Here is a 54254-nt window from a genome sequence, read left to right on the forward strand (position 1 = left end):
GAAAGATCAACACGCCCTAAAATAAGAGTGTGCAATGCCTCAAACGAATGAAACTATCTTTGTTACTGCCGAACTTAAGATCAAAACCAACATAGAACGAGCAGCTGCGCTCGAAGCTATCGAACAGTTTTGTTTAGACATGCAAAGCGAACCGGGCTGCCTACAAGCAATTGCAACCTATGATCAAAGCCAAAGCGATCGTGTGATCTTGCTTGAGCAATACGTAAACCGCGAGGCGATCAATCAGCACTTTGTGATGCCTCATACCCAAGCGTTTATTGAGCGTGATATTACCGAGTTGGTTCAAGCATTCGAAACGCAACGTGGGCCTATCAAAGCACAAGAGCAGGAGATCTAAGACATGAAATGGGGAATCCTAGGAACCAGCTTTATCTCAGGCGTAATGGCGGATGCGATTAAAGGCGATGCTCAAAGTGAGCTGTATGCTGTTGCTGGACGCACAGAGAAAACACTCAATGAGTTTGCTGCCCAATACCAGCCAACACGAACCTTCAACAACTATGAAGCCTTGATTGAAGATGAGTCGGTCGACATTATCTACATTGCTCTACCAAACCACGTTCATCATGAGTATGTGATTAAAGCGGCTCAAAAAGGCAAAGCGATCTTGTGTGAGAAGTCTTTGTCGGTAGATATGGAAAAAACCGAGCAAGCTTTACTAGCCGTGAAAGAAGCGGGCGTATTCTTTGCTGAAGGTTTGATGTATTTAAACCATCCACTTATCACCAAGCTTCATCAAGAACTGGCAACTGGTGAGATTGGCGAAGTGCGTTCAATTCAAGGTTCCTACGTTGCGGCGATTGATCAGTTCGTGAATCCTGCGAGCAAAGGCGCGCTATACAACCTTGGCTGTTACCCAATGTCGCTGATTCACTCTGTTGCGCAGCAGCAATTTGGTGAGAGCGTGTTCGATGACGTGCAGATCTCAGCAATCGGTCGACGAGGCGAAGATGGCAATATCTGTGAATCGTCGGCGATGATGCATTTCAACGACCGTTTTACCGCACAAATCCACACTGCTGAAGACCACGGTTTAAAGCATGGTTTTACGATCCTAGGCAGCAAAGGCTGTATCACGCTAGATACTAATCCATGGCTACCGACGGCAGAAAACACGTTTACGGTAGAGATCTATGAAACGTCGACACGTGAAGTGAAAGTCGAAGCGCAAGGTGATGGTTTCCATTATCAAGTGCGCAATATCCGCCAAGCGGTTGAGCAAGGTGATACACAACTTGCTGCGCCAATGGCAACCCACCAAGACTCTCGCGTAATCATGAAGTTATTAACTGATTGGGAACAAGCGGCGAGCTAATGTTTTAGTAAATTCTATACTCGTCTCATGTTTGATCGCCTCGTAAGCTATCAAACATGAGGCGTTTCCTCTATATCTTCCAGTCGACTCTCCCCAATAAATACTTTGCATTTGAAACCGCCACAGTGTCCAATATCAGGTAGTACGAAACTGACCGAAAAACCTTATTTTTTAAGGTGTTAAATAGGACCTTTGCCGCATGCGTAAATCAGATAAGAAAATCGAGAATCAAATCAGAGACGTGTTAACTGACGTTTGTGAAGACACGCTGAAAGGCTTCGATGGTTTTTTGTGGGTGACTCACTCGGTCAACTTTTCCTCTTTTCCGCAAAGTTTGAAAATTGTCTGTGTATTCGATACCAATCAGGATAGAACGAACTTCTTAAGTGGCGAAGGTCAACAGAGTGTCTCAGGGGCTATTCAACAAGCGTTCAATCAAGTTGGAATTCAACTGAAGAATATCGATAAGCATGTTAGCTACGATACGCAAGAAAATTGCGATCGCGACCATCAAGGGAAGTGGAACAAGAGGCTTTAAGGAGCGTTGTCATCGTTCTTGTTTAGACAGCCTATCCAAATTGAGTTTCAATAGTGTGGCGCTCAAACTGAGATTCGATACAGCAAATCCAAGTCCTATTCTGAGTTCTAGGCTCTGATAACTTCTCATCTTCCAAACCGTATTATTCTCATTTTGAGAAAATCTGAGCTGATTTCTCGTTAGCCGGAGATACTTGGTTTCCAAATAAAATTAAAATCACAAAAACTTATATTTTCCTTAATGCATTGATTTTGAATCGGCATTTGCTCGTTTTACTTGCCACCGATGAAACAAGACAGACGAGCACTTGAACAATAGAGCCATGTAGTCGATACTTTTTTCGTATTTTGATTCCTAAATTGACACGTAAGTTGGCTGACTTTTCGTTTTGTGATTTAAGGCATGACAGTATCGATTAGGAAATTTGAATCATGAAAACCTACATTTCTGGGCTGCTCGCACTCATACCGTCATGTTTAATCGCTGGTTACGCTTTTGCTGTTGGTACAGCGGTTGTGCTGCCAGGGCAACATGAAGTTGGTGTTGATCTTTTGGGCTCCCCACTATCTACGAATGCCGTCATTGATTGGGAAATTTCCAACAGTGATATTGTGTTCGGAGCTTATGCCGACAAAGCCGACAATGAGCGGGCCACGACAATTGGTTATATGTACAACCAAGTCATGGCGATGAACTCGGGTTGGTTGGAGAACGATCTCCGTAACCAAGCTGAGTTAGAAGGCCTCAATTTCGAAGACTATTTCCTGCACTTTTCTGAAGATACTGTCATTGCCGAAGTTGATAAAACTCATGGCGAAAAGACCCTTTTAAACCGAAAACCTATGATCTTGGGTTATACAGCCAGTGAAGACCATGCTGGTTTTTGGTTGTATCAAGAGCCTCCGTGGGATGCCGATGTGTTTGAGAATTTCGAACAGGGTGGGGCTTTGTATGTCTATCATGCTGAACAGTTCGAACGGCTGACCTTTAAGTTCTCACAGTTTGCTGGCAGCGGTGAATTTTGGATTGAATACCCAACTGCTATTGATTCTCAGGGTAGGGTTTCACAATGGGAAAGGCTTGATGTAAAGAAAGACAAAACGCTCAATATGACCAAAAACCAATCGGTGATCTGGAACCTTCCGGATAACTGGTTAAGAGCCACAACTCATGATGGGAGCGGTGCGAGTTATGGCGGCGGCCAGTATTTTGGTTCAACCTTTTTGAGAGGTGGTGGGCGCTTATACGTTGTGAGAGTTCGTTGGCAAAGTGAGAACGCCGACGACAGGCCGCGTTTAAAAGAAGTGAAACTCAAGAACAGCTTTCCAACCGTCAAGTTAACCGACGCTCCGATTACAACGCCGGACGGCAATGCTATCAGCCAATGGCGAAAAATCCGCGGCTTTGATGTGTCTGCAGACCTAGATGGCGATAACTACTTGTCGCCAAGTGAGTATAGAAATCGAACCAATAAGAACGCGACAGCGCGTTTTCGTTGGGAATCAAGAGTTGTGCCATTTGGTCGAATGTGGAGCGCTAACTCATCTTGGTCGCTAACGAACGTCGCAAACGCGGATTATCTATCTGCCATTCATCGCTACTACAAGCAAAGCTGGGCAAGCCAAGGTTTGAATGGTGCGTACAACGACGACACAAATAAGCTTATTGGTTCGAATCAGTTCTATGTTCATTCTGGCGGGCATGTTCAAGAGTTAGGAGCTGTTGCGGGTTCGAATCAAGCGGATGATCTCTATAAACAACAATTTTCAGCGTTTCTGAAAAATCTATCTGCTTTAGAAAGTGATGCGTCGATTGGGTTGAATATCGGAACCGCGAACTTACTGGGTAGAAATGGACAGTCTCATCTTAGCGAGGCGGGATCTCTGTATTTACGCGAGCACTACATTTTTTCGTCTACTGGGTTTAGTGGTTACTCGGGGATCTCTAAATTCTGGGATAATTCTGCGCTCGCCTATAATGGACAAAGTGTTATTTTTCAGGCGACAACGCGTTATGGGCGAGTTCAGTACCTTGAAAATAGTGAAGAGAATTGGAAGCAAGACCAATACTCGACCCTAGCGATCTACCACCTCAATCGACATGCTCAACATAGCTACTTTAATCAGTGGAACAATGGTTACGTCTATGGAAGTGGCAATACGACGGCTGACACTTTCTGGCAAAGTGGTGTCCCTAAAAACATCGCCTACCAACCAAGTTCGTTATTGGCTGTTGATTTGGGAGAGCCGAGTCATCAAATCCCACAAGGCTTTGTGCCGATTCCTTTGATGCTATCGACAACGACACCTCAGCCTGCTGACTACACCATCGTTGGCGATTCCTCGATGAACGAAATGGTGCATGCTGATCTGCCCAATGGTATCACTCACGTTCTACCGACGTTCACGTACTTTATGTATCAATCTGAAAATCAGGTGGTTGCTGGTGGCCCTGAGGACATGGTGTTAGCGAGAGAGTTCAGCAATGGTCGTGTGTTGTATCGCACGGATTTCCACGGTAAGAATCCGAGCTTTTATGACGCGGCAAAACTCACCATCGCGCTGGATGTTCCAATGAAACCTGTTGATGCTAACGGTAACGTTGGTGACTATGTGAGTGAAATAGAAATTGGCGGTTATGAAGGGCTGTTCTTACTTTATTAGAACTAATGCGAGTGAGCACTCTCGAACCAGAGCAGACTAGAGCTTAGGTTCGGGATATGAGCTTATTCTTTTTACACTGCTTAAATTCTTTGGCGATCCACGATTGCTCGTTTAAACCATTGTCGATTAGAGCAAAAAGGTAGCCATCGACTTTGCCTGAAGCTGCAGGATATTCTTGAAAAGCGTGCTTAGGGTAGCCGGGGTAATCCATCTCGTATTGAGCGTCTAACTGCTTACCGAGTTGACGCCATTTTACGAATAACTCAGAAGAAGATGTCTCAACCTTATATTGGCCCAAAATGCGTTGGTGATGGGTTAACGCCACTTTAGCGCAGTGGTTGGTCTGTACGACTTTTTGTATCAATTCAACTTGTTCTTCACTCATGGTTTTCGCCAGTACATTCTCTTGTTCGATGCGCGCCATTCGCTCACCAAACGTTTCAGCATGGATGGGAAACACAAAAGTAAGCGGTAAAGCCAATACCAAAAGACGCTTGTAGAACATAACCTAACTCTTTGAATGGATTCATGACTATTATGCCGTTGAGTAACAATATTATTAACGAATAAACACGCTTAATTGTAAGAATTATTTTTATCGAGTAGATAAACAGATGATTTTGGAGTGGTGGTATTCAGGTTCTGAATGTTTGGTTGGTGAGCCTGAAATTTGATGAGGGATCCGTTACGAATTAATGACCTTGATGCCTTTGTCTTGAAGCTCATCAATCACACTACTCGAAAGATCAATGTCGGTGATCACGCCATCAAGCGCACTTAAATCTAAGGCGTGGAAAGTAGCGATACGTCCGTATTTGGTTGAGTCTGAAATCAGATAGTTTGAATGAGCTGCTTGAACAATGGCTTGTTTGACTAATACCTTATTTTCACAAGGTGTCGAGAGCCCTTTTAGATTCCAAGATGAAGAAGAGATAAACGCAATATCAATATTCATCCCTGCCAAGAACTCAGCTACTTTTCCCCCAATACTCGATTGATTTTCACGGTCAATCTTGCCACCAGTATGGTAAATCTCAGATTGTGTGCTGTTCATTAGGTATGCGGCAATCGCGAAGTCATTGGTGATGATAAGCAGATCATCTCGCCCTGCAAGTTGGTGAGCGATCTCCAAAGAGGTTGTTCCAGCGTCTAAGTAGATAGTCGAATACTCAGGAACCAATTGAGCAGCTAGTTGACCTATTTGAGCTTTTTCGCTTGCTTGCTGTTCTACCTTGATGTCGTGTGACAATTCGCTGTGAAGTGCTTTAGTCAGCTGAACGCCACCCGAAACTGAAATCACTTTCCCTGATGTCTCTAGCTTTACGATATCTCGACGAATAGTCATATGAGACACCTCTAAGTGCTCAACAAGCTCAGAAATACTGATCACTTCTTGGTGTGATAATAGTGACAAAATGGTTCTCTGACGTTCCGCTGGAATCATGATTCTTCTTCTATGTTCTTATTTTTCATCATCCTATCAATCTTTGGTTGTTTTGTGAATATCTGTGAATATCTGTTGTGAAATAGCAATTAGAACTGTGATTGCTGCCGAAATTACCCTTATCTAATGCCTCTAAAGGGTTAAATTACTCATTAATGTTAACTTTTGTTAAATGTGTGACTTGTCACTAAGTCGCATTCGATTGCTTCACATATAATCACAAACATAAACAAGAATTAACAAATCTAGAATTCAATAATTACGTGAAAGGCATCTTGCTATGAAAGAAGTTCAATCTGTTGGTGTTATCGGTTTAGGTTCTATGGGCATGGGCGCAGCGAAGTCATGCGTGCGTGCAGGCCTTGATGTATATGGTTTCGATTTGAATCCGCAAGCGCTTGAAAACTTGGGTGAATATGGCGCAAAAGCGGTCTCTACAAGCGCGGTTGAGTTTGCCGACAAACTTGATTCAGTTTTGGTATTGGTTGTGAATGCAGCTCAAGTTAACACGGTACTGTTTAAGACTGGTCTTGCGGCGGCACTGAGACCTAACACGCCAGTTATGGTCTCGGCAACGATCTCAGCAGAAGACGCGAAACAAATCGAAGCTCAGCTTGCTGAACATGATCTTGTGATGCTGGATGCGCCAGTGTCCGGCGGTGCAGTAAAAGCAGAAGCGGGTGAAATGACGATTATGGCTTCAGGTGCGGTGACCACATTTGAAGCACTGGCTCCGGTACTTGATGCAACTGCAGCTAAAGTCTACAACATCGGCGAGACCATTGGCCTTGGTGCGACCGTTAAGATTATCCACCAGTTACTAGCAGGTGTTCATATTGCTGCGGGCGCTGAAGCGATGGCACTAGCCGCACGCGCAAACATTCCGCTTGATTTGATGTACGACGTTGTTACGAATGCAGCGGGCAACTCTTGGATGTTCGAGAACCGCATGAAGCACGTAGTCGATGGTGATTACTCTCCAAAATCTATGGTTGATATCTTTGTGAAGGATTTGAACTTGGTATCAGATACCGCTCAAAACCTGAAATTCCCACTCCCATTATCAAGTGCTGCACTGAACATGTTCGTTAGCGCGAGTAATGCTGGATTTGGTCAAGAAGACGACAGTGCAGTGATAAAAGTCTTCCAAGGTATTGACCTGCCGGGTGTAAACACGTCAAAGGCGGAGAAATAATCATGTTATTAGGTGTTATTGCAGACGACTTTACAGGTGCAACAGACATTGCTGGTTTCTTGGTTGAAAACGGTATGCGCACTGTTCAACTGAATGGGATTCCAACGGGAGAGTTTGACACATCAGCAGATGCTGTGGTGATCAGCCTTAAATCTCGCTCTTGCCCAGTTGACCAAGCGGTGACGGATTCGGTTACTGCGCTTAAATGGCTTCAATCTCAAGGTTGCCAACAGTTTTACTTTAAATACTGCTCAACGTTCGACAGTACCGCTGAGGGCAATATTGGTCCCGTAACAGATGCACTTTTGGCGGAACTTGGAGAATCTTTCACTATGGTTTGCCCTGCATTGCCAGTAAATGGTCGCACGGTTTACAACGGTCACTTGTTTGTTTTTGGTGAGTTGCTCAGTGATTCAGGTATGCGTAATCACCCTGTTACACCAATGACGGATTCAAGTGTGGTTCGAATGATGGACGCACAATCAGAAGGTGTTTCCGGTTTAGTTAACTTTCAAACGATTGAACAGGGCGCTGATGCGGTTACCGCTCGTTTTAACGAACTCAAAGCTCAAGGTAGTCGCTACGCCGTGGTAGACGCATTTAATGCAGAGCACTTGGTGACGTTAGGTCAAGCGGCTAAATCTCTGAAGCTAATCACAGGTGGCTCAGGCCTAGCTGCTGGTATCGCTAAAAATTGGACAGGACATCTTGCTGACCAAAGTGATGCAAAACATGCCGGTAGCCCAGTCAAAGCACCAACCGTTGTGTTCTCTGGTTCTTGTTCAGTGATGACTAACCAACAAGTTGCGGTATACAAGCAGCTTGCTCCTCACTTTGCTATCGATGTGAAGGCTTGCTTAACCAATGATCAATACGCCAATGATGTGTTCGATTGGGTGATGACCAATAACCAAGGCGAGTTTGCTCCTTTGGTTTATGCAACCGCAGATGCCGCCGCACTGAAAGCCATTCAAGAAGAGTACGGCGCACAAGCTTCAAGCCACGCCGTTGAACAGTTTTTTAGTCAACTCGCTATCAAACTGCACCAACATGGTGTGAAAAACTTCATTGTTGCTGGTGGTGAAACATCAGGCGTAGTGACGCAAAGTCTAGCCGTGAAAGGTTTTCATATTGGCCCTCAAATCGCACCAGGTGTGCCTTGGGTTAAATCGGTCGAAGGTGAGCTATCACTAGCGCTAAAATCGGGCAATTTTGGTGATAAAAACTTCTTCGCTAAAGCTCAATCATTCTTTTCATAAGCGAGATTCAAATGAGTAAAGTTTTGATGAACGAGCAGCAGTTAAGAGAGCAAATGGTCACGCTCGCTCGTTCAATGTTCGAACGAGGTTACGCCACTGGTGGTGCAGGTAACCTGTCTATCAAATTACCTAATGGGCATTTTCTAGCAACACCAACAGGCTCTTCATTTGGTCGCCTTGTCGCTGAGGAATTGTCGGTTGTTGATATCGATGGCAACCACATCTCAGGTAAGAAGCCTTCTAAAGAAGCGGCATTCCACTTAGCGATTTATAGAAATAATGCAGAATGCAATGCGATTGTTCATTTGCATTCTACTTACCTTACCGCGTTGTCTTGCCTTGAAGGGTTGGATCGTAATAACGCGATTAAGGCTTTCACACCGTATTTCGTGATGCGAATTGGTGAGTTACCAGTGATTCCTTACCTACGTCCGGGTGACCCACAAATCGCTGAAGAGTTGGCAAAACGAGCAGGTGATTATCGAGCATTTTTGTTAGCAAACCACGGCCCAGTAGTAACAGGCACTGACTTTGTTGATGCCGTTGATAACGCTGAAGAGCTAGAAGAGACCGCCAAATTAGCATTCTTATTGAAAGGGAATGATATCCGTTACCTAACGGACGAAGAAGTGATGGATTTAAAAGGGAGAGGCAAATAATGGCTAAGTTCGCAGCAAACTTAACGATGTTATTCACAGAAGTACCATTTCTAGAGCGTTTTGAAAAAGCACACCAAGCCGGTTTCAAAGCTGTTGAATACCTATTCCCTTATGCATTTGAGGCCGAAGAGCTTGCAGCAAAAATGCAGAGATTTGGTTTTGAGCAGGCGCTTTTTAACATGCCTCCAGGTAATTGGGATGCGGGTGAGCGTGGTTTTGCCGCTATTCCAGATCGTGAAGAGGAATTTAAAGCTAGTGTTGATACGGCGCTTATGTACGCGAAAGCTCTGGGCTGTAAAAAAGTCCATGCAATGTCCGGCATATTGAATGAGAACTTTACTAAGCAACAACACGTTGAAACCTTCATCTCAAACATTCGTTTTGCGGCTGATAAGTTTGCTGAGCAAGGCATCGAATTGATGATTGAACCTCTTAATAGCCGTGATGTTCCGAACTATTTTGTGGCGCATCAACGTGAAGCTGTCGAACTGATTAAGTTGGTCGATAGACCAAATGTGAAACTTCAACTCGACCTTTATCACGCGCAAATCATGGATGGTGATTTAAGTACTTTGATTCGTGAAGTTGCTGCTTATACCGGTCATATCCAAATTGCTTCTGTACCAGAGAGGCATGAACCATCGGAAGGCGAACTGAACTACCCACATTTATTTAGTGTTTTGGATGATTCAGGTTACCAAGGTTGGATTGGCTGTGAATATAACCCAAGAAGCACGACAGAAGAGGGGCTTAGCTGGGTAAAAAGTTATTTATAGCGCGGTGTGAATGGCGTTTATATGTAACGAATCATAAAAGTAAAAACTGATTTAGATAACACGGCTTACAGGTAAGCCAACACATAACGATAAAGTGCAATGGGTGACCCGGTATCACCCATATGCACCACCCTACAAATTTTCTAAAAATGAAGAAAGAGACAAAAGGAATATAAAAATGGATGGAGCACTGATAGGCATCGTAATTGGCATTTTAGCCATGATGGGCATGATCATTAAAACAAGAATCCCAGTGGCGCTTGCGATGATTATTGCAAGTATCATCATGGGGCTATTCGCTGGTATGGCACCAACAGAGCTGATCAACGCAATTAAAGCCGGCTTTGGTGGCGTGCTTGGTGGTATTGGTTTGATTATCGCGTTCGGCGTTATCATGGGCGCGTGTTTCGAGCGTTCTGGTGCGGCTGTTAGAATGGCAAAAACGTTTGTAAAGCTGTGTGGTAAAGGTCGTGAAGACTTAGCACTAGGTTTTACAGGTGTACTTGTCGCTATCCCAGTTTTCTGTGACTCTGCGTACATCATTTTGCATTCTCTTGTTCGCGCAATTTCACGTGATACGGGTAAGTCAGCGGTTGGCCTTGGTGTAACTCTAGCGCTTGGCTTGCTTATCACTCACGCACTTGTGCCACCAACACCGGGTCCAGTTGCTGTGGCTGGAATTCTGGGTGTAGATCTAGGTGAATACATGTTATGGGGTTTGATGGTTTCTATCCCTATGATGCTTCTTTCTATGATTTATATTCGCCGAGTAGGTAACGAGTACTACCGCGTACCAAACGGTGAGACATGGATTACTAACCAAGCTGATTGGGCAAACCTTGAGAAAGTAAAAGAAACAGATGACAGAGAGCTACCAAGTAACTTTTTATCATTCGGTCCAATTCTGCTGCCAATCGCATTCATCCTAATCAACACGCTTGTTGGTCAAGGTGACACTGCAATGCACAACGTTATTTCGTTGATTGGTAACCCAGTGGTTGCTGTTGGTATCGGTGTTCTTATGGCGCTATACGGTCTTACTCGTCATATTGAGCGCAAAGACATGGTTAGCTCTATGGATGATGCTCTGTCTACTACAGGTCTAATTCTTGTGGTAACTGGCTGTGGTGGCGCAATGGGTGCAGTACTTAAAGCATCAGGTGCTGGCCCTCAAGTAGCCGAAGCTATCGCGAGCAGCGGTATTCCACCACTACTTGTACCACTAGCAATTGCTTCAATGCTTCGTCTAATCCAAGGTTCAGCAACGGCATCAATGATGGTTGCAGCAACGATGACGCTGCCATTGGTTGAAACGTTAGGTCTAGACCCAGTATTCGTAGCACTTGCATGTGCGGTAGGTCCGGTTGGCTTCTCTCATTTGAACGATTCATACTTCCACATCATCAACCGTACGTTAGGTATTACTGAACTTGCTGACCAAATTAAGATCTGGTCTGTGTCTTCAACTATCGCATGGGCGATTGGTGCAAGCATCATCATGATTCTAAACTTAGTGTTTGGTAAAGGCGGTACGTTGATCGACCCACTGATTCCAATTGCGGTTCTAGGTGCTGTATTCGTGTGGCTAAAAAGCAAAGAGAAATCACAAGTAAAGACAGCCGTTACTAACTAATACTACTTACCTTTATATACTGCCCCTATTAAGTGATTAGCTTGCTGATCTTCAATAGGGGCATTTTTGGATCGGGCACTCATCAAAATTACTAATCTTTTGGATCTCTCAGTATGAAAATTGTTATTGCACCAGACTCGTTTAAAGAATCTTTATCGGCTGTATCTGTGGCGGCGTGTATTGAAAAGGGCTTTCGTGAAATCTTCCCAGACGCTGAATACGTAACATTGCCTTTGGCTGATGGTGGTGAAGGGACTGTGGATGTATTGCTCCAAGGGCTTGTTGGTGAAAAGCGACATAGCCAAGTCGAAGGGCCGTTAGGGCAACCAGTCAATGCAGAATGGGCAATGCTAGAACCGTCGGATCAGAATCCTAAGAAAACGGCTTTAATTGAGATCGCCGCTGCCTCTGGTTTGGACTTGTTGAAACCAGAGCAGCGTGATCCATTGATTGCTTCTTCATTCGGAACGGGGCAATTGATTTTGGAGGCGATAGAGCAGGGCGCTCAAACGATTATTCTTGGATTGGGTGGCAGTGCAACTAATGATGGCGGTGCAGGTATTGTTCAAGCATTAGGTGGGACACTGTTAGATAATGCAGGGCAAGAGCTTAACCGAGGTGGCGTTGCACTAGCTGATTTATCATCGATTGATCTTACTGGTTTAGATTCACGCTATGCTGATATCGAGTTAATTGTGGCGTGCGATGTCGATAATCCGTTGTGTGGTGATAACGGTGCTAGCCATATATTCGGCCCACAAAAAGGCGCAAGCCCAGAACAAGTTGTGATGCTTGATAAGGCGCTTGAGAATTTTGCTCAAGTAGTTGAATCGCAAGGTTGTGTTCGTGGGGATGATCCCGTTCACAAGCGTACTGGTTATGGCGCGGCTGGTGGTGCTCCAATGGGGCTTGGTTTGTTGTTTAACATGCAGATTAAACCGGGTATTGAGATGGTGCTTGATGTTTTGCAAGCCGATGAAGTATTGAAAGGCGCAGATCTTGTGATTACCGGTGAAGGGCAAATGGACAATCAAACTCTGCAAGGAAAAACACCTTATGGCATTGCCAAACGTGCGAGCTTACAGGGCATTCCAACCATAGGAATTGCCGGATCTTTAGGCACCGAAGTAGAAGCGCTTTACGGCGAAATGAGCAGCTTGTTTGGAACTGTAAGATCGCCACAAACTTTAGAAAAAGTATTACAAGAGGCGGAGCTTAACTTAACAAGAACGGCAAGAAATATCGCAGCGACTTTACGGTTAGGTCACAAAATATCTCAAAAATAGTGGCTTCTACGAGGTAGGCTGCGCCTAGCTTTGGTTTTCTGCGTGTTGTAAGTTCATGATTATTATATTGTAAATATTATTGTCAATATTGAATGATTATGATTTAGATCATTAATTTGATAGGTTTTATCCATGATAACGATAAATACAAACGATTATATTTTACTTTAGCCCAGGCGTATTCTATATCCTTAATTACTGCGTGGTTTTGTGTGATGAATAGCCACCATTCAGAAGTAAAGATGCAACAAAGATGGTGCATCTAAAAGGTAATAAGGAATAGATGATGAGTAAAAAATTAACTACAGCTGCGGGTTGTCCTGTTGCTCATAACCAGAATGTCCAAACTGCGGGTAAACGCGGTCCTCAACTTCTTCAAGATGTTTGGTTTTTAGAAAAAATGGCGCATTTTGATCGTGAGGTGATTCCAGAGCGTCGTATGCACGCGAAAGGTTCAGGGGCTTACGGCACTTTCACTGTGACTCACGATATTACTCAATACACCAAAGCTAAACTATTCTCTGAAATCGGTAAAAAGACGGATCTGTTTGCACGATTTACAACGGTAGCGGGCGAACGTGGCGCAGCGGACGCGGAGCGTGATATTCGCGGTTTCGCGTTGAAGTTTTATACTGAAGAAGGCAACTGGGATATGGTGGGTAACAACACGCCAGTATTCTTCCTTCGTGATCCTCTTAAGTTCCCTGACTTAAACCACGCGGTGAAACGTGACCCACGCACCAACATGCGTAGCGCGAAAAACAACTGGGATTTCTGGACTTCTTTGCCGGAAGCTCTGCACCAAATTACTATCGTAATGAGTGACCGTGGTATCCCTGCGACTTACCGTCACATGCACGGCTTTGGTAGCCACACGTTCAGCTTCATCAACGCTGATAACGAACGTTTCTGGGTGAAATTCCACTTCAAATCTCAGCAAGGTATTAAGAACCTTTCTGATGCAGAAGCGGCACAAGTGATCGGTGATGATCGCGAAAGCCACCAACGTGATTTGCTAGACAGCATCGATAACCAAGATTTCCCGAAATGGACGTTGAAAGTACAAGTGATGCCAGAAGCGGATGCAGCGAAGGTTCCATACAACCCGTTCGATTTGACTAAGATCTGGCCTCATGCAGATTACCCGTTGATCGAAGTGGGCGAATTTGAGCTAAATCGTAACCCGCAAAACTTCTTCGCAGAAGTAGAGCAGTCAGCATTCAACCCAGCGAACGTAGTTCCAGGTATCAGCTTCTCGCCAGACAAGATGCTGCAAGGTCGTCTGTTTGCTTACGGTGATGCACAACGTTACCGTTTGGGTGTAAACCATCAGCACATTCCAGTGAATGCGCCTCGTTGCCCAGTACACAGCTACCACCGTGATGGCGCGATGCGTGTCGATGGTAACTTCGGTGGCACATTAGGTTATGAGCCAAACAACGAAGGTCAATGGGCTGAGCAACCAGATTTCGCTGAACCAGCACTGAACCTAGATGGCGCAGCAGCACACTGGGATCACCGCGAAGATGAAGATTACTTCTCGCAACCGGGTGACTTGTTCCGCCTAATGACACCAGAGAAGCAAGCGATTCTTTTTGATAACACTGCTCGCAACCTAGGCGGCGTGCCAAAAGAGATTCAATTGCGTCACCTAAGACACTGTTACAAAGCTGACCCTGCATACGGTGAAGGCATTGGTAAACTGCTTGAAATCGACGTGAGCGAATTTAAGTCGTAATCAATCATCTTGATTCGTTAATTGAAAGGCCGTTGAGTGAATCACTCAACGGCCTTTTTTGATCTCGCTGTTTATTAAGCAACCCTAAATCATTGAAAAATTTAATAATCCACATTGATAGTTTTTACCTATCGAATTGATAAATCTATCCCATTATCTTTGTAAGAGTGATGGGATTATTCTACGACTATCAGTTTATAAAGTAGAAGAGTTTGAGATGAATAAGAGCGCATTAATCGTTGAAGGTGGAGCAATGAGAGGTATTTTTGCTGCTGGAGTTTTAGACGCCTTCATGCAAGACGATTTCCGTCCTTATGATTTTGCCATCGGCGTATCTGCAGGTGTGTCGAATCTGGTTGGATACTTATCTCATGCACCAAAACGCAGTTATGATGTGATCACCACGATGGCGACGGATAAAACTTTCTTTAATCCTGCTCGCTTTGCCAAAGGCGGTAACTTGGTAGATGTTAAATGGTTATGGAACGAATCCAATCAACGTTATCCGCTCGATTGTGGTGAGTTGTTTTCAAGTATCCCACTCATTGCTGCTGTCACAAATGTCGATACGGGCAGTGCAGACTACTACCATATTAAGCCAGAAAACCTTTCTAATGTTGTTGAAGCAACAACGGCTTTACCTATCGCTTACCGTGAAACTCCGTGTTTCTCTGGTGGCTGTTATACCGATGGCGGTGTAGCCGATTCGATTCCGGTTCGTGAAGCATATCGCCGTGGCGCACGCGATATTACCGTGATTCTGTCTCACCCATTGAGCTACCGAATGAAGCCTCAAAAGCACCAATGGATGCTGAAGAAACTATTAAAGAAATTCCCGAATATTGCTGAGTCGATGGCGGTACGTGCTGAAAACTACAACCAGTCTCTGGAGTTCATTCGTAACCCACCCAAAGATGCGACTATTAAAGTGATAGCGCCACCTGAAGCCTTCGCGGTTAAGCGTTTAACTATGGATCAAAGTACTCTTAATACAGGTTACGAGATGGGCGTCAAAGCCGGTGAAGAGCACCTTGCTATTAGAAAAGGCGTTTATGGTTTAGACACTGAAGATTGTCATTTCTGCGTCTAGGAACGGTTTTAGAATACTGAATAAACGACGAAGCCACGCTGTTCACTTCAGAATAGCGTGGCTTTGTATCTGTAGACCTAGTTTGTTTTTAACTCAGCCTGCTGTTAACTCAATCTGTTATTAAACGAGTTCGTTGCCGCTGGTGTTGCCAGCAAAGAAAGCATCAACACTGGTGAGTGTTGTGTTCGCGATATTGAACAGAGCATCTTTGGTTAAGAAAGCTTGGTGACCTGTGAACAGCACGTTGTGACAAGCAGATAGACGGCGGAACACATCATCGACAATCACATCGTTTGATTTGTCTTGGAAGAACAGCTCTTTCTCGTTGTCATACACATCAAGACCAAGTGCGCCAATCTTACTCTGTTTAAGCGCTTCGATAGCAGCTGTGGAATCCAGTAGTTCACCACGGCTGGTGTTGACAATCATCACGCCGTCTTTCATCTTCTCAAACGCAGTCGCATCTAATAGGTGGTAGTTCTCTTTACTCATTGGGCAGTGTAGAGAAATCACATCAGACTCTTGGTAAAGTTCGTCGAGTTCAACGTATTTAGCGCCTAACTCAACAGCTAACGGGTTTGGATATGGGTCATAGCATAGGATATTCATGCCTAAACCCTTCAGAATTCGCATCGTCGCTAGGCCAATCTTACCCGAGCCAATCATACCGACCGTTTTACCGTGGAAGTTAAAGCCAACTAACCCCTCAAGAGAGAAGTTCGCATCACGAGTGCGTTGGTATGCCTTGTGTAGTTTACGGTTCAAACACATCATCATGCCAACCGTGTGTTCTGCTACCGATTCTGGTGAGTAAGCCGGAACGCGAACCACTTGCAGACCAAACTCTTTGGCTGCGTCTAGGTCGACCTTGTCAAAGCCCGCACAGCGCATCGCGATTAACTTGGTGCCGCCTTGAGCAAGAATCTCTAACACGTCTCGCGATAGGTCATCGTTTACAAACGCACAAACCACTTCGTTGTCGTGCGCCATTTTTGCTGTTGTTGTGGTGAGTCGAAAATCGTGAAAATGAAACTCAGCGTTGAGTTCGCCTTTTGCCAGTTCGAATGATTTTTCGTCGTATGATTTTGAGCTAAAAAAAGCAATGTTGAGCATGGCTTCCTCTCTTACCTAAAATATAAATAACCCACTAATTCATTCTCTGAAACGTGATTAAAACAAGGGCATGTTGACCTTTCGCGGTTAAGTTTTGTTCGAGATAAAATCGTTTTAATCGCGACGAGAGGTTTGCCGCCTAGTCATTCTAAGCAAAACCCTCTCAACAAAGAGTAAAACGATTTTAGCCGAACCCTTCGGGCAGTGTTTGTGGTTTCTTTCTACAGCGTTATCGAATTCTCATGTAGGCGAGCTACACGTCGAATTCTCTGCCTTGTATAAATAACCCACAAACGGCTGCAAAAATCAGCTCGATAGGTCAACATGCCCTACAACTCTGTTCAGTGTGCTAGAGTTTTTTTCTCTTGTCTATCACCATTAGTCATTGTAATTGCTATGGTTATTTGATCTTTTGTCTTCACTTATTGAACATTAAAAATCACATTACGAGGTTGCTTGCTTATAAGTTCATCAATATTGAATGAATCTTACTTTCGGGTGTGGAACGTTGAATTTTCCAGTGTGACGGAATACGTAAATGACTCATATAAAACCTCTTCTCTAACTGTTCTTTGAAAGTTGTGCTTCTGTCTAACGAGTGGCGGTTGTTATTTACCAGTAGTTCTCACTGCTGAATTGACCGGGTTTTCTGCGTAAGTGCTTTTCGAAACCTAAGCTAGTTAGCGCTTCGCTTGTGTCACGAACCATTTGCGGATTGCCGCAAAGGTAGAAAAAACTGCGGGTTTGATTGAAAGCGACAGACGCGGCTTGCTCGAGGTCGCCTCCAAGTAACAAATTTGGGATTCGTCCGCGCAAAGTTCCGGTAACTGATTCTCTAGAAATAATTGGCACATATTTAAGTCTCCCTTGAAAGTGATTAACGAGTTGAGTGATACGATCTCGATAAGTCAGGTCTTGCTCTGTTCTTACAGCATGCACTAGAACCAGATTCTTGAATGAAGAGGCTTTGTCTGAAGCCAACTCATTTTGCTGTATCTGCATGCTCTCAAGTATTGAGATAAATAGGCCTACCGCGGTTCCGGTTGAAAGCATCCATAGATCGTCGGCGATCTCTGGGATCTCATCTAAGGTCATAAAGCCACTTGGGTCTTTGCCGACAAAGATGTCATCGCCCATCTTCAACTCATGAAGTTGAGGTGAAAGCTGACCGTTCTGATCCTTAATAATCAAAAATTCCAGATGTTGATGACCTTGTTCGTGCTCTGGCGCGTTCACCATCGAATAGGCGCGTCTTACGAACTCATCCTCACTGTTAAGTAAGCCAAGTTTCGTGAACTGACCTGCCTGATAAGAAGAGACAGGTGCACTAACCTGGAGTGAGAACAATTGATCTGTCCATTCTGTTTTGTTTAGGACTTTGCCTGTAACTAAACCATGAGGAATATCTGTCATATCATCCACCTTTAAGAAGAGAAGTTATCTCATTAAGGATACTCAACTATTTACACTTTAGAGTTGCATGTACCACGTCAATAATGAGAATGCTTATCAATACTTATTAAAGGTTAATTATTGGGTCGAATGTTGTCAAAAAGACAATATACTATTTGAGTCCAAATGACTCGTGCATGTGTTTTGGTTTCGTTTTAATAGACTTTAGCTGGTTGAACATCGTTAACATAGGTTGAGTGGTTTGACCCCTAGGATATTCAACCAATTACTGAAGAGAATAATTTATAGATGCGTATAATGGCGGCTTTCGTTCTCAATATAACTGTGTTTTATGCTTGATAATCTTCGTATGGCCTTGAACGTATTGTTCGTGACCATTAATACTGCATTCACCGCATTGGCTGTGAGCCTGTTTGCCCTAATCAAACTTATTTTGCCAATTTCTGTCGTTCAAAAATCATGCACTCGCTTAGCTAACTTCACATTCTGGTGTTGGGCTTCTCTTAATTTATGGATGTTGAACGCCAATAACGATATCGAATGGCAAGTGGAAGGGGGGGAAGATATTTCGACCAAGCAGTGGTATTTGATGATGTCCAACCACCTAAGCTGGGCAGATATTGTGATTTTGTCTTCAATCCTAAAAGACAAAATGCCGATGACGAAGTACTTCTTGAAACATGAATTGTTGTACGTACCATTTGTTGGCTTGGCCTGCTGGGGCTTAGATATGCCATTCATGAGACGCCACTCTCGTGAGTTCCTATTACGCAACCCAGAACGCCGTAATGATGATTTTAATGCAATCAATAAAGCGTGTACTAAGTTCAAATTAGCACCGACAACATTGGTTAATTTTGTTGAAGGGACTCGTGCAAACCACGAGAAACTGGCGTCAGCAAAGACCCCTTATCGCCACTTATTGAAGCCGAAAACTGGGGGCGTGGCATTTGCTTTATCTGCAATGGGCCCAATTTTGGATGGCATCGTGGATGTGACCTTAGCTTACCCTGAAAACCAAACCTCTCCGTTTGAAGATATGCTGAAGGGCAAAATGACTAAGGTCGTTGTGCGTATTAAATTGCATCCAATGGATGAGAACGTGAACGGTAATTACTTTGAAGATAAGGCTTTTAAACGTCGCTTCCACAATTGGTTGAACAGCACGTGGAAAGAGAAAGACGTCTACCTTGATACGGTTTATGGGGTTGATAAGCCTTCTGAGGTAGAGACAGTTGACGAGCCTGATGTGGCTTATAAGAAACAAGAACAGTAAGCTAAAACTGAATCGATAGCATTAATAAAGCCGATAGCTCATTGAACTATCGGCTTTTTTATTAATTTGACTTTCTTAATATTCAAACCATTAAGTTAGTACTTACTATGGCTTAACCGCCTGGTAAGCATCAATAATATGCTTTACTTGGCTAGGTTTTCCTTGCTTCTCTTGTCCTTGATGGATACGTAAGTAGTGCTGCAATGTTTTGGCTTTGTATTGCTGTGATACCTTCACTTGTTCATCACAACTTGGTGTCCAGATCTTGTCACCGACGTTTGATATCTCGCTAACGGTTTGGCTCTTTTCTGAATCACCGCGACTATTACTCACCAATAAAATCTCGTAGTAACGACGGTTCTCTTCAATCAACACTTCATCAATAAGACCAAAATGGATCGCCTTTAAATGGCTTCTCAACTCGAATTGCTGATGCACCGGACAAAGCAAGAAATCGATCGCTTTGTCTGGGTGTTGACGATGAATATCATCGACGAGCTTTTGAGTAAGATCGCCACCGACACCCGCAATAATAACTAGGTGTTTGCCTGTATGTTTCTCAAGCGGAATAGCGGCGACATCCATGCAGTAGACTTGCCATTGGCTGCTAACCGTTTGTTCGGCTCTGTTATCTTGCGGAAAGTAGCGCGCTAGCTTGCCTTCAAGCTCACTCATCAGAGACGGGACAATGTCGACAAAGTGAATCTGAGGCGCTTTATTATCCGATAACAGTTGAACACCCAAAAAGCCATGATCACAGCAACAGTCCCAAATATGCTGGTAGTCATTGCTGACAAGGGAGTGGAGAGTTTGCAGTCGGTTACTTAGCTTCATAAGGTTCGCGTCGTTAGAAAAGGGGTGTTGTCTTATCGAAGGCGCATTGTAATGACTTTCTAGAAAAACAAAAGCACCTAGGGTGTGAATCCTAGGTGCTTTGTAGTGGCTACAGAAATGTAAGTATAGGTTTACGATGCTTTGGCAACGGCTCTGATATGGCCTTCCACTCGGTTCTTACCAAGTTGTTGCGCGATAAGTTTCGCTTGTTCCGCCAGCGCTAAAGCTGAGTCTGTTTCACCCTCTATTTGCGAGTATCCCACGCTAACCCCTAGCGATAAGGTGATATCTGGAGTGACGATGGTTTTCTCCGCGATTGCGACTCTGCACTGGTCTAGCTGGAATTTGGCATCTTTCACATCATTGGCTTTGAATAATACTGCGAACTCCTTTCCTCCAACACGAGCCAAGCAAAGTCCCTTTGGCTTGGGGAAGTAACTGCGTATCGATTCTGCAGTCAGCTTGATCATCTTGTCGCCAACCGCTTCACCGTAGGCTCGGTTTACGTGGTCGAAGTTATCGATATCAAGCAGAGCGACATAGGTATCGGGCTCGCTCACGTAGTTTTCGATGGCGATGCTGAAACTGCTCTTATTGTCTAACTGCGTCATCAGATCTTTGCTGCTCAATTGATGTTGAAGCAGTAAGTTAGACAAAGAGACTTCAGTGTAATCACGGATCATTCGTAGAATACTCTGGCTGATCGGTAAGTTTACGTTTACGTACAACACTGCGATCAACTGCTGACGAGAGTGCAAAGGAATACAGTAATGACGTTGGTGTATTTTGAGTTTACACGCCAGTGGATCGGCGTACTTACCACTTCGGTAAGCCATAGTGTCCGGTGTAAATCGCTCTGCAAGGGCTTTGTCACAATGTACCGTGGATTTGTTTCCGTGATAGTCGATGGTACTGAATGCGTGGTTCTCAAGCTGATAGAGACAGAATTGAATGCCTTTTTGGTAGGTGAAACTATCCAGTATGGATTTTAACTCTCGCTTAAAGCTTACAAGGTCATCGACTTTATTCAGTTGCGACAAGGACACGTTCAAACGATAAGCCAGATAGTTGGCACCAATCCACAATAGCAGGAGTGAGCCCAGTACTAAGCCCGTCAACGTAAATTGATGTGAGCTGGTTAAGATGTCATGGCGGTCAGTGCCCGCAATGAACACCCAATTTAAGCTGTTGTCTGCGTCAAATACCGATATTTTGAAGTTATCTTGATAGTAATATTCGTGCTTACCAACGGTTTCACCTTGTGAGAGTTGGTGGCTGATCCCTGCATGGAAGCTGATGGATTTAGAACCGATACGCTGTGGATCCGGGTGGAATACCAGTCGCTCTGTTGCTCTGTCTACAACAAATACATAGCCATTATTAAGCGTTTTTAAATCTCTTAAACCTTGCGTGGTATGCATTAAATCAAACTCAATCCATATTTCTTCGTTGAGCTTTTCTGCAGTGTGTTTAACGGCGAAAACCCATCGTCCATCGGCTTTTTGGTAAACGGAAGAGATGTAAAAATCTTCTACAACACCGTCTATTGAATGCCATTGTATTGTGGCGATTTGTTCATTGGAAAGAGGAAGGCCACGAGTGGAGACATAATGTTGGGAGTTAGGTTGGTATCGAACGATATCGGAGAAATTTGGTGTTCTTCTTAGAATATTATCACTCAATTCTCTGAATTTTTTATCACCGATTGGAGCCGTTTTAGGCAAGCCTAGACTGGTTTCTAAAAAATAGAGTTTGCCGAATGTGGCTTCGATGTTGGAACGAATGGTAGAGCTTGCGATACGAATGTTTGATGATGATTGTTCTGTTGCTGCTGTTTCTACTTTTTCAAGCTGAGTCATAGCAAGATAGAGCATCCCTCCAGTTAATAAAATAATGTATGGTTTAAAAAGCCGAATTAATGTTTTAGGTAAAGCCATGATATCCAAAGACGTTATAGATTCATTTTTATAGTACGGCAATACTAAACAGTTTCATTAACCACATCAATGCAAATGATTCCATATGGATGAATGATTTTTGTGATATTCAGCTAACAAAAAAGCCAGCTATAAATATAACTGGCTTCTATGGTTTTCGGTGTTTTATTAAGCTGACTAAGCTTTTGCTTTAATCAAATCAGCCTGATCTGGCGAATAGTGCAAAATTGCCATCGAAGTTGGCGACAACAACATTTCACCTTCTGCATGACCGGGTTTAACGTTTCGCAAGTTGGTATCACAGATGGTTACCCAGTTTTGTTCACGGTCATTCGGTAACGAGAAACGTGCTGGCGCATTGGTTTGGTTGATAAGATAAATTAACTCGTCGCCATCTTTACCAATACCTAAATGCAAAGCGACTGAGCTTAAGCGGTTCCAGTCGTCATGCTCCATAAGTGTGCCATCGACACGGCTCCAGAAGATGCGGTTAGAGTTACGCTTTTCGCCACTGAACGCCTTAATAAACGGCACCATGTATTGCTGACGAGCAGAGATCATTTCAGATAACCAAGTCTTGAAGTAAGTCTTGCGCTCTGAATCTTCCCAGTTAAGCCAGCTGGTCACGCCATCTTGGCAGTAAGCGTTGTTGTTACCTTTTTGAGTATGAGATAACACATCGGCCGTCAAAATATGAGGAATACCAAAAGCAAACAGCAGGCTCGCCATGAAGTTTCGTTTCTGCTTTTCACGTGTCGTAATAACTAACAGGTTTTCGGTTTCACCTTCAACACCGTAGTTTTCAGAACGGTTGTCACCGTGTCCATCGCGGTTGTTCTCACCATTCTCTTCGTTGTGCTTATGCTTGTAAGAAACAAGATCCTGCATGGTGAAACCATCATGATAAGTGATGTAGTTGACGGTGAGTTTGTAAGGCCAGTGCGCTGCACTGTAGATATCACGAGACCCCATCAAACGAGTCGCAAACTCTTTTAGGTAGCCTTGATCACCACGCCAGAAGCTACGTGTGATGTCTCGTAGTTTGTCGTTACACTCATTCCAGCCTAGCGGGAAATTACCCACTTGGTAGCCATTCGGACCGATGTCCCAAGGTTCTGCAATGAGCTTGGTTTCTTTAAGTACAGGGTCTTGAGCCACAGCTTTAAAGAATGCAGCCTCAGGGTTGTAGTTGTCACCTTCGCGCCCCAGTGTTGCAGCCAAATCAAAACGGAAGCCGTCGACTTGGAACTCACTTACCCAATAGCGAAGCGTATCCATCACTAAGTTGAGTGCTGGCTGGTGGGTGAGATCAACGGTGTTACCACAACCAGTAAAGTTCGCGTAATGGCAGCCATGTTTAATGTAGTAGCGGCTATCTAGCGCTTTGAGGTTGAAGGTTGTACCACCTTCGCCACCTTCTGCTGTGTGGTTGTACACCACGTCTAGAATGACTTCGATGCCATTTCGGTGAAGTTCACGAATCGCAGTCTTTAACTCGTTTACGGCATCTTTCTCTGCGTAGCGAGGGTCAGGCACCATAAACAAGTATGGGTTGTAACCCCAATAGTTCACTTTACCCATGTCTAATAGGTGTGGTTCATGCATGCATGCGGCAATGGGCAAAAGCTGTAGAGAGTTGATATTTTGCTGTTTGTAGAACGCAAGCATTTCAGGGCTCACTAACCCTAAGTAGCGTCCTTTAGTATTGGCAGCCACTTCTGGGTGCAGTTGAGATAGACCTTTTACATGCGTTTCAAAAAGAACGGTATCTTCGCGGCTAATGCGTGGCTTTTCTACATCTTGCCAATCGAAGGTGTCATCAACAACGACACATTTCGCCATAGCAAAGCTTTTTTCATTGGTATATGGCGTGACGTAATCGAGCGGTTCGCTTATTGCTTTGGCATACGGGTCTGAAAGCAGGATAGGGCCATTGTCCGTTTCGGCAATGAAGCCGTATTTTTGCCCCGCTTTAATACCATCAATAAAGACATATCTGATATCAGCGTATTCATTTTCCAATTTATAAGTGGTGAATTCGTCGTTCTCGTCAAAAAGAGCGAGTGAAAGAGATTTACAGTCAGGAGAATAAATAGAGAAGTTGCAGCCAGTGTTACCTAGCGTTGCGCCTAGCGGATAAGGGCGAGCGAGCGTTCTAGTCATTGCTTGATTTCTTGTTCGTTTATCGACATCAGTGAACTATAAGTAAAAAGCTTTGTCACAATAAGGTCAAGCAACTTCACAGATTAATTACGGTAAAAAAATAATTCATCGATGAAGTTCAAATTATATATTTGAGCTAGATCTCACTTATGTTGAATAATTAGATCTGTGTGCTGTCTACTCCTCCTATATTAAGTGATCTACCTCTTTAAAACACCATTCTGTATATTTTCTACTCCCCTCTAGTCCCCCTTAATTAACTTAGGGGCGGAGGAAGTCAAATTTGTCATCCCCTCTTAATATTGACCCCGTTGAAACGAATCAGGGGAAACCCTAAACCTCTCTATCTTACGACTACCATTACTGCCTTTGGTTGCCGCAAGAGAGCAAAAATATAAAAACCTAATATAAATCGTCCTTAATGGAGTTAAGAATGAAAAAAGTAAGTTTGATTGCTGCTGCAGTGGCAACTACATTAGCTGCTGGCTCTGCGTTCGCTGTAGATTTTAATGGCTACATGCGTGCTGGTACTGGTATTAGCGGAAATGATGGTGGTGACGTTTCATTCATGAAGAATGGTATTGGCCGTCTAGGTAATGAAAACGACAACTACTCTGAGTTTGGCTTGGCTGAAGAACTAAAAACTGGTGAACAAACTTGGCGTTTAGAGTCAATGATTGCTTCTGGTGTTGATGGCGCGAATGGTTGGGAAGACGGTGACTTTAACGTTGCTCAGTTCGCTGTTAAAGCAAAAGGCGTTCTATCTTTCGATGAAGAAGCGACTCTTTGGGCTGGTAAAACATATTACCAACGTAAAGACATCCACATTACTGACTTCTACTTCCTAAATACATCTGGTACTGGTGGTGGTATCGAAAACATTTCAGTTGGTAACCAAAAGCTTTCTTTAGCAATTATTCAAGATGGCGAAGATGATAACGGCGCTGGCTACATGGCTGATGCTCGCCTAGCTAATATCGGTCTATGGGAAGATGCTAGTTTAGAGCTTGGCGTTGTTTACAACTTCAGTACTGAAAATAAGAATGGCAAATACGATGGTGATGACGGCCTACTTGCTACAGGTATTATCCACCAAAATATGAGCAATGGTTTTAACCAAACAGTTGTTCAGCTAGGTACTGCTGGTTACGGCGTTCAAATGGCTAACTTCTGGGGTTCTGGTGCATACTATGATCGCTCTGGTGATCAAAACGATGGTTTTGGCTACCGTATCCTTAACTGGGGTGTAATGAACCTAGGCGAATCATGGGAAATGGGTCACCAACTTGCATACTTAGCAGGTTCAGACCTCGGTGTTAATAAGCATGATTCAAGCCAATACTCTATCGTGGCTCGTCCAATGTATAAGTGGAACGACACAATGCGTACTATCTTCGAAGCTGGCTATAACGCAGGTGAAGTAGATAACGTTGACTTCGGTGGCGCTAAATTTACTGTTGCTCAAGCGTGGGCAATGGGTGACAGCTTCTGGGCTCGTCCTGAAATCCGCGTATACGGTAGCTACTTGATGGATCTAGAAAACGATTCATTCGGTGAAGTTAAAGATGAAAACGGTGTTGTTACTGGTCAAGGCGCAGACAACGACTTCGTTGTTGGTATCCAAGTTGAAGCTTGGTGGTAAGCCACTTAGCTTAAAATCCTAAACTGTCCTAATTCATAGCCGGCTTGCGTCGGCTATTTTTTTAAGGAATGTACGATTAAGTTGATCGTTCCCTAGGTGAATAGTTCTCTTTGTGGTAATTAAAGTTAGTAAATTTCTTAAAAAAATAAAAAAAGGAAGGGTTATGTATTTTAAAGCTCTGATGTTGAGTGGCTGTGTTGCATTGGTCGGTTGTCAATCTGCACAAGTGGTTGAGCAAGTGCAAGTGGCACAGGCTGAACAAGTTAACTCTATTGCTGGTCTTCAATTTGCCCCGATGAAGCTTCCAAGCTCGGCAATTTTCGATGTAACACCAGACAGTCAAATTTTAAACTATCAGGGTATAAACAGCCCTGTAGTAGCGATCGAGCTACCAGCGGATCGCGGTGAGTACTCGATTAATATCACGAGCATTATCGGTGAGACTGCATTTGTCCCTAATGCGGTTATCTATGACGAAAACGGTATTGAGCTAGAGCGTTACGGTAAAGAGAGCTTCGAGTACGCTAAACCAAGACTACACTTGGGGAACCGTCTCGTTGCTGAGAGCGATTTTTACCCACCGACAACAGCAAAATCAGTTTATTTAGTTATCTATACAGATCAAGAAGGTCTTGGTGGTTTTACTGATGTTATTCACCCTGCACGTTTAGATGCGGAAGGCCGCGGTAATTATTTACCTGAAGTGAAAGATATCCCGATTCCAAATGCTAACGTTGGTAAAATAGAAGTTACAATCGATAAAGTGAGCTTCTTCTCATTTGGCTCTAGCAGTGAATCTAACGCTAAACCAGCGGCAGCAGCTAAGGTTGAGACAATTCAACCAGAAACACAAACTTACTACCATAATGCCATTCAAGCAGCAGTAGACGCAGATAATATTCCCAAAGCTCTGAGCCTACTAGATGAAGCAAAAGCCCTTGGTATTGAAGGTGCACAAGAAGCCTTTGTGCGAGCCGTCAACGCCAAGTAATATAGATAAAGGGTTCCTTTAAAAGTGCAATGCTTGTAAGTTAAGCATCGGTTAGCATCTTCTAAGGAACCCTATCGAATACCGCTTTAATGTATATGCTTTTTATTTGCAATGTTCAGCAACTTTCTCGCCTAAAGGGACTTCTGTATTTTCGCATTTTGATACGTGACCAGTAGTCGTTTCCCCTGCTTTATCCGTTTCCATATATTGATCAACATTACCGTTGCTTTCAAGTGTTTGCAGTGCCTGTTTGTGCGCGGCATTTTCAGCTTGTATTTGTTGCGTTGTTGCAGTGCTAGGAGTATGTGCCAGGGCGCGAGCAGCGTCGGTAGATTCTACAAGATCAGTGGTATTAGCCAAAGCCATCCCGCCCATCAATGCTGTAGTCACGATGCCCATTTGGATGGTTTTGATGATATGTTTACGGTTCATGGAAGTTTTCCTAATCAAAATTTAACGACACCGCAAACAACTGCGGTGTTTTGCTGTTGATAGAATATTACATCGAGAATTGAATGTATTTTAATCGTAATTGTAGGGCGTAACCCTTCAAAAAAGGCTGCCAGGATTAATTCTGTTCACTTAAGGGAGAGCGGCATTCCTACTATGATATATCGTTAAGATCTGGTTTTAATGGTTCTAAGGAATATCCTTTCCCTTTAGTTCTAAGTTTTCAGCCATGTAATCGAATGTAGGGGCTATAAAGTATGGTTGGAAATGCCCCGAATTTTAATGGGCGATGCAGTTGTTTATTATTTGCTTAAATCTGCTGGGTTCAATAGTTGTAAAAAAGGGAGACTGACGTCTCCCAAAGGCTAGCTTTCGCTGGTTTTATTATCTTTTTATTAGAATCTAAGCTTTATAGTTTAATTCTTGGTTACTGAAACAACTGGGCCATCTACGTCGTCATCCAGCTCGTGAATCGCATTCAGAGTGAATGTATAGCTACCAGCTTCTGTTACGCTTAGTTGGCAGTTACCATCAGCATCAGTACCTAGGTCGATTGATCCATCAGCAAGTTCAACTGAATCACAACCAAAGTTAGGTGTTTTCCAATCTGCATCTGCAAACTTGAAGCCATAGTTACCTGCTTCCAAATTGCCTGTTACAGAATAAACCCCATTAGCAACAAAGCTCATCGCCCAATCATCAACAGGGTTCCAACCATTCATATCACCACGCACGTACACGGTTGTTTGACCGTACGGAGGAATGCTCGATACATCCTTGCCTGAGTTATCAACCGGCAAACCAGCGCCTTGAGCACCGTTTTGTGCTTGTACAAACACAGCTGTCGTTAGTGCCGGAACTGTGAATGATTCATTAGCAAAGCTTGCACCTTTTACAATGTCATCTTCAGAGCTCTGTTGAACGGTGTGAAGTGTAAAGCTGGTTGCTCCCGTGATTTTGAACGATTGAGATTCATTCGTTGAGTTTACAACTGCGACAATCGCATCATTGGCAGGGTCAAGGTCTTCGCCCGCAGACACACCATCATCGATCGACATGACAATCAGGCCTTCGACTTGATCTTCGCCTACGTTACGGAAGTCGACTCGCTTCATAACTTCGTCAGCTGTATCTAAGCGGAACAGTTCGCTTGAGCTACGGATCTTTAATAGCTCTAGGAATTGCTGCTTAGTCAGCTCAATGTCGTCTGAGTCTGGTTTAGCCGCGCTGTCAGCAATGATTGTTTTGATCAGATCCCAGTTCGCACCATCTTTATCTTCACGAGGTAAGCCAACATTCCAGTTGTTGTCCGTCCCATCAAACATGACGCGGTTGTACCAGTCACCAGAATCGTAAGAATCGCGCTGCATAGACTTAGATCGTAGCAGTTCAGAACCCATATGGATGAATGGTATGCCTTGGCCTAGCATCACGGTAGAAAGCGATACAGACTGCATACGCGCACGCTCTGCAGAGCTAGTACCAGTGGCGATCTTGTAAGCGTTGTTATCCCAAAGTGTTTGGTTATCGTGTTTGGAAACGTAAGAGATGTTCTCTGAAGGCATCTTGGTGTAACCAGCTGGCGCGCCGTTGTAATCAACGTTTTTACCCAGTTTGGTATCGCCTTTGTAATCAATCAGTACGTATTCTGCGAGGTTACCTGCCATACCTAAACGAACAAGGTCTTGGTTATGTAAACGACCATTGATCGAATCTTGATCAACTTTGGTTTCTTCGTTGGCAATCGCTGCGTTACCAAAGCCTTGGTTAAAGCGAAGTGGGTGGTTCCCTTCTGAGTCGACACCACCATCGAATGGGCTACCACCACGAACGGCGTCACGCAAACGGTCTGAGAAGGTACCGATTTCTGTACCTGCCATGTTGATTTGGTTCGCTTGATCGAAGCGGGCGTTGTTGGCGACTTCACCAAAGTCCCAGCCTTCCCCGTAGAACAGAGTATTCGGGTCGATTTTGCGCACTTCTTCCAATGCTTCGACCATTACATCTTTTGGCTGGTGGCCCATCAAGTCAAAACGGAAACCATCCACTTTGTAGTCGTCAGCCCACACCTTAAGTGAGTCAACCATCAATTTACCCATCATCAGGTTTTCGGTCGCAGTGTTGTCACAACAAGTCGAGTTTTCTACGCCACCAGTGTTGACGTTAAGACGGTGGTAGTACCCAGGGACAATCTTATCCAGTACCGACTTATCGTTCACACCAGACGCATTGGTGTGGTTGTATACCACGTCCATGATCAGCTTAAGATCCATGTCGTGCGTAGCTTTGACCATCTGACGGAATTCGAGAATACGCTGAGAACCATTAGGATCGGTCGCGTAACTTCCCTCAGGAACTGTGTAATGGAATGGGTCGTAGCCCCAGTTGAAGCTATCAAGCATACGAAGGTCATTCATTAATGCTTGTGCGTCACCCGTTGAAGGGTCATAACCATCGAGTACGTCTTCGATGACTTTGTTTTCGTCTTCGCTTCCACATAAGGTAGCTGTCGGTTTTACATCACACAGTTTTCCTACGGTGTCGGTGATATCAACACGGCTCGCGGCATCTTCATCGACGGTAGCGATATCAAATGCTGGTAAGATATGCAGCGTAGTTAAACCTGCTTCTTGGAGAGCTTGTAGGTGTTTGACCGACTCACGATCGGCTTCTGTAAGAGCGAGGTACTTGCCATTTAGGCTAGCTGTGCCGAGCTTATCGCTGAAACTAAAGTCACGTAGGTGTGATTCGTAAAGTACGTGGTCTTCGTCTTTCTCTACGGTTGGTCGTTGGTAGTTGTCCCAGTTCGCTGGTTTCAAGGTTGAATCATTCAGGTCAATCACTTGAGAGTATGCTGAGTTCTTTGACAAACTGAGAGAGTATGGGTCTGTCACAAGGCGAGTTTCGATATTGCCTGTGGTTGGGTGATAAACCTTCACTTGGTAACGGTAATAACTGTTCACTGCATTAGACACGGCATCAGTCGCCCAAATGCCTGTCTCAGTGTTTTCCGTCATCGGGATTACTTGTGAACTTAGCAGATCTTCACTGTATAGAACGAGTTCTACATCTTGCGCGGTTGGTGCCCAAAGCTTGAAGGTCGCCGCACTGCCTTCAACAATTGCGCCTAGTTCTTCAGCCATTGCATTACCAGCATCTTCGCTAGCAAATACCGCATCAAGCACACCAGGTTTTTGAACCTCAGTTGAAGAGATAACATCGCCATTGGCATTGTAGGCAACAAAAATTATCTGAGATTTTAAAATAGTGCGAAGTGTGCTGTCGTCAACATCGATAGCTAGGGCAGGTAAGCTTGCAAGGTGTCGGAAACGCTCTTTCAATTCAGAAGATAGTTCTCCGTCTTTGCTTAGTTCAATTGCAGTTCCACCGACAATCTCTTTGTCATCGTTCATTGTGATGCTGTTGTCTAATGCATAGAAAAGCTTCACAGAGTCTGCATTGCTAGCCGCTTCCCAACCAATTGTGGTTGCATCTAGCCAGTGTGCTTTTTGACCATCAATATTGACTGGTCGCTCTGAAATAGGGTCGTAGTACAACTCGCTGCTGCCATGGAAACCAAATACGCCTTGTGAATCGCCAAGCTTAGTTAACTCGACTTTAGAATTGGCACTGCCAAATGCTTTCTCATCACCATTGTGCAAGATGAAGTTCATGCATTTGTGTGGGTCAGAGGCATCTGGGTCAACTTTCAACACATAATAGGCACCGTAAGTATCGCTGATACCATCATATTCGTAAGGGCTGTTCCAGTCGGTTCCGGTTTCACTTAATCCCATGCCGACTAAATCTGTGCTGGTACAGCCTTCACCATTCCAAAGGTGCAGCCCCCAACCGTCGTAAGTTGAGCCAGATGAGCTGGCAGCGGCAACATCGCGTTTGTAGTAAATAACGACTTCGTTTTCAGCTGCAGGGTATAAACCACTGTTGCCAGGGGCTGTACCGTTGTCGCTATCATTATCACTACCACAACCCGCGATCAAAGTAGCGGTGAAGAGCGGTAACATTGCTTTGGCCAATGTAGAGCGTTTGAAGCTCTTCTTTTTGGTATTGTTGAAGGTATTTCGTAGAGAGATAATTTTATTAATATTTATGTTGTTCACGTTTTAATATCCATATTTCACTTTTTATGAAGATGAATATCCTAGTCTTAACGATGGTCAACTATTTGTGATGGCTATGTATAAAGTTATTTTTAATATATAAAAATAGGAAACCTAGTGTCAATATCACGCTTTGTATTTGGTTTAAGTTAAATTTATTGGATCAATAACTCATATGTTTAATATCAATAGTAGAAGGCGTAGAGGATGGGAGTAGATAATAAGGATGAGAGCTCATCCTTATTAATGTGAGGAAGGTATCGAATTGAGGTGACGTTAATTTAATGTGGGAATTAAGTTATTTATCAATTAGCTAAAAGCGAGCTGTTCGGTAATTTATATTGATAGGTATATCATCCATTTAAGGATAACACCCAAGCCAAAGACGCCAGCGGTTTCAATTCAATATTAAAACTGCCAACACTGTTCTCAATGTCGAGCACTTGTTGCGCTATGCCTTCAATATATTCATTGAGTATGTAACGACCATCAACTAATTTGAGTTTTTGGATTACATCACTTGGAATCTTTAAGTGAATATTTTCAGTGGTATGTTGGCTGAAATTAGCTGCAACAATGGTTAGCTCTTGGTGGTCAGAGCGCAGAAATGCGTAGACTGAATCACTTAAGTTACAGCACTGGTGTAAGTCTTGGTAATCACCTGTTATCGATGAGTGCTCAAGCGAAAAGTTCATAACCTTCTGATAGAAGTGACGTAGTTGTTTTTCGTTTTCGTCTAATAGCCCGCCATCGAATGCGCCGTGGTTCATCCATTTTTGATGCTGTGGGACACCGATGTAATCGAAGATGGATGTACGAGAGGGTTGTCCAAAGCCAGCGTTCTCCGCACCGGGTTCGCCGACTTCTTGCCCAAAGTAGATCATGGTTGGAGAGCTGCTCAATAACGCGCTGACTAGCATTGCAGGCTTCGCTATATTTGGGTCACCTACAAATTCAGGAGACGCGATGCGTTGTTCATCATGGTTATCCAAGAAGTGCAGCATGTGATGTTCAATATCCATCATTTGATGTTGGATTTTGGGGATGATAGCCGTGGAAGTATTGCCTAGCATGATGTCTTTTAGGCCGTCGTACAGATCTACCTTGTCATAGAGGTAGTCCATCTTGCCTAAGTGGATATAGTCGCGATATAAGTCCGGTTGGTACACCTCAGCCATTAAAAAGGCATCTTGGTTTTTCATCTTTATAGATGAATTAAGGTAGCTCCAAAATTCGACTGGAACCATCTCAGCCATATCGTAGCGAAACCCATCAACACCTTTATTCAACCAAAACAAGGCGATATCTCGGAATTTAGCCCAAGAGTTAGGCACATAAACAGATTCCCAGAAACGGAAATGATCCATGTAATTGCGTTGAGCATAGTCACTCGGTAGTTCAGGGAAGTCTTTTGAACCGTCTGGTCGCATGCCATAATTGATTTTCACCGTTTCATACCAATCATCGAAACTAGGCTTGGCTAAACGTGAGCCGTTACCTGTCCATTTGGCGGGCGTCTCTATAAACGGGGAGTTTAGGTTGGGATGCTGTTCACCACCTAGCGGCGTAAAGGCGGGCTCTATGTCTGGCAATTCAAAGGTGCTGTTGGGAATGTAGTAGAAGTTATTGTCTTTGTGGTATTCCAGCGTTGTGTCATCTTGAGCGCCGAAGTCACTGACACCTTCTGGGTTGTTTAAGCCTTTATAATGACGCGCAACGTGATTCGGTACGATATCGATAATCACTTTTAAACCATTGTCGTGACTTCTTTTGATTAGTGCCTCGAACTCCTCTAGTCGGCATTCAGGGTTGTCTGCGAGATCTGGGTTTACGGAATAGTAGTCTTTGACGGCATATGGTGATCCCGCACGGCCTTTTACCACGCTCGGGTGATCGTCTGAAATCCCGATGTGCTTGTAATCATTGATGATGGCGTGATGTGGCACCCCGGTATACCAAATGTGAGTAATGCCAAGCTTGCGAATTTCAGACAGCGCTTTGTCGGTAAAATCACTGAACTTACCGACACCATTTTGCTCGATTGTGCCCCATGGAACATGTTGGGTGTTTTTATTGCCAAATAAACGCGTAAAAACTTGGTAGATGGCGTACTTTTGGTTGTACATATTTATAATTCCTTTAACTTCCATCATGTTATGTAGGGATGAAAGGGCTTGTTTATTCTTTGCAGGCTAACCGAATTACAATATGCCTTACTCATCCTTATCAAAATCTGCAGGGCGTAATTGCTACAGTATGTGAGCTGTTGCTCAAAAGGAGTCATGTTGTCTTCATCTATTCAAATCGTTATCACCTATTTGGTTCTGGTGGCGGTGTCTGTGTTGTTTGCGGAAAGTTCTAAAGCGCTGTTGGTGTGGTATTTGGTTATCGGTTTCGTGACGTTTTTTGTGTACGCGAAGGACAAGCGAGCAGCGATCAATGGCAATTGGCGTGTGCCAGAGAAAACTCTGCATATTTTTTCTGTTGCTGGTGGCTGGCTAGGGGCGTTGATTGCTCAAGATAAGCTGCGTCATAAAACGCAGAAGCAGCCGTTCAGAGCCATATATTGGGTGACAGTGGCAGTGAATGTTGCGGCGTTTGTGTGGACACTAACCCCGAGCGGGCAGGCGACGTTTGGACGTTGGCTTAGCGAGGTTATTGGATACTTGTAATGAAATTGATGGCTAGTAATCACTTACTAACCATCATAGGAAAGCTATTTTGTTATAACATCGGAATCGTTGAGGCTAACAGCAAGCCTGCCATACCGTAGTTGAAGCTTTTGATACGGACGGGTGTGGTTAACCAGTGTTGCAGTTGTTTACCTGCCGCTGTCCAGAATGTCACGGATGGTAAGTTGGCGAGCGTGAAGATACCTGCGATGATCGCAAGCTCCCACCATGAACTGCCGCTGCTATAGACTGAAATTGCCGTCAGCGCCATCGACCAACCTTTCGGGTTCACCCACTGAAAACTTGCCGCGCCGATGAAGGTCATTGGCTTATAAGCCTCGGTGCTTTTGGCTTTGCCGCTCAATGCTATCTTAATTGCAAGGTACACGAGGTAAGCAAGGCTTAGGTATTTCAAGATTTGGTGAGTAACCGGATAAGCGTTGAAAATGCCCATTAAACCGAAGCCAACCAGCAGCAACATGGCTGCAAACCCTAGAGCAATGCCAAGCATGTGCGGAATAGTACGGGCAAAGCCAACATTTGCTCCTGATGTCATGAGCATGATGTTATTTGGACCTGGTGTGAAGGTCGAGACGAACGCAAACAAGGCAAGTGCGCTAAGTTGTTCTAAAGGCATTATGGTTCTCCAGCAAAAAATGAACGAAGTGACTGACCGGTCATGACTTTCACGTGTTGAGAAACATAGTAGGTGGAAAGTGAGGCAATTATGTGCTTTTATTTCCTCTATTATCACTAAATGCACAATAATAAGTACTTATGGATAGATTTGACGAAAGGATATTGCAAGAGCTTAAATTGGACGGCAGAATCTCCAACATTGAGCTTTCAGAACGGATTGGCTTGTCGGCTTCTGCGACCTTAAGGCGCGTCCAGGATCTTGAGCGTAAAGGTATCATTCAAGGTTACCGTGCGGTTCTGGATAATGGGCTGATGGGGGTAGGTTTTATTGCTTATGTTTCGATTGGTTTATCAAGCCACAGCAAAGCGGCTCAGCTGGAGTTTGAACAGCACGTCAGTATGGAAAAAGAGGTGGTGGAGTGTCACAACATTACCGGTGCCAACGAGTACTTGCTAAGGGTAGAAACCAAAGACCTACCGGGTTATAAGAAGTTTCATGCCGATGTGCTTGGGGAATGTGCTCAGGTGCAATCTATTACGACTATGGTTGTGATGGATACCCCTAAAGACGAACGCTAGTCGAGTTTTATTTCAGGAGAGGCGCAGTGCCAAATACCAATCAGTTGTTATTGTTCTTAGATGTGGTTCAACAAGGGTCGTTTACCAAAGCGGCAACCTTGCACGATATGGACAACTCATCACTCTCTAAACAGATCAAAAAACTGGAGCAAGATTTAGGTGTTCAGTTGCTCAACCGTTCTACGCGTTCGTTCTCGTTGACGTCGGCAGGGGAAGATATTTTAGCGCAAACCTATGTGCTGAAAGATACTATCAATCAGATCCAAGGCATTGCTGATTCGTACCAATCTGAACCCAAAGGTGTGCTACGAATTACGTCGCCGATCTATTTTGGTCAGCAATACTTGCAACCTATCATTACTCAGTTCATGAGAAAGTACTCTGATGTTCAGATCGTGCTGTCGTTGGACGATAAGATCGCCAACATCATTGCAGGACAGTTCGATATCGCGTTTCGCTTTAGTAAGCTTGTTGAATCGAATTTGATTGCCAAGAAGATTGCCGACAGTAACTTCATGTTGGTCGCCTCGAACGACTTTGTGAAGCAGCATGGTGAGCCGAAGACGCCACAAGATTTACTTGCGCTACCTGCCGTGATTTATACCAATGGTGATATGACGGTCGATCATCTGCGTATCAGTGAAGAGCCGCATGGCAACACTTTCCAAAGCCTAACGATTCGTGGCAACTATAAGGTCAGTGATGTTCGTACCATGGTGTCTTGTGTGAAAGACGGTTTAGGTTATGGCTTCCTTGATCAATCAAACCTGTATGCCTCAATGAAAGAACTGGGCTTGGTTACTTTACTGCCGGATTATCCGATCTCTACAATCGATACTGCGATCTACGCTGTCTATCCACACCGTAAGCAGACCAAACTGGTCAAAGAATTCATCACTACGGTTCAAGACTATATTGGCTCTCCGACCATTTGGGAGAAGATGCAGCAAGGTTAGTTGTCTTTCTAAAAGTTTAAACACAAAAAAGGAGCCAGGTCGTCATACGATCTGGCTCCTTTTTATTCTTCCGGCGAATACTGATTTACAATGTAAAGCTTAGCTATAGCAGGCGTGAGCAGTTCTTACTTTCGAAAAGAGAGGCTCATGATTCGAGATCAGTGCTCGTGAATCGCTTCCTTGCCACTTGGGTACGCTTTAGAACCCAGCACACCACCGTCGACCTCTTTACCATAGTAACCTTGGTGGTTGTGGTAACGCTTAGCATTGCCTGCAACATCACCCTTGTATCGTGGGTCTTGTGGGCGTTCATGACTGTTCACAAACGCGGCCACATCCCATGCATCCTGAATTGAAAGCTGTTGGCTCTTTCCAAGCGGCATGTTTTCATAGATGAAGTACGCGGCGGTGTTCACTCGGTGCATACCTGCGCCCCAGTTGAATGAGTTTTCGCCCCAAAGTGGTGGCAGGTATGAGCGACCATCAGCCCCTTTAATTCCTTCTCCATTTTGACCATGACAGGTTTGGCAGCTGGTTTGGTAAACCTTTTCACCACGCGCTATCGACGGCTCTTGTTCAGGGTTAGCAATCTTAGGGTAGCCACGACCGGCCAACTTGCTTCTGTCATCAATTGGGTATTTGCTTAGCAGCTCTTCAGGAAGAGGGAAGCTTTCCGCTTTTCCTCCGACTTGTAAATCTGCATCGCTGATCTCAGGGACGGGCGTGTCTTGCATGCCGTTCTTATCTAAGATGCCACCCATCGCCAACCAGTATGAGTAGGCCGTAAGCGCGACCATCTCTTTTGAGCCTACTGCTGGTGGTAAGCCATTCATTGAGTAGGTGAAGCAACCTTGGATACGTTCTGCGTAGCTGTTTACCTTGTCGTTCTTGGAACGATACGCAGGGTAGGCCATGTACGCACCCCAAAGAGGTGCTGCGTTAGGCTTCATGCCCGCTTGCATGTGACAGTTTACACAGTTTTGTTCATTGCCTACGAACGTACCACGCATCTGTTGTGAATCGACAAACAGCGAGTAACCCAATTTTACTTTGTCGCCAAATTCCCCTGCAGGGATATCAACCAAGCCTCGTGGTACCAGATATTTGTTATCTTGAGGCTTCTCAACGGCTGGCAGTTCGGTTTGGCGATCGGGCAACTCAGCTTCGGCATAAGCGATTCCAGAGACAAGGGTTGCGGTAATTAAAAGTAATGTTTTCATGCGAGCCCTTTAGTATCGGAAAGAGGCGAAGTAGTAAGACAGGTTTTTGATCTCATCGTCGGTTAACTTGCCCGCGATATTACCCATCATGTTCAAATCATCACCCTTACGAGTGCCATTTTTCCAAGCGTTGAGCTGAGTTTGAATGTAGTCGGCATGCTGGCTTGCTAGGCGCGGGAATTTGTCTACGCCCATACCGCTTGGCCCATGACAGGTTGCACAGGCTGGAATGTTTCTATCCCAATCGCCTTGGAATACAAGTTTACGATAGGGGTTATCAATATCCGCTTGTGAGCCGCGCTGTTCTAAATCGCTGAATTCGTATGAAGGTAGTGAAGCAAAGTACTCTGCTACTTCACGACGAATAGCAGGATCAGACACACCATCCGCCATGCCCTTCATGATCGCGCTTTGACGCTCACCACTTGAGAACAGAACCAGTTGATGTTCTAGATAGTCAGCATTGAGCCCTGCAAGCATAGGGGCAATGTTGGGCATGCCTTTACCGTCGGCTTGATGGCAGCCGCTACAAGTTTCAGCGGCTTCTGGCATTGGATTGGGTGCTGCTTGTGCAAAAGCGGATAAAGAAAGGCTTCCTAGAGCAGCGATGCAAAGCGTTAGAGTTTGAGTTTTAATTGTCAGCTTAGTCATGAGGCGTCGCTATTGGTTGTAATGCACGCATTTTCGACATAATTGGTTGTTCACGCTATTGTGGATTTCCACATTAATTCACTTGGAACTTGAGGTGAGTCTCACATTAATAACCTCAGTCACCATGATGGTATTGATGTGAACTTCTATAGGTTGATCCAACTGCCGTTTATGAAATGCAAGGGAACTGCCATGTTCGCCTCGGTATAACTGCTTGTTAAGGCTCTTTTATGGCACCGATTGTATAAGCATAGCTGCTTTATGGGTGTGGGCTAAAAAAGTTGTGGTGAAATGAAAATTACCTAATGGCTTTGGGTTGATTACTCTATCTAGAGCGGATGCTTTATCTAGATTGGGTACTTTATGTAGATTGGATGTTTATCCAAATAGGGTGCTTTTCTAGATCAAGGGGACGAAAAAGCAGAGCAACCTCGAATGACGAAGTTGCCCTGTTGTGTTCTCATCTGCAAATCAGATAAGGAAGTGTTTTGAATCAGTGATTAAGTTATAGCTTGCTGAGTTTAAGCTAGACCTTGTAGATCTTAGCCGGAAGCGCTTGCCTTGCTGCTGCCCCCACAACCCAATCCAACATCACGCCTTTTCCTTCTCTCGTCGGGTCAATCAAGCCTATATCATTGATGTTAACGCCATCGTTCGACTTCATCTTCACTGGTTGTTGTGTGTCACCAATCCAGTGTGCTCGTTCACCGAGCTCTTTGTGTCCAAAGCCGTGTTCAAAGCCTAATGTGCCTTGTTTGATGCCATCAATCACCATCGCCAACGCGTGTGTGGTTGAACTCGGTGTTTCAATGGCAAATACGTCACCAGTTTTGATACCCGCAGAAGAGGCGTCTTGCGGGTGAATGTAAACAGGGTTTACTCCTTTAATAGATTCCAAGCGTGGTGACAAATTCGATACCGCACTGTGAATGTTGGACTTAAAGTTGGTTAGGGTGAACGGCCACTCTTTTGCTGGGAACTGCTCTGCCAAAGGTGTGCCGTCTGCAAGCTTTTGTGGATACCATGTCGGGCAACCCATGTACTGCTCACCACTGATGGTGTTGCGAGAAGTACCGAGCTTTTCATTCCAGATTGCCAGTGGTTTGGTCCATTTGTACTTCATGGTTTCATTGGTGTAGGCATTGGTGGCGTCTTCGAAACGACCGCCACGCGCAAAGATATACGCTACCTTGAGCATCTCTTCAGGCTTGAGTGTTTTGTTCATCACAGGCACTAGGCGTTCTAGACCAGACCAAACAATATCTTCCGCATCGACATTCGGCACGCCACCTTTTACGAACGCTAAGTTAGCAGCCGAGCGCAGGTAGAAGTCTTCAGCGCTATGAATACCGTGCCAGTTGCCTTGATTGTCTTTGATTACGTTGTCTCCGAAGCCACCTAAGCCCAGTGTTTTCGCCAGATCAATAAAGAAGTTTTCTAGGTTGATGGCACGTCCGTCTTGAGTGCGTGAGGTTTTAGGCTCAATAATCGGCCAGCGAGCAGTGATCGCTTTGGTCGCGACACCATGCCAAGGTGTTGCCATGCCCCAGCTTTCGTAGGTCACTGTGTCTGGCACGAGGTAATCCGATAACGCGGTGGTCTCATTGATGAAGGCATCGATAGACACGATCAAGCCAAGCTGTTTTGGATCTTTAAGCTTTTCACCCAGCAAGTTGTCTAAACCCGGAACACCATAAAGTGGGTTCGCCATGTGGTTGATCCATGCCTTTGCGCGGTAAGGATAGCCATCAATCGCAGCTGATAAGTGCTCGGTTAACAGCGGCGCTGAGATTGGGTACCACGGCGCTCGCGTTGGGTAAGGTGACTCGCCTGCGGCAACGCGACGTTTGTATTCGCTGGTCTTGTGATATGGGAATTTGCTGCGAGATAAGAACACGCCTTGAGGCTTAGTCTTGCCTTTGAACTTGGTAAAGTCATAACGTGGGCCAGCAACCGAAGTTGGGTAGCCGCCCGCTTTCGCCATCGCCCCGCCTTTTGCATTGATGTTACCAATCAGCGCGTTTAGCATTAGGATAGAGAACGAGTTGTAGAAGCCGTTGGTGTGCATGTTGCCACCATGAGTATCAACAACTGCTTTCGTTCCGTAGCTGGTGAAGCGTTTCGCCAGTGCAATAATCTGGTCTTGTGGAATCTCACACTGCTCGCTGTAGTAAGCAAGGTCATATTTGAAGGCTTCTTCCTTCAATCTTTGTAGAGAAGATTTCACACGAACGGTTTGACCATCAATTTCTACGTCTTGATCGACGAACAGAGCCGCTTCATTCACCTGAATATGCGATGATAATAGTGACGTTGTCACATCTAGTGCGATAAATCCATCATCGTCAGACATCGGTTCGCCTGTTTCTAGCAAACCCACATCCGATGCGCGAAGCATACGCCCGTTTTGTGGGTGTGCTTCGTCACTGATTACAAGGTGTGAAGCATTACACCAATGCGTGGTGCCTGCTTTTTGCATCGCTTGCGTACTTGGGCGAGACAAGAAGTCGTGATTGTAGCGTTGGTTCTCGATGATCCATTGGATCATGCCCAATACTAATGCTGAATCGGTGCCAGGTTTGATCGGTAGCCAGTTGTTGCGATCGCCCGCAGCAAGGCTTGAAGATCCTGCAGGAAGGCTCGGAGTCACTATGGTGTAGCTCAGTTTTCCGTTGGTACGAGCCTCAGCCAATTGTCTTGCTTGACGCTTGAACGGGTTACCCGCTTGAGCCGGAGACATACCGATGAAAAGAATGAACTCTGCGTTGTTGAAGTCGGGTTTTAAGTGCGAGAACTTGTCTAGATCGTTCATGATCGCACCTGAACCTGCACGGAATGCGTAGCCACAGTAAGAGCCGTGGTGACCGAAGTTTCGTGTACCATAGCTGTTGAATGCAAAGCGCTTCAAGATGTCATCACGGCCTTCATTACCAGCATTCGTCACCAACAATTGGTTGGCTTTGGGACCGTATTCAGGGTTGTTTGGATCAAGTGGTGTTTCGATATCGCGAATCGATCGTAAGCCTTCCACTTCGCCTTCACCGAACAAGTCACCACCTTCGGTGATCTCAGTGATTAGTTGCTCGTAGCTGATCGGTTCCCACTTGCCTTCACCACGTTTACCGACACGTTTGAGCGGTTGAGTGATTCGGTATGGGCTGTTTTGAATCTCTAACATGCCATTACCACGGGCGCAGGCTGTCGAACGATTATTGATACCGGATTCTCCAGACAAGCCAATGTAGGCGTCTTTTACCGGTGTTTTGAACGGGATTTGCTGATCACTTGATAGCGGATGGTAGGGATTGCCCGAGATACGCAAAATTTCGTCATTGCGATTATCGATACGTACACGCAAGCCACACAGTGTCCAACAACCGAAACACATTGATGGTGCTACGCGCTGATTTGGATTCGGCGAGATCTTATCTTGTTCATCGACACTGTATTCCGTCTCTAACGAATTACCGTGGTGGATGTGGTTGGTTTTCTTACCCGCGGTGCCATCAAGAGCACCGTGAACCATGTGTTTTGTGGTTGTCGCATAACCTGCAGCAAAAGCTCCAACACCACCGGCAGCAAGGCCTGCTTTTAAAAATTGACGACGTTTGTTATCCATGATGATTCCCCAGACTACAAGCTATGTGAGCGGTTAAGTGGTGAAGGTGTATTTTGGTTTGGCTTCGATGTTGTCTTTGGTGCAGAACCAGTAGACACGATCTCAGAGGCGAACAACGCAAGTGCTAACCAAAGACCACACATACCAACAATGCCGAGTAATCCTGCGCTACCCATCGGCAGTTCATAAGGGAATGGGCCAACATCGAAACGTGGAATGGTTTGAACTTCCATCATGGTGACCCAACGTACCGCCCATGCAGAAACTATGGTCGCAAGCGCAACACAGATAATTCCTAGCTTACTTTGCGATAGGCGTTGCAGTGGTAGAACCAAGATCATGCACAGCAAAATGCTGGTGGTCATGATGCCTAAATTGATGCCCCAAGCGTCATTCTCATACAGGCTGAAGTGACCATGGTTAGATGCCCAAATCGACGTGAGAATGATGGCAAGGCCACCCGTTAAGGTAATGGTTCTTTGTATCAGAGCTAGGTCTGTTGGTTTTAAGCTTGGCTTGCTTGAAGGCAGAAGAGCCCAAATCAACAGCGTTAAACCCGTTGCAGCAAAGAATGCAGTAGTGAACCAAAGTAGTGGAGAAGCCGGTTGATGCCAAAGCGGTCGGCTCGCCAAAATCGCAATCTCTGCGCCTGTATAAAGCGCGATGCTTAGGCCCGAAATAGCCGTCACAGCAGCGAGTGCAATCATCAGCTTTGATGATATTTGCCATTTACCTAGCGTCAGCCAAGACAAACGTTTTAGAAGTGGGTTTTCACTCTCTTTGAGCTGTGCGATGTCATCACGCAGGTAAACCCAAGCAGTCGCAACAGCCAGACCAGAAAACAAAGGTAGAAACAGAGAGCCCAATGACATCCATGACCAAGGTGTGATGTGAGCGTAGAAGTGCCACGCACGGCCAGGTTGGTGTAAGTCACCGGTTAGCGCCAGTGGGCCAACAATCGCGCCGATGGCCATCACAAGCACAAGGGCAGAACGAAATTGGTGGCTGGTTGAGTTCTTGAATATCAGTGCAATCAAAAACAGAATAGCGGCCGCGTAAGCCGAACCAATGTAGAAGAAATATTGAACCGCCCACGGTAGCCAAGCGATCTCTTGAGCGGGAACTAACACCTCAGTGATATTCATGCTGTCTCTCCTTGTTTGCCTTGTGTCGCGATTGCCAATTCTTGTTTGCTAGAGGATGAGTTATCGATGGCGGCTGGATCATAAATCGCAGGTTGGCCTTCAATGTGGCTAACGAATCGCTCATTCATGCCGATATAGAAAACATGTGGGTTGGTATTCTGCTCTGGTTTAAGCACTTTTATGTCGTCTTGGTTTTCATTGAGCAGGCGGTTAATTTCGCTGTTTGGGTCTTTGAGGTCACCAATCACACGAGCACCACCAACACAGGTTTCGACACAAGCGGGCAGTAAACCGTCTTCAAGGCGGTGTGCACAGAAGGTGCATTTGTCTGCGGTAAGGGTGTCGTTGTTGATGAATCGAGCGTCGTAAGGGCAAGCTTGAACACAGTAAGCACAGGCTACGCAGCGTTCGTTGTCGACCATTACAATGCCGTCTTCACGTTGGAAGGTCGCTTGAACAGGACAAACCTTGATGCAGGGTGCGTTGTCACAGTGATTACATAGGCGAGGTAACATGAATGATTTCACGTCTTGCTGAGCTGTCGAACCATCATCAAGGGAGACTTCATATTGTTTTACGGTGGTTCTGAACTGGCCAATCGGCGCTTGGTTTTCAACGCTGCAGCCAACAGTGCATGCCTGACAGCCAACGCATTTACGTAAATCAATCGCCATCGCGTAGCGCTTGCCTACTTCGCCTTTGCGGTCAGGCTGGTTGTTATTGCGAATGGCTGTGCTCGCGACTGCGGTGTTGATTCCGGTAATGGGAATGAGCGCAGCGCCGGCGGAAACTTTACCAAATTGGCTGAGAAACCGTCTTTTCAATGAGTCCATAGAGGTACCTATAAATGGGTATTCGATCTGTTAGGCTCATTGTCAGTTTTTGACCGTTAACGGGGTATTGTGGATTTCCACATACCCAGATCAAAGTTGATCTAGAACAAATGTGGTTTTCGCTATCTAGCTGTTATGCTTTGTTTTAGAGGCTTATCTCAAGCGCTCTAAAGGGTGAGTTAAGCGTTGGACATGTCGTCAGCTTCAAGAAAAAGTGAAATGACGAGAGAATAAATCGAATAAACAATCTGCTTGGAGAAAGAGATTTCAGTGACAGTTCGAAACCTAATGACAGTCGTTAGCCTTTGTTGGCTGAGCCTAACCGCAGGAGTGTGTTTAGCGGCTCAATCAGAACAAGTGATAGCAGCCCCAAGCTCAAGCCCAAACCAAAACCAAAATACAGGTGAACCCGATCAGATTATCGAGGTTGGCGTGTTGGCGACCCGAGGAAAACTTGCGGCGCAGCAGCGTTGGCAGCCTACGATGGATTGGCTGTCTGAGCGTATTCCGGGTAAGCACTTTGTTCTCAAGCCTTTTAATTTGGAAGAGATGGCCGAAGCGGTGAAAGATGTGACGGTCGATTTCGTTATTACTAACCCAGGTCAGGCGGTTCGCTTAGGACGACAGTGCGCGCTTTCTTGGATGGCGACTATGACCAGTCATAACTTCGAAGAGCCAAGTTCTAACAATACCCGCAGCATTGGTTCTGCTTTAGTGGTAAGAAGAATGTCGCCCTATATCTCTTTCGAACAACTCAGTGGTAAGCCGATTGCAGCGGTCTCGGAAAATGCATTTGGTGGTTACTTAACAATGCGTTATCAAGTGATGCAAGAAGGGCTTAATCCCAACCACTTTTTTTCCAATACGCAGTTCTTAGGTTTCCCTATCGATGCCAGCTTGTACCAACTGCGAGAAGGACACATTGAAGCGGCTGTGGTGCCAGCTTGTTTGGTCGAGAGCATGATCAGTGAAGGCTTGCTGGTGGCGGGTCAGTATCGTGTTATCGGTAATCAAGCGCCTGAAGGTTTTCGATGCCAAGTGTCTACGCCTCTGTATTCCAACTGGTCGTTTGCTAAAACAGAGCGAGCCTCTTCGGCATTAGCTAAGCAAATGAGTCAGGTGCTGTTTTCAATGCCAAAAAGCAGTGTGCCAGCCGTTGCTGCGAATGCTTCGGGTTGGACGTCACCCACAAGCTTGCTCTCAATCGACAAGCTTTATCAGCAACTCGACATACACCCACTGCAACAACCTTGGTGGAAAGAAGCGTTAATCTGGCTTAAATACAATCAACAGTGGGCTTGGGCGTTCTTTATTTTTGTCGTGTTACTGAATGCTTACCACTTCTGGTTAGAGTACAAATTCAGCCGCAGTAAAAAACAGTTAGAAGCGACGCTACACAAGCTGAAAAGCAAGAGTGAACAGCTGGAACATTCGCAACGTATCGCGGTGGTTGGTGAACTGGGAAGCAGCTTGGCACACGAGATCAATCAACCTTTGGCGGCCATTCGCAACTACAGCGAAGGCGGCTTATTACGGATTTCGAAGAACAAACCATTGACCGATATTGAACCTGTGTTTGAGAAGATTCAGTCTCAAGTGGATCGTGCTGATGCGATCATTCAACGCTTAAGAAACATGATAAAGAAACGCTCATCAGATAAGTCTCAGACGGACATCGAGCAGTTACTCACAGACACCATTGAGCTGCTGCAATTTCGATTACAGAAACACAAGATAACCATTGAGCGCCACGCTGTAGGTAAGCCAATCCAACTGCATGTCGATCCTGTGGGATTGCAGCAAGTGATTGTAAACCTGATCAACAATGCTACTGACGCGTGTAACGCACAACAACACCGCGAACAAAGCGCTGCGTCTGATATTGATAACAAAAACAGCGAGCCACCAACAATTAAAGTGATTACCGAGTATCAACCGGATAAAATGATGCTGTCGGTTATCGATAACGGCACGGGTTTAGATTTCACCGAACAACAAGTCACTCAAGCCTTTGTGAGTAGCAAAGAAAATGGCTTGGGTTTAGGGCTTGCGATTTGCCAAGATGTGATTGAAGACCACAGTGGCCAAATGGCCATCAAATCATTGACTCCTCATGGCTGTCACGTCGCAGTGACGTTACCTTTTTCTCTTTCAAATGATTCATAAGGAATCTTGTTATGTCTGAACTTCATCAAACGTTACCGGTCTATGTGGTTGATGACGATGAGTCGATGCGTGACTCATTGGTGTTCCTATTGGAAGAGCATGATTTTATGGTGTCAGCCTATGAAGATGGCCCAAGCTTTCTGGATTCAGTGGATTTGAGGGCGCCGGGGTGCGTGGTGTTAGACAGCCGAATGCCTGAAATGAGAGGGCAACAAGTTCATGAATTGATGGTGAAAGCGCAGAGCCCACTGTCGGTGATCTATCTGACGGGCCACGGCGATGTGCCAATGGCGGTAGAGGCTCTACAAGCCGGTGCGGTGAACTTCTTCCAAAAACCGGTTAAGGGCAGCGAATTGGCTCAGGCAATCAAACAAGGGCTAGAGGCTTCTGAAAAGCACTTACACATGAACGTGCATCGCCAAGCGTATGCGTCGTTAACTGAACGCGAAATAGACATACTAAAGCAGATCATTGATGGCAAACGTAACCAGAAAATTGCCGATGAATTATGTATCGCGATGAGAACGGTGGAAGTACATCGAGCGAGTTTGATGAAGAAGTTTTCGGCGAAGACGGTTGCCGAGTTGGCTTACATATACGGTCAATTGACCTAGGCATAGAGCTATTTCTGTATGCCATTTGAACTAAAGCTGTATGAAGGTTGTACGAAACTATTGATTGGAAAACATCAAGTTCGTCACCAAGCTTTAGGACTTTCCTGATGAAAGGCAGCCTTCATCATTTATTTATATTGAAGCAAGATCACATCGTCTATGGACTGCATACGGATTGAAACCCCTAGGCTTCTTATCGCAATGTAATCCTGAGATACTGAACTAAGTTCATTTTAAGGCGGAACGTGCCAGTAACTGCACTTTTCCCTGTAATTCGAAACATAACATTCACTATGGGTAGAACACACTCTCAACGTCGAGTCTTGTATCTGCTGAGTTAGGTTAAAATATTCTATGAGTACAATGGGAATCGCAATTGGTGCGACGGCTCTTTCGTTAATACTTGTGGCCGTATGGCTGGTTTCTTTGTCGTTAAGAAAGCAGCGAGTGGAACAAGAACGTAAAGCTCGTGCTGTCGCTTACCGGAAGGCGATTGAAAAAGCACGCATCCAAGAGCAAAAAGAGCGTAACTTCAAAGCCGAAACCGGCCATGTTCCATCGATTTTGTATTTGGCGAAAGAGGCTGAACGTAACAATATTAAGGAAGCCCTATATTGGTACGATAAAGCCGCGCATTTAGATAATGTCACCGGCATGTACGGCATTGTACGCATGAGTATGAAGCGTAAAGAAGACTTAATTTTAAGAGAAAAAGCCAACTTTTGGCAGCTCGCTATTTCAGCTTTAGATAACGATATGGTTGCGAAGTTTGAGATGGGTAAAGCGCTCGTTTTTGGTCGCGGAACCGATAAGAATATCCCCAAGGGTTATACCTACATCGAAGAGTCAGCGACGGGCGGAAACACCGAAGCGATGCTGTTTATGGGGGAGTGGTGTCTAGACAGAGAAAACCCAGATTACTCAGCCGAAAGCTCATTCGAGTGGTACCAAAAGGCCGCAGATAAAAACAACTTAGACGGAAAAATCAAACTAGGTTTGAGTTATTTGAATGGTGTTGGTGTGGAGCCCAATCATGGTGAGGCTGTTTACTGTTTTGAGACTGCCGCGGAAAAGAACAGTGCAGAAGCCATGTTTAGAGCCGGTGAAGCTTGGATTGACCATGGTGAACACGGTAATGCGATTGCCTATATTTGGTTGTTTTTGTCCGCTCATTTTGGTTATTCAGAAGCAAAACAGTTGAGGGATAAAGTTGGGGGTGAACTTGGGGTTGATGCTGTCGTAGGGTTGCAGGCTCTCACGAAACCAATCATGACCAAATTGACTCAAGAAGCCGTCACCAAACATTCGGTTATTAAGGCGTTGAATAAACTCTACAAACGTAACATCCCGATCCCTAAAAAGGTGAAAGAGGTTACTGAAGAAGAGGAAATTGACGAGTCGAATGTGCAAGGCAGCGATGTTGAAATGAGTTTCGAGATGAAAACCCCGAACTCCAACCCAGAGCACAACCAACAATATTCTCCAGAGCAACACGCAGCGTCCCAAACGGGTTCGGCTCAAAGCACAGATAATGCATCGTCACCAGCGCCTAGCAGTGCGTCTTTAGACTTTAGCCAAACCAATTGGAGTAACAAAAATTAAGTCAGTAGCTTGATGAGATGAGCGTTCGAGCGAGTTGAACTCTCATTTAGGTCAGCTCAGCTTATTTTAGTCACACTCCATTGGAGACGGGACACTCTGAGTTAGGAATGACAGGATCAAAAAAGGGAAGCGAATGCTTCCCTTTTTATTTGTGTGCTATTTGCTTTTAGAGCTTAGAGCTTAGAGCTTAGAGCTTAGAGCTAAAGCCTAATACCAAGAGCTGTTAAGCTTTGTTTTGCTCAGCTTTACATACAGCCGCAGTGAACACTACGTCAGTTGAGCTGTTAAGCGCTGTTTCAGCAGAATCTTGAATCACACCAATGATGAAACCAACCGCTACAACCTGCATCGCTACATCGTTTGAGATACCGAATAGGCCACAAGCTAGAGGAATCAGTAGCAGTGAACCACCGGCAACGCCTGATGCGCCACATGCTGAAATTGCAGCAACAAGGCTTAGTAGAATCGCAGTGAAGATATCAATCTCAATACCCATTGTGTGTACAGCTGCAAGCGTTAACACAGTGATGGTGATTGCAGCACCTGCCATGTTGATGGTTGCGCCTAGAGGGATTGATACAGAGTAAGTATCTTCATCTAGCTCTAGCTTCTTACAAAGGTTCATGTTCACTGGGATGTTTGCAGCGCTTGAACGAGTGAAGAATGCTGTTACACCAGATTCACGAATACATTGCAGTACAAGTGGGTATGGATTCTGTTTTGTCTTTACAAAGACAAGCAGTGGGTTAACGACAAGAGCAATGATCAGCATTGAGCTTAGTAGAACCGCTAGCAGTTGACCGTAGCTTGCTAATGCATCGAAGCCCGTTGTTGCGAATGTAGTCGAAACAAGGCCGAAGATACCGAATGGCGCAAGACGAATAATGAAGCGAACAATGTGTGAAACACTGTGGCTAAGGTCTTCGAAAACCGCTTTGGTTGTTGCAGATGCGTGGTGCAGTGCAAGACCAAGACCGATAGCCCAAGCAAGAATACCGATGTAGTTCGCGTTCATTAGTGCGCTAACTGGGTTATCTACAAGCTTGAATAGAAGCGTATGAAGAACTTCTGCAATACCTTGAGGAGGGTTAGCACCTTCAGCGCCAGCAACCAGTGTCAAAGTGGTTGGGAACATGAAGCTCAGTACTACAGCAGTCAGTGCTGCAGAGAACGTACCAATCAGGTAAAGCACAATGATTGGACGCATATGAGTATGCCGACCTTTCTTTTGGTTTGCGATAGAAGCTGCAACAAGAATGAATACTAAAATTGGGGCAACAGCTTTCAGAGCACCAACAAACAGACTACCTAATAGGCCTGCATCTTGAGCTGCTGAAGGAGAAACCATGGCGAGAACGACACCGAAAACAATACCAGCAAGGATCTGTAGAACGAGATTTCCACGAGCGATGCGGGCGAGCATGTTGTTATTTTGCATAAAATACCTGCAATTGTTAATTTATTATAGTGATGTATTTTTTATAAAGTTGTACCAAATCCAACTATACACTAGTGGAATGGGCGGTCATATTAGCGGGATCTAAGAGGGTGTCTAGGAATAGTTTACTTTTAGGGTGATTGTTTGCGTTGCGTGGTGTTTTTAGAGCTAAATGTTAAATTTTTGTGCTTTTGTTGAGGTGTAAGTCTGCTGAATAATGTTCCATTGGCTTAATGTTCTAGTATTTATGGTGTGTAAACCATTACTGATAAAAACATTGTGTTCGGAAATAGCTGCCTAAACTTGTATAGGTAAAAAAGCAACTTCAACAGACATCATAGACATCACCTGCTTTGCTTAATCTACGTTGGTGCATGACTTGCCATGTTTTGTCTTCATCTAATCTTTCTATCGGCATTCCCACCTACTTAAGCAGCGTTAGCTGTGAATTTCATCAGCTCTCCTTAATAGCGTCAGGCTACTGAACTTAATACCTTGCTACTTTGATATACCGCACACTTTATCTGGTAATTTATATCAACATGTTATTTTATATGACGTAATTTATCTAAAATTTCCGTTGTAAGTGGGTGGCATATATCCTGTGTTGGTCTTAATTTACAAGAGTATGAGCAATGAGTTTAATCAGTATCCCTTATGTAGAGACCTCTGCAGATACCGTTTTACATATAGCAGCCGCTATCGTGCTGATCAGCACCATAGCGGCTGGCCTGTTCGGTTTTTGGAAGCTTCACGAGATCCCTATTCAAAAGGCTCATAAGACTGACCACCATCAGATAGGGTTGATTACCGCGCTCACTTGGATTGGCTTCATTTGGCACTGGGTGTGGGTGCTCGCCATTATCATTGCGTTTGTAGATTTTGAAAAAGCCATTATCCGACTGCGTGATTTATGGAATTCTCCGGCTCAAGTTAATCAATCAGAGGATGTCTAAATGTTAGAAGGTTTAGCGGTTTGGTGTTTGTTCATCTATTTATTAAGACTTGTTGGCATGCCTTGGAACACAGGGACTAAAGCATTCGCTTATCTAGGAGGGAGTGGTTGGTTGTTATTTGTGTGGGTAGGATTAATTAACTATACACCAATGGATTTGTCGGGAGGCTCTGTGGTGCAGTCTCCTCACATTCAGCTTCGCCCAACCTCAACCAATGTCTCGGGCAAGGTCGATCAGATTTATATCACCCCGAACCAACGCATTGAGAAAGGGCAGTTAATCTATGAGATTGAAAACGAGCCTTATCAAATTGCTTATGAACAAGCGAAGATTTCGCGCGACTCGGCAAACGTAGCGGTTAGCACTGCGGCTGAAGAAGTAAAAATCGCTGAATCCAGCTATCAGGCAGCGTTACATGATTTTGAAATGACACAAAGTGAGCTTTCAGCTGCTCAGTCAAATAGAGACTTACAGAAAAGAACGTTGAAGCGTTATCTTGAACAAAACCGAGTCGTGCGTAATACGATCACTGAAAGCATGATTGATAACCAGCAAACGGTCGCCGATTCTGCTGTGTACACTGTGGCCAAGCTTGAGTCACAGCTGAGCAAAAAGAAATCTGATGTAGAGAAAGCCAAGCTACAAATAACCAAAGCGGAACTCTCGGTTGAATCCCGTCAGTCAGACTTTAACGAAACAATTCAGAAGGTGAATAAAGCGAAATGGGATCTTGATAGCACCAAGATTTATGCACCCGCTGATGGCTTTGTGACTAACTTTATTCTTCGTGAAGGTCAGCTTGTTTCTAGAGTTCCACGATTGCAGATGTACACCAACGAGAAATACGTATTGATGAGAGTGAATCATCAAGCGATTAGAAATGTTAAACCGGGTCAATTGGCTGAATTTACAACGCCAGTTTATCCAGGGAAAGTATTCACGGCAGAGGTTGAAGGTATTATTGAAGCAACCGGCGAAGCGCAAAGTAACTTGCTTGGCTTTGACCAGAATGTTCGCTCTACGACAGGCAAGAACCTACAAAACAAACATCACTTTGTTAGGTTGAAAGTCTTTGAACCTGAAGGCTATAGCGTACCAGTCGGCTCGGTTGGTTTAGCTTGGATTAGCGGAGAAAAGCCAACAGAGCTTATGGCGTTTCTTGATGTAATACGTGGAATCATTTTACGTATGAAGTCGCAGCTCTACTATTTCTACTCTTTCTAGAGCTAGAGCTAGAGCTAGAGCTAGAACTAGAGTTAATTCGGTTATTTAATTCCGAATTATTCAAAATAAGATTATTAATGAAATTACGGGCCACAGTCGTGGTCTGTAATTTTAATATGTTTGCTATTCAGTGAATATTTAATCGAAAGTCTAAATTTAACTGGAATATATTTATGCTATTCATATCTTCTGAAATAAAAAGATGCATTAAACCTATTATCTCTCTGTTGCTATTAACGAGCTTGGTGGGCTGTCAGGCGACTCAACGTCAGGACGCAACGACTGGTGAGATGGAAACGAATTCCACAACAAAAGGGACTGCGATTGGTTCTTTGTCTGGTGCTGCGATTGGTCTCCTGTCTGGAGATAATTCAAAAGAACGGAAAAAGAGAGCGTTAATTGGGGCAACGGCTGGCGGTCTCATCGGTGGAGGAGTCGGCTACTCACTGGATAAGCAAGAGGACGCTTTGCGTCAGGAGTTGCTAGATTCAGGCGTTCAAGTAAAGCGTGTTGGTGAAAATGAGTTAGTGTTGGTGATGGAAAACGGCATCGGTTTTCGCTCTGGTGAATACCTACTTGAAGCGACGGTATACAATTCATTGAATGGTGTTGCGAGAATATTGGTCGAGTACCCAGATTCGTATTTGCAGATCAAAGGCTATACCGACAGTACTGGCAATGATGCTTCTAATCAGCAGTTGTCTGAGAAACGTGCTGATTCAGTAAAAGCTTACTTAGTGAATCAAAAAGTGAAAGGTGGACGAATCAGTACCAGCGGCCTTGGTGAACGTTACCCTATTTGTGACAATGCAACCGAAGACGGAAGAGCCTGCAATCGCCGTGTCGAGATCAGTATCCAAGCCATCTAGCGAGGTGATGCAACCTTTCTCATCCGCAAGTAGAGACACTCTGCGGATGTTTTATTTTATTCCAATGATTTGAGATATTGCTTGGGTGTCATGCCTCGATGCTTCTTAAACATATGCGTAAAGCTATCGAGATGGTTATACCCTAAACTGCTTGCAACTTCTTCGACTGGTATTGATTGGCTTAGCATTTTGACCGCTTTGTTGCTTAAGACAAAACCACACATTTCGGTAAAGTTGTGGCCATATTTATGGAATCTACGTTGAAACTGCTGAATTGATAGGCCCAACAGGTTCGATACTCTTTCGAGTGTCGGTAAACCAAAATGACATGAGTAGTTGATGGCTTCATAAACTAACTTAGTGTCATCGCTAGGATCGGGCATGTCTAAACATCGGTCCAAATCCTCAAAATTCAGCGAAAAGGTTTGCTTGGTATCTTGATTATCAGCCAGGTTTGCCAAGCGTAAGCTGGAATGAAACCAGATCTCTGTTTGATGATGATTCCACGCGACCTCACAGCCAAAATAATCTTGATATAGTTTCTCATCCGCACGCTCTCCTGAAAGTAGTACGCGCATCGGAGCAAAGTCTGCCCCAAGGTATTTTTTCAATATTTTTGACATCAAAACAGCGACTCTAATACTGTCATGAACGTCTAAGTGTTCTGCGTCATACTGATTGTTGTAAGTCCACTTGATGATAGACCCCGCAGGTGCAGCAACCCAAAAAGCACCGGATTGAATACACCCCATGCCGTAATTTACCTTTCTTATCGTCGACATTAAGTCATGACCAGAGAACATCCATTGGCCTAATCCGCCCAAGTCTTCGACCCGGAAATGGCGCACAGCCTCGAGCATAAAGTTTGGATTTTTTGTATAGCATTCGAGTTCTTCATAAAGCTGAAATACCTCAGAAATGGGCAACAGGTTCATTGTGTGATTAAACGCGGATTGGGGAATTGTCTGTGGGGAGATTGGATCTGAATAATATTGATTACATACGTTGTAATACAAATTCATCAGGCTATTTACCCTTATAAAGTAAGTTGTGTTGATAGTCATTGATCCATCCAAACCTCTGTGAATTAGGTCATAAACATAGCATAAATGACGTAATTTAACGAGTTTTAACAGACCCCAACGATGTTAGTTAACATCAAATATATCGGTAAAGTAGTGGCGATAATATTAGTAATAATGGTGTTAACTACAATTATTGATAGCTGTAAATACTGAGTTGAGTAAACCCCAATACTATTTTTGAGAACCATAAATAAATTGGATGGAAATTTTTAATCATGGTTTCAGCGTCTTTTAACTTCAGAGAATTAAATAGAGATTAATTAATGACACATACTCCTAAGATAGAAAAAATTAGCGTGTTTGATCGTATTAACGCATCGGCACTGATGTTATTGACTTCTGAATATAAAAGCTTGGAGCAGTTGCGAAGAAAAAACGACTATCCAATGTTCCCAACATTTGAAACGACACCGGCTTTGTTGCGTAATT

The 54254-nt window shown here is 44.6% G+C and carries 42 protein-coding genes; 24 read left to right on the forward strand and 18 right to left on the reverse strand.

The window, feature by feature from the left end; genetic code table 11:
* Positions 1–34: 34 nt before the first annotated feature.
* The 4 genes from AB4384_RS11420 (at position 35) to AB4384_RS11435 (ending at position 4537) form a co-directional block, all read left to right on the forward strand.
* Positions 35–358 (forward strand): putative quinol monooxygenase, encoded by a 324-nt coding sequence (locus AB4384_RS11420; RefSeq protein ID WP_229648088.1) that lies wholly within the window; start codon positions 35–37, stop codon positions 356–358.
* Between the two features lie 3 nt (positions 359–361).
* Positions 362–1336, forward strand: a complete 975-nt coding sequence (locus AB4384_RS11425) for a Gfo/Idh/MocA family protein (RefSeq protein ID WP_229648087.1) — start codon at positions 362–364, stop codon at positions 1334–1336.
* 199 nt (positions 1337–1535) lie between these two features.
* Positions 1536–1874, forward strand: a complete 339-nt coding sequence (locus AB4384_RS11430; protein WP_017060926.1) for a hypothetical protein — start codon at positions 1536–1538, stop codon at positions 1872–1874.
* A gap of 431 nt (positions 1875–2305) precedes the next feature.
* Positions 2306–4537: a hypothetical protein gene (locus tag AB4384_RS11435; RefSeq protein ID WP_372129575.1), complete on the forward strand. Its 2232-nt coding sequence runs from the start codon at positions 2306–2308 to the stop codon at positions 4535–4537.
* A gap of 43 nt (positions 4538–4580) precedes the next feature.
* On the opposite strand, the gene AB4384_RS11440 is transcribed toward AB4384_RS11435, so the two are convergent.
* Positions 4581–5042, reverse strand: coding sequence for a hypothetical protein (locus AB4384_RS11440; RefSeq protein WP_017064007.1), 462 nt, complete (start codon positions 5040–5042; stop codon positions 4581–4583).
* Between the two features lie 180 nt (positions 5043–5222).
* Entirely contained in the window at positions 5223–5981 is a 759-nt protein-coding gene (locus tag AB4384_RS11445; RefSeq protein WP_017072299.1) for a DeoR/GlpR family DNA-binding transcription regulator, read from the reverse strand.
* A gap of 280 nt (positions 5982–6261) precedes the next feature.
* On the opposite strand from AB4384_RS11445, the gene ltnD reads away from it, so the two are divergent.
* The 8 genes from ltnD to AB4384_RS11485 all read left to right on the forward strand — a co-directional run bounded on the left by ltnD (position 6262) and on the right by AB4384_RS11485 (position 15617).
* Complete coding sequence (gene ltnD / locus AB4384_RS11450) at positions 6262–7176, forward strand: L-threonate dehydrogenase (RefSeq protein ID WP_017072298.1); 915 nt, start codon at positions 6262–6264, stop codon at positions 7174–7176.
* A gap of 2 nt (positions 7177–7178) precedes the next feature.
* Positions 7179–8435, forward strand: coding sequence for a 3-oxo-tetronate kinase (gene otnK, locus AB4384_RS11455; RefSeq protein ID WP_102320685.1), 1257 nt, complete (start codon positions 7179–7181; stop codon positions 8433–8435).
* An 11-nt stretch (positions 8436–8446) separates the two neighbouring features.
* Complete coding sequence (locus AB4384_RS11460; protein ID WP_171349682.1) at positions 8447–9094, forward strand: aldolase; 648 nt, start codon at positions 8447–8449, stop codon at positions 9092–9094.
* Positions 9094–9870: a 2-oxo-tetronate isomerase gene (otnI, locus tag AB4384_RS11465; RefSeq protein WP_102320684.1), complete on the forward strand. Its 777-nt coding sequence runs from the start codon at positions 9094–9096 to the stop codon at positions 9868–9870. Before AB4384_RS11460 ends, otnI begins: the two co-directional genes overlap by 1 nt.
* A 178-nt stretch (positions 9871–10048) precedes the next feature.
* Complete coding sequence (locus AB4384_RS11470; protein WP_017086589.1) at positions 10049–11503, forward strand: GntP family permease; 1455 nt, start codon at positions 10049–10051, stop codon at positions 11501–11503.
* A 113-nt stretch (positions 11504–11616) separates the two neighbouring features.
* Entirely contained in the window at positions 11617–12789 is a 1173-nt protein-coding gene (locus AB4384_RS11475; protein WP_372129576.1) for a glycerate kinase, read from the forward strand.
* Between the two features lie 286 nt (positions 12790–13075).
* Entirely contained in the window at positions 13076–14527 is a 1452-nt protein-coding gene (locus tag AB4384_RS11480; RefSeq protein WP_102398420.1) for a catalase, read from the forward strand.
* Between the two features lie 217 nt (positions 14528–14744).
* The gene (locus AB4384_RS11485) at positions 14745–15617 is read left to right on the forward strand and encodes a patatin family protein (protein WP_065583767.1); all 873 of its coding nucleotides are present in this window, start codon (positions 14745–14747) and stop codon (positions 15615–15617) included.
* A gap of 120 nt (positions 15618–15737) precedes the next feature.
* Here AB4384_RS11485 and AB4384_RS11490 read toward each other — a convergent pair whose 3' ends face one another.
* Together AB4384_RS11490 and AB4384_RS11495 are read right to left on the reverse strand one after the other, a co-directional pair.
* Positions 15738–16730 carry a 2-hydroxyacid dehydrogenase gene (locus AB4384_RS11490; RefSeq protein ID WP_065583768.1) on the reverse strand — a complete coding sequence of 331 codons (993 nt, stop codon included), beginning with the start codon at positions 16728–16730 and terminating at the stop codon, positions 15738–15740.
* Between the two features lie 612 nt (positions 16731–17342).
* Complete coding sequence (locus AB4384_RS11495; protein WP_372129577.1) at positions 17343–18143, reverse strand: ferredoxin--NADP reductase; 801 nt, start codon at positions 18141–18143, stop codon at positions 17343–17345.
* Positions 18144–18474: 331 nt separating this feature from the next.
* Between AB4384_RS11495 and AB4384_RS11500 the strand changes: the two genes are divergently transcribed.
* A complete protein-coding gene (locus AB4384_RS11500) occupies positions 18475–19419 on the forward strand; it encodes an acyltransferase (protein ID WP_017063993.1) in 945 nt (314 codons plus the stop codon).
* 105 nt (positions 19420–19524) lie between these two features.
* Here AB4384_RS11500 and AB4384_RS11505 read toward each other — a convergent pair whose 3' ends face one another.
* From AB4384_RS11505 to glgX, 3 genes are all read right to left on the reverse strand, one after another.
* On the reverse strand, positions 19525–20253 hold the full coding sequence (locus AB4384_RS11505; protein WP_017072289.1) for a tRNA (adenine(22)-N(1))-methyltransferase TrmK: 729 nt from the start codon (positions 20251–20253) through the stop codon (positions 19525–19527).
* Positions 20254–20384: 131 nt separating this feature from the next.
* Positions 20385–22127 (reverse strand): diguanylate cyclase, encoded by a 1743-nt coding sequence (locus AB4384_RS11510; RefSeq protein ID WP_102398418.1) that lies wholly within the window; start codon positions 22125–22127, stop codon positions 20385–20387.
* A gap of 240 nt (positions 22128–22367) precedes the next feature.
* Positions 22368–24353, reverse strand: coding sequence for a glycogen debranching protein GlgX (gene glgX, locus AB4384_RS11515; protein WP_372129578.1), 1986 nt, complete (start codon positions 24351–24353; stop codon positions 22368–22370).
* Between the two features lie 433 nt (positions 24354–24786).
* Here glgX and lamB point away from each other — a divergent pair, with 433 nt between their 5' ends.
* Complete coding sequence (gene lamB, locus AB4384_RS11520) at positions 24787–25995, forward strand: maltoporin LamB (protein ID WP_050632789.1); 1209 nt, start codon at positions 24787–24789, stop codon at positions 25993–25995.
* 163 nt (positions 25996–26158) lie between these two features.
* Positions 26159–26986, forward strand: a complete 828-nt coding sequence (locus tag AB4384_RS11525; RefSeq protein WP_372129579.1) for a MalM family protein — start codon at positions 26159–26161, stop codon at positions 26984–26986.
* 102 nt (positions 26987–27088) lie between these two features.
* On the opposite strand, the gene AB4384_RS11530 is transcribed toward AB4384_RS11525, so the two are convergent.
* The 3 genes from AB4384_RS11530 to AB4384_RS11540 form a co-directional block, all read right to left on the reverse strand.
* A complete protein-coding gene (locus AB4384_RS11530; RefSeq protein ID WP_017058851.1) occupies positions 27089–27418 on the reverse strand; it encodes a hypothetical protein in 330 nt (109 codons plus the stop codon).
* A gap of 434 nt (positions 27419–27852) precedes the next feature.
* Positions 27853–31557, reverse strand: a complete 3705-nt coding sequence (pulA, locus tag AB4384_RS11535; protein ID WP_372129580.1) for a pullulanase-type alpha-1,6-glucosidase — start codon at positions 31555–31557, stop codon at positions 27853–27855.
* Positions 31558–31910: 353 nt separating this feature from the next.
* Positions 31911–33683, reverse strand: a complete 1773-nt coding sequence (locus AB4384_RS11540; RefSeq protein WP_372129581.1) for an alpha-amylase family glycosyl hydrolase — start codon at positions 33681–33683, stop codon at positions 31911–31913.
* Positions 33684–33839: 156 nt separating this feature from the next.
* Here AB4384_RS11540 and AB4384_RS11545 point away from each other — a divergent pair, with 156 nt between their 5' ends.
* Positions 33840–34229, forward strand: a complete 390-nt coding sequence (locus tag AB4384_RS11545) for a DUF1294 domain-containing protein (protein ID WP_017066606.1) — start codon at positions 33840–33842, stop codon at positions 34227–34229.
* A gap of 52 nt (positions 34230–34281) precedes the next feature.
* On the opposite strand, the gene AB4384_RS11550 is transcribed toward AB4384_RS11545, so the two are convergent.
* Entirely contained in the window at positions 34282–34866 is a 585-nt protein-coding gene (locus AB4384_RS11550) for a LysE family translocator (protein ID WP_017058847.1), read from the reverse strand.
* Between the two features lie 140 nt (positions 34867–35006).
* On the opposite strand from AB4384_RS11550, the gene AB4384_RS11555 reads away from it, so the two are divergent.
* Together AB4384_RS11555 and AB4384_RS11560 are read left to right on the forward strand one after the other, a co-directional pair.
* A complete protein-coding gene (locus AB4384_RS11555) occupies positions 35007–35447 on the forward strand; it encodes an Lrp/AsnC family transcriptional regulator (RefSeq protein ID WP_009845852.1) in 441 nt (146 codons plus the stop codon).
* A gap of 26 nt (positions 35448–35473) precedes the next feature.
* Positions 35474–36403: a LysR family transcriptional regulator gene (locus AB4384_RS11560; protein ID WP_102394259.1), complete on the forward strand. Its 930-nt coding sequence runs from the start codon at positions 35474–35476 to the stop codon at positions 36401–36403.
* A gap of 158 nt (positions 36404–36561) precedes the next feature.
* Here AB4384_RS11560 and AB4384_RS11565 read toward each other — a convergent pair whose 3' ends face one another.
* From AB4384_RS11565 to dsrO, 5 genes are all read right to left on the reverse strand, one after another.
* Positions 36562–37623, reverse strand: coding sequence for a c-type cytochrome (locus tag AB4384_RS11565; protein WP_372129582.1), 1062 nt, complete (start codon positions 37621–37623; stop codon positions 36562–36564).
* 9 nt (positions 37624–37632) lie between these two features.
* On the reverse strand, positions 37633–38274 hold the full coding sequence (locus AB4384_RS11570; RefSeq protein WP_231899626.1) for a c-type cytochrome: 642 nt from the start codon (positions 38272–38274) through the stop codon (positions 37633–37635).
* Positions 38275–38800: 526 nt separating this feature from the next.
* The gene (locus AB4384_RS11575) at positions 38801–41893 is read right to left on the reverse strand and encodes a tetrathionate reductase subunit A (protein WP_372129583.1); all 3093 of its coding nucleotides are present in this window, start codon (positions 41891–41893) and stop codon (positions 38801–38803) included.
* Between the two features lie 14 nt (positions 41894–41907).
* The gene (gene nrfD / locus AB4384_RS11580) at positions 41908–43038 is read right to left on the reverse strand and encodes an NrfD/PsrC family molybdoenzyme membrane anchor subunit (RefSeq protein WP_102394262.1); all 1131 of its coding nucleotides are present in this window, start codon (positions 43036–43038) and stop codon (positions 41908–41910) included.
* Entirely contained in the window at positions 43035–43871 is an 837-nt protein-coding gene (dsrO, locus tag AB4384_RS11585; RefSeq protein ID WP_102279811.1) for a sulfate reduction electron transfer complex DsrMKJOP subunit DsrO, read from the reverse strand. The genes nrfD and dsrO overlap by 4 nt, the downstream gene beginning before the upstream one ends.
* A gap of 270 nt (positions 43872–44141) precedes the next feature.
* On the opposite strand from dsrO, the gene AB4384_RS11590 reads away from it, so the two are divergent.
* From AB4384_RS11590 to AB4384_RS11600, 3 genes are all read left to right on the forward strand, one after another.
* A complete protein-coding gene (locus AB4384_RS11590; protein WP_372129584.1) occupies positions 44142–46037 on the forward strand; it encodes a PhnD/SsuA/transferrin family substrate-binding protein in 1896 nt (631 codons plus the stop codon).
* 11 nt (positions 46038–46048) lie between these two features.
* Positions 46049–46651 (forward strand): response regulator transcription factor, encoded by a 603-nt coding sequence (locus AB4384_RS11595; protein ID WP_372129585.1) that lies wholly within the window; start codon positions 46049–46051, stop codon positions 46649–46651.
* Positions 46652–47014: 363 nt separating this feature from the next.
* The gene (locus tag AB4384_RS11600) at positions 47015–48253 is read left to right on the forward strand and encodes a tetratricopeptide repeat protein (protein ID WP_102394265.1); all 1239 of its coding nucleotides are present in this window, start codon (positions 47015–47017) and stop codon (positions 48251–48253) included.
* Between the two features lie 223 nt (positions 48254–48476).
* Here the strand turns inward: AB4384_RS11600 and sstT are convergent, their stop codons facing one another.
* Entirely contained in the window at positions 48477–49691 is a 1215-nt protein-coding gene (gene sstT, locus AB4384_RS11605) for a serine/threonine transporter SstT (RefSeq protein ID WP_372129586.1), read from the reverse strand.
* 635 nt (positions 49692–50326) lie between these two features.
* On the opposite strand from sstT, the gene AB4384_RS11610 reads away from it, so the two are divergent.
* The 3 genes from AB4384_RS11610 (at position 50327) to AB4384_RS11620 (ending at position 52740) form a co-directional block, all read left to right on the forward strand.
* Positions 50327–50647 carry a hypothetical protein gene (locus tag AB4384_RS11610; RefSeq protein WP_017072398.1) on the forward strand — a complete coding sequence of 107 codons (321 nt, stop codon included), beginning with the start codon at positions 50327–50329 and terminating at the stop codon, positions 50645–50647.
* Positions 50648–51871 (forward strand): HlyD family secretion protein, encoded by a 1224-nt coding sequence (locus AB4384_RS11615; RefSeq protein ID WP_017081815.1) that lies wholly within the window; start codon positions 50648–50650, stop codon positions 51869–51871.
* 206 nt (positions 51872–52077) lie between these two features.
* A complete protein-coding gene (locus AB4384_RS11620; RefSeq protein WP_170967992.1) occupies positions 52078–52740 on the forward strand; it encodes an OmpA family protein in 663 nt (220 codons plus the stop codon).
* Between the two features lie 56 nt (positions 52741–52796).
* On the opposite strand, the gene AB4384_RS11625 is transcribed toward AB4384_RS11620, so the two are convergent.
* Positions 52797–53804, reverse strand: coding sequence for a helix-turn-helix domain-containing protein (locus AB4384_RS11625; protein ID WP_372129587.1), 1008 nt, complete (start codon positions 53802–53804; stop codon positions 52797–52799).
* Positions 53805–54254 lie beyond the last annotated feature (450 nt).

The sequence above is a fragment of the Vibrio sp. 10N.261.51.A4 genome, from assembly GCF_041471945.1.
In the GTDB taxonomy this organism is placed as follows: Bacteria; Pseudomonadota; Gammaproteobacteria; order Enterobacterales; family Vibrionaceae; genus Vibrio; species Vibrio crassostreae_C.

Excerpts from the sequence above, each read along its gene's own strand:
- AB4384_RS11420 (WP_229648088.1), top strand. The coding sequence starts at position 35 with ATGCCTCAAACGAATGAAACTATCTTTGTTACTGCCGAACTTAAGATC.
- AB4384_RS11425 (WP_229648087.1), top strand. The coding sequence starts at position 362 with ATGAAATGGGGAATCCTAGGAACCAGCTTTATCTCAGGCGTAATGGCG.
- AB4384_RS11430 (WP_017060926.1), top strand. The coding sequence starts at position 1,536 with ATGCGTAAATCAGATAAGAAAATCGAGAATCAAATCAGAGACGTGTTA.
- AB4384_RS11435 (WP_372129575.1), top strand. The coding sequence starts at position 2,306 with ATGAAAACCTACATTTCTGGGCTGCTCGCACTCATACCGTCATGTTTA.
- AB4384_RS11440 (WP_017064007.1), bottom strand. The coding sequence starts at position 5,042 with ATGTTCTACAAGCGTCTTTTGGTATTGGCTTTACCGCTTACTTTTGTG.
- AB4384_RS11445 (WP_017072299.1), bottom strand. The coding sequence starts at position 5,981 with ATGATTCCAGCGGAACGTCAGAGAACCATTTTGTCACTATTATCACAC.
- ltnD (WP_017072298.1), top strand. The coding sequence starts at position 6,262 with ATGAAAGAAGTTCAATCTGTTGGTGTTATCGGTTTAGGTTCTATGGGC.
- otnK (WP_102320685.1), top strand. The coding sequence starts at position 7,179 with ATGTTATTAGGTGTTATTGCAGACGACTTTACAGGTGCAACAGACATT.
- AB4384_RS11460 (WP_171349682.1), top strand. The coding sequence starts at position 8,447 with ATGAGTAAAGTTTTGATGAACGAGCAGCAGTTAAGAGAGCAAATGGTC.
- otnI (WP_102320684.1), top strand. The coding sequence starts at position 9,094 with ATGGCTAAGTTCGCAGCAAACTTAACGATGTTATTCACAGAAGTACCA.
- AB4384_RS11470 (WP_017086589.1), top strand. The coding sequence starts at position 10,049 with ATGGATGGAGCACTGATAGGCATCGTAATTGGCATTTTAGCCATGATG.
- AB4384_RS11475 (WP_372129576.1), top strand. The coding sequence starts at position 11,617 with ATGAAAATTGTTATTGCACCAGACTCGTTTAAAGAATCTTTATCGGCT.
- AB4384_RS11480 (WP_102398420.1), top strand. The coding sequence starts at position 13,076 with ATGAGTAAAAAATTAACTACAGCTGCGGGTTGTCCTGTTGCTCATAAC.
- AB4384_RS11485 (WP_065583767.1), top strand. The coding sequence starts at position 14,745 with ATGAATAAGAGCGCATTAATCGTTGAAGGTGGAGCAATGAGAGGTATT.
- AB4384_RS11490 (WP_065583768.1), bottom strand. The coding sequence starts at position 16,730 with ATGCTCAACATTGCTTTTTTTAGCTCAAAATCATACGACGAAAAATCA.
- AB4384_RS11495 (WP_372129577.1), bottom strand. The coding sequence starts at position 18,143 with ATGACAGATATTCCTCATGGTTTAGTTACAGGCAAAGTCCTAAACAAA.
- AB4384_RS11500 (WP_017063993.1), top strand. The coding sequence starts at position 18,475 with ATGCTTGATAATCTTCGTATGGCCTTGAACGTATTGTTCGTGACCATT.
- AB4384_RS11505 (WP_017072289.1), bottom strand. The coding sequence starts at position 20,253 with ATGAAGCTAAGTAACCGACTGCAAACTCTCCACTCCCTTGTCAGCAAT.
- AB4384_RS11510 (WP_102398418.1), bottom strand. The coding sequence starts at position 22,127 with ATGCTCTATCTTGCTATGACTCAGCTTGAAAAAGTAGAAACAGCAGCA.
- glgX (WP_372129578.1), bottom strand. The coding sequence starts at position 24,353 with ATGACTAGAACGCTCGCTCGCCCTTATCCGCTAGGCGCAACGCTAGGT.
- lamB (WP_050632789.1), top strand. The coding sequence starts at position 24,787 with ATGAAAAAAGTAAGTTTGATTGCTGCTGCAGTGGCAACTACATTAGCT.
- AB4384_RS11525 (WP_372129579.1), top strand. The coding sequence starts at position 26,159 with ATGTATTTTAAAGCTCTGATGTTGAGTGGCTGTGTTGCATTGGTCGGT.
- AB4384_RS11530 (WP_017058851.1), bottom strand. The coding sequence starts at position 27,418 with ATGAACCGTAAACATATCATCAAAACCATCCAAATGGGCATCGTGACT.
- AB4384_RS11540 (WP_372129581.1), bottom strand. The coding sequence starts at position 33,683 with ATGTACAACCAAAAGTACGCCATCTACCAAGTTTTTACGCGTTTATTT.
- AB4384_RS11545 (WP_017066606.1), top strand. The coding sequence starts at position 33,840 with ATGTTGTCTTCATCTATTCAAATCGTTATCACCTATTTGGTTCTGGTG.
- AB4384_RS11550 (WP_017058847.1), bottom strand. The coding sequence starts at position 34,866 with ATGCCTTTAGAACAACTTAGCGCACTTGCCTTGTTTGCGTTCGTCTCG.
- AB4384_RS11555 (WP_009845852.1), top strand. The coding sequence starts at position 35,007 with ATGGATAGATTTGACGAAAGGATATTGCAAGAGCTTAAATTGGACGGC.
- AB4384_RS11565 (WP_372129582.1), bottom strand. The coding sequence starts at position 37,623 with ATGAAAACATTACTTTTAATTACCGCAACCCTTGTCTCTGGAATCGCT.
- AB4384_RS11570 (WP_231899626.1), bottom strand. The coding sequence starts at position 38,274 with ATGACTAAGCTGACAATTAAAACTCAAACTCTAACGCTTTGCATCGCT.
- AB4384_RS11575 (WP_372129583.1), bottom strand. The coding sequence starts at position 41,893 with ATGGATAACAAACGTCGTCAATTTTTAAAAGCAGGCCTTGCTGCCGGT.
- nrfD (WP_102394262.1), bottom strand. The coding sequence starts at position 43,038 with ATGAATATCACTGAGGTGTTAGTTCCCGCTCAAGAGATCGCTTGGCTA.
- dsrO (WP_102279811.1), bottom strand. The coding sequence starts at position 43,871 with ATGGACTCATTGAAAAGACGGTTTCTCAGCCAATTTGGTAAAGTTTCC.
- AB4384_RS11595 (WP_372129585.1), top strand. The coding sequence starts at position 46,049 with ATGTCTGAACTTCATCAAACGTTACCGGTCTATGTGGTTGATGACGAT.
- AB4384_RS11600 (WP_102394265.1), top strand. The coding sequence starts at position 47,015 with ATGGGAATCGCAATTGGTGCGACGGCTCTTTCGTTAATACTTGTGGCC.
- sstT (WP_372129586.1), bottom strand. The coding sequence starts at position 49,691 with ATGCAAAATAACAACATGCTCGCCCGCATCGCTCGTGGAAATCTCGTT.
- AB4384_RS11610 (WP_017072398.1), top strand. The coding sequence starts at position 50,327 with ATGAGTTTAATCAGTATCCCTTATGTAGAGACCTCTGCAGATACCGTT.
- AB4384_RS11615 (WP_017081815.1), top strand. The coding sequence starts at position 50,648 with ATGTTAGAAGGTTTAGCGGTTTGGTGTTTGTTCATCTATTTATTAAGA.
- AB4384_RS11625 (WP_372129587.1), bottom strand. The coding sequence starts at position 53,804 with ATGACTATCAACACAACTTACTTTATAAGGGTAAATAGCCTGATGAAT.